This is a genomic window from Streptomyces verrucosisporus (assembly GCF_017114865.1).
GTDB lineage: Bacteria > Actinomycetota > Actinomycetes > Streptomycetales > Streptomycetaceae > Streptomyces > Streptomyces fenghuangensis.
This window is the reverse complement of sequence record NZ_JADEYH010000032.1, coordinates 1-52853: the sequence shown is the minus strand read 5'-3', so window position 1 is coordinate 52853 and position 52853 is coordinate 1. Positions and strand designations below refer to the sequence as shown.

The following is a 52853-nucleotide window of genomic DNA, read 5'->3' as shown; positions in this document are numbered from 1 at the left end:
CAGAGAACGCCGCCTCCCTGTAAGGGAGAGAGCCGACCCGACGGCTCCATCGGTCATCGCGCGCTTTCGCCGCGCAGTCCGCGGGCTCCGCAGCGCCAAGCACGGTACAGAGTCGGTCCACCGGTCGGCAGTAGGGAGCGCCCACGTCCCACATACGTCCCACGGCTTACGGAAAGACAGCCCCGCGTACGGCTTCCTTGCAGGTCAGCAGGATGCGGATGCGAACACGGCGAGCGCCTTCTAAGCGCTTGCTGCATTGGACAACGCACCGCGAGCCTTTTCCGACCTCCGAGTGACGTTGGGGTCTGTCAAACGTTCGGGTCTGCCTCACTTCCAGTGGTAACGGAGCGTAAGATTTGGGCGGCGTTGCTTGCAGAGAGTACGGCCGACACTCCGATCTCGGCAGTTCGAACGGAGGGCAGTACGCTGAGGTCGCTGGGCTTGGCGCGCCTCCCTCACGGACAGGCGCCGAGCCGATCAGCCGGTACTGGAGAACGATTGCTACGGTGCGCGGACCCGCAGGTTCTGGTCGAGGGCCTGCTCATCATCATGGTTCCTGTCCGTCACCACCGGAAGTGAGACAGAGCCGAACGTCTTACAGCCCCCGCCCTACGTGTTGACGAGGCCCGGTGTACGCATAGACATCGACGTCCGACCGCAACCAAGTGCACCCTGATTCGGACCGAGGCGCGCCCATGACGTTCTTGCACGTGACCTTCGCTGTCGCAAGGCCGATACTGCCTCCGTAGGAATCCGGTCGGCATGCTGTCGATCTACCGCAGGAACCTGACACGGCGTCACTAAAGTCAGCATTAGGTCAGCATCAGTACCGCCACAGCCCGCTTCCGGCCGCTACGGACCGCCAGGACCGAGGACTACCCGAACCTGCCTTGACCAGCAAAAACGCAGGCCGACGACCCACCCGCTAAGCTTCCTGGGAGGCACCTATGAAGATGTTGATCAACGTGCCGGAGACGGTGGTGGCCGACGCCCTGCGCGGTATGGCCGCCGCCCATCCGGAGCTGACGGTCGACGTGGACAACCGGGTGGTGGTACGCCGGGACGCGCCGGTCGCGGACAAGGTGGGGCTGGTCTCCGGCGGCGGCTCGGGGCACGAGCCGCTGCACGGCGGGTTCGTCGGCCCCGGGATGCTGGACGCGGCCTGTCCCGGCGAGGTGTTCACCTCCCCCGTCCCGGACCAGATGGCACGGGCGGCGGCGGCCGTGGACAGCGGCCGGGGGGTGCTGTTCGTGGTGAAGAACTACACCGGCGACGTGCTGAACTTCGACATGGCCGCCGAGCTGGCCGAGGACGAGGGCGTGCGGGTCGCCAGAGTGCTGGTCGACGACGACGTGGCGGTGGTCGACAGCACCTACACCGCCGGGCGGCGCGGCACCGGCGCCACGCTGTTCGTGGAGAAGCTGGCGGGCGCGGCGGCCGAGGCGGGGGCGCCGCTGGAGCGCGTGGAGGCGGTGGCCCGGCAGGTGGCGGAGTCCTCCCGCAGCTTCGGCGTCGCGCTGAGCGCCTGCACGACTCCGGCGCGGGGCGTGCCCACCTTCGACCTGCCGCCCGGCGAGCTGGAGCTGGGCGTCGGCATCCACGGGGAGCCGGGCCGCGAGCGGCGGGGGATGATGACCTCCGGCGAGATCGCGGACACGGCGGTGGACGCGGTGCTGGACGACCTGCGCCCGGACCGCCCCGTGCTGGCGCTGGTCAACGGCATGGGCGCCACCCCGCTGCTGGAGCTGTACGGCTTCGCCGCCGAGGTCCACCGGGTGCTCGGCGAGCGCCGTGTGGCCGTGGCCCGCACCCTCGTCGGCAGCTACGTCACCTCGCTCGACATGGCGGGCTGCTCCGTCACCCTGTGCCAGGCGGACGAGGAACTGCTGCGGCTGTGGGACGCGCCGGTGCGCACCCCGGCACTGCGCTGGGGCATGTGACCCCGGGCGGCCGGGCAGGGAAACGTACGCGGCCACCGCAGGCGCCGCCCGCAGACAGCCCATAGGCAGCCCGCAGACAAGGAGACCGTGGTGACCGTCGCACTGGACGCCGACTTCTTCCGCCGATGGATGTCCGCGGTCTCGGCCGCCGTGGACCGGGAGGCGGACCGGCTGACCGAGCTGGACTCCGCCATCGGCGACGCCGACCACGGCGCCAACATGCGTCGCGGACTGACCGCCGCGGTCGCCGCCCTGGAGGAGGGGGTCCCCTCCTCCCCCGGCGCGGTGCTCGCCCTCGCCGGGCGCCGGCTGATCTCCACCGTCGGCGGTGCCTCGGGCCCGCTGTACGGGACGCTGCTGCGCCGCGCGGGCAAGGTGCTGGGCGACCAGGAGAGCGTGGAACCGCAGCGGTTGCGGGAGGCGCTGCACTCCGGGGTGGAGGCGGTGGCGCAGCTGGGTTCCGCGGCGCGGGGCGACAAGACGATGCTGGACGCGCTGTACCCGGCCGTCGAGGCGCTGGGCGATTCGGGCGACGACTTCGAGGCGGCGCGCAGGGCCGCCGAGGAGGGAGCCGAGACCACCGTGCCGATGCGGGCGCGCAGGGGCCGGGCCAGTTATCTGGGCGAGCGCAGCGTCGGGCACCAGGACCCCGGCGCCACCTCCTCGGCACTGTTCTTCGCCGCGCTCGCCGACACCGCCGGCACCGCCGCGACCGGGGAGCCGGCGTGAGCGCGGTGAGCGGCCGGGTCGGCGTCGTGCTGGTCTCGCACAGCAGGCAGGTGGCCGAGTCCGTCGCCCATATGGCGCTCGGGCTGGCGGGCGGCGCCGATGTCCCCGTAGCGCCCGCCGGCGGAACCGGGGACGGCGGGCTGGGCACCAGTTCGGAGCTGATCACCGAGGCGGCCCGCCGGGTCGACCGGGGCGCGGGTGTGGCGGTGCTTGTGGACCTGGGCAGTGCGGTGCTGACGGTGCGCACGCTTCTCGCGGAGGAGGACGAGCTGCCCCCGGGCGCCCGTCTGGTGGACGCGCCCTTCGTCGAGGGCGCGGTCGCGGCCGTGGTCACCGCCTCCACCGGTGCGGACCTGGACGCGGTCGCGGCGGCCGCGGCGGAGGCGTACGGCTACCGCAAGGCCTGACCGGCGCACGTGCCGCCCGGGGCGCGCGTCAGCGTCCCGCGGCGGAGGCCGGCGGCCCGGCCCACACCGACCAGCCGCAGCCGTGTGCCTCCCGGATGCCCCGGGCCTCGCTTACGGCCTCGACCAGCATCAGCCCCCTGCCGTGCTCCTCTCCCGGCGGGTGCGTCCGGGGGGAGCCGGCGGGGCGAACTCCGTTCCGCGAGGCGGGGGCCGGTCTCCGGCCGCCACGGCGGCGGTGCGGCCGGTCCCGCCCGATCCACCCGCCCACTCACACAGACGTATGGACACGCCACATGGTGCGGGAACGCCCGGGGCGGATGAGTACGGCTACTCAGGCGCCGCCGGGCGCGCCCGGCGAGGATGGGCCCGCCGCCCTTTCCCGCGTCCGGCATCGAGCGTCCGGTGCCCGGCGTCCGGCGGACGCACCGACAACCGCGCAGGAGTACCCGGAGGAGCCCGCCGTGCTCAGCACCGTCGCCCGTACCGTCGTCCCCGCCCTCGGCCGCCTGCGGGTCACCTCCGACCCCGGCGCCGAGCTCGCGCCCGGCAGCATCGTCGCCGCCAACCACACCTCCCTGGTCGACCCCGGCGTGGTCCTGGCCGCCCTGCACCGCCTGGACACCCGGCCCGTGGTGCTGGCGACCGCCGGGCTGTGGCGGATACCGGGTCTGCGCCAGGCCCTCGCCCGCGACGGGCACGTGCCGGTGCACCGGGGCACCGAGCGGGCCGCCGCCTCGCTGGAGGGTGCCGCCACCGCGCTCGCGGCGGGCCGGGTCGTGCTCATCTACGGCGAGGGCGGGCTGCCGCGCCGCGCGGACTCCGGCGAGGCCGAGCCCGGCCCGTTCCGCAGCGGGCTGGCCCGGCTGGCGCTGGCCACCGGCGCCCCGGTGGTGCCTCTCGGGCAGGCCGGTTCCCGCCGGATCAGCTCCGGTTCCACCGCCAAGCAGGTCGCCGGGTTCGTCACCGCCCCGCTGCGCCGCCCCGGCGTGCACGTCCACGTCGGCGAGCCGGTCCGGCTGTCGGGCGACGTGGTCACGGCCACCGCCCGCGCCCGCCGGGCGGTCGTCGCCGCCTGGCGGGTCGCGGCGGAGCGGGCCGGCCACCCCGTCCACTCCCACGGGGACTTCTCGGCGACCGCCTGAACCACGCCCGCCTCAGTGGGGGCGGGGCCCGGCCAGTTCCTCCGGCAGCCCCGGCTCGGGCCGGGGGATCTCGCCGTAGTCCTCGTCGTCCCCGTCGACGCGCAGCCGGTTGACCACCGCCTCCACCGCGGCCGGCAGCCGGGGGTGCCGGCCGCGGTGGCACTGGGTGAGCAGGTCCCGGCGGACGGCGTCCGGAAGCAGGAAGCCGTGCGGGCCGGGCACGCCGGCGGTGCTCCGAGGGGCTCGGGCTGCGGTACGGGCGCTCCCCAGCAGGGCTGCCTGCCGGCGCCAGTAGTCGGCGTCGCGGAACTCCCCCAGGCGCCGGTGGTGGAGGCAGAGGCAGAAGGCCGCGGTGCGGCTGCCTCCTCCGGCCGCGAACTGCCACCAGAACTGGGCCGCGTCCCGGTGGCCGACCAGATGGAGCAGGCAGGCGAAGACCAGCGCGCCCTCGGGCTCGGCACGCCGGTGGTCGATCAGCCGCGCCAGGCTCCCGGCCGCCCCGGGCGAACCCACCACCAGGGAGATGGCGAGGTCCAGATCGTGGGCGGCCTGTTCGTGGACGGTTCGGTAGCGCCATCCGGTGTCCGGGTTCGCCGGCGGCCGTGCGGAGGGCGGGCCGGCGGCGACGGCACGGGCGATGCGCTCCCGTGCGGCGGCCGGGTCGTAGCCGTCGTACTCGCCGCCGAGGACCTCCGCCCCCTCCAGCAGCGCGTCGATCCTCCGGTGCTCCCCGGTGCCGCGCACGTTACCGCTCCCCCGTCCTGTGGTTCCTTCCCTGGCCCAGTCCGGCCGCCAGTTTCCTCTTGGCGTGCCGTACCTGCGCGCGCACGGCGACCGTACCGCAGCCCAGGTACTCGGCCACGTCCTCCTCGGGACACCCCAGTACATAGCGCAGAACGACGATGTCGTGCTGCCGTTCGGGCAGTTCGGTGATGGCCGTGTACAGGCGCAGCCCGTTCTCCAGGGCGGTGAACCCGTCCGCCGCGTCCGGTCCGTCCGCCTCGTCCAGCAGTTCTTCCAGCAGCCGGCCGCGGCAGGCGGCCTCGAAGGCCGCGGTCTCCGCCAGCGCCGGGGCACGGCCGTCGCGGTCCAGCCGCTCCCGGATCCGCTCCTTGAACACCGCCCAGGCGTAGGCCGGGACGGACTCCTGTTCCAGTACGTGGTTCCAGTCGCTCAGCAGTTGGGCGCAGGCGGCCTCCACCACCGCCTCCGCGCCGGTACGGCTGCCCACCTGGGTACGGGCGTACCTCAGCCACACCCGGTGGTGGTACTCGTGGAAGGCGTCGAAGGTCAGGGGTGTCCGCCGGTGGCGGACGGAGGGTTGCGGGGGGTCGGCGTCCACGTCGACGGGGACGTTGTCAGGGGTGTTCACCGCGTGTCTTCCCGGCTCCGTGTGGGTGCTCGTCGGGTCGTCGGTCGCGGGCGTCCCGCCCCGCGTGCGCCTCGGCACTCCCCGGTGGAGGCGACCGCCGGCGCGAGGGGACGGGACCTCGCCCGCCAAGCCAATCGGATCGTGGGCATCGTCGGACAGTGGTTTCCCAAAAAGTGGGCCCAGAGTAATAGTGTGATTACCGCCATGGCGGACGGAGGGGACGGTACAGTACACCGCCTTCCCCGACCACCGTGCCTCGCAAGCCTGTTGGGGGATCCGACAGTGAACCGGCGAGTGCTCACGAAAGGTGTGATCAAGGTGTCCCAGACGGTCGACGGCACCACCGGCGGCGCGGACGACAGCGCGGTCGACCTGGAACTGGACCGGGCGCACTCCGCCCGCATGTACGACTACTACCTCGGCGGTCACACCAACTTCCCCGCCGACCGCGAGGCCGCCGGACGGGCCATGGCGATCTTCCCCTCCGTCCTGGTGGCCGCCCGCGCCAACCGTGAGTTCACGCACCGGGCCACCGGCTTCCTGGCCACCGCCGGCATGCGCCAGTTCCTCGACGTGGGCACCGGCATCCCCACCTCGCCCAACCTCCACGAGGTGGCCCAGGCAGTGGCGCCCGAGTCGCGGGTGGTCTACGCCGACAACGACCCCATCGTGCTCGCCCACGCCCAGGCCCTGCTGCGCAGCCACCCGGCGGGACGCACCGCCTACGTCCATGCCGACGTCACCGATCCGGCCGCCCTCCTGGCCGCCCCCGAGGTGAAACGGACCCTCGACCTGGGCGAGCCGGTGGCGCTCAGTCTCAACGCCCTGCTGCACTTCGTGCCCGGCGAGCACCGGGCGCACGAGATCGTCGAGCACTTCAAGAACGCGCTGCCGTCCGGCAGCACCCTGGCCATCAGCCATGTCACCCCAGACTTCGACCCGGAGGGCATCGCCCGCCTGACCGAGGCCTACCGCGCCTCGGGAACCCCCGGACAGGCCCGCACCAGGGAGGAGTTCACCCGGTTCTTCAGCGGCTGGGAGCTGTTCGAGCCGGGGGTCACCACCTCCCACCGCTGGCGCCCCGACCCCGGCCACACCTTCGGTGACGTCGGCGACGCCGAGGCGGCCTGCTACGCCGCGGTCGCCCGCAAGCCCTGAGCCCGGGCCGTCCGGGTCCGTCTCCCGCCGGAGAGAACGAAGCCGTTCATCCCGGTGCGCAGTTCCCGGGAGAGGAATTCCGCACCGGAAAACCCTTCGGCCGGACCGGGGAACCGGTGCGGGAAAATCCCCCGCGACCCGGTCCACCCGGCCTGATTCGCTTTTCCCGCCCTCCCTCTCGGAGGATCCCGGGCGGAAACGAGTGCACGGAGGGCCCGGAGGGACCGAACGCGGCCGGAACGGCGCCGCGGTGGCCGGACCCCGGCACGGCGCACCCCCGGTGGCCCGCTCGGCCGAGCGGGCCACCGGGGGTGCGCGAACCGGTCGGCGGGGCCGGTAACCGGTCACCGCGTATCCGAAGGGCCAGTACCGGGTCAGGCGTGGACGTGGCGGCGGTTGCCGCGGCCGGTCACGGCCCGGTAGACGGCCAGAACGATGACCGAACCGATGATGGCGGCGATCCAGGTGGAGAGGTCGAAGAATCCGTCGATCGAGTCGACCCCGAATATCACCTTGCCGAGGAAACCGCCGAGAAGGCCGCCCGCGATACCGATCAGCATCGTGACGAGGATGCCGCCCGGGTCCTTGCCCGGCATGATGGCTTTGGCGACCAATCCGGCGAGCAGACCGATGAGAATCCACGCGATAATGCCCATGTCTGGGTACCTCCTTGTCGTCTTCAGAGAACCGCATTGCCATGAACTCGTCGGCCAAACAAGGGAGTTTTCCGGAGCGCGGCGGAAGACGCGCCGAACAGGGCTTCCTTCGCACCGGCCGATCGCCCGCCCGTGCGGCACCGGCCGCGCACCGGTGTCGCGCGGGACGTGCGCCCGGTCAGGCGGCCTGCCGCACCTCCCGCGTGCCCTGCCCGGTGCTTTCGCCGCCCGGCTCCGGTTCCTGAACACCCGCGGGCCGACGGGGGATGGCGAAGGCCACCAGGCCGCCGAGCGCGGCGACCGCGGCCCCTATCCACAGTGCGGGCCGTACGCCGTCCACGAAGTCCTGCGGGGAGAGGTAGCCGCCGTGGGCCGCGAAGACCGTGCCCAGGACGGCCACGCCCAGGGCGCCGCCGATCTCCCGGGCGGTGCTGTTGGCACCGGCGGCCTTGCCGTGCTCCGTCTTGCGCACGGAGGAGAGCACCACCGTGGCGGCGGGGGCGAAGGTCAGGCCCATGCCGATGCCGGCGAGGGCCATCGGTGCCACCAGCTGGGAGTAGGGGGTATCGGTGGTCGCCACAAGATTGATCCAGACCAGACCGCCCGCCTGGAGCAGCAGGCCCAGGCCCATGAGCCGGCCGCCGCCCACCCGTTCGGTGAGCATGCCCGCCAGCGGTGCCACGAACATCGGCATCAGGGTCCAGGACAGGGTGAGCACACCGGCGTGCAGCGGGGTGCGCGGGGGCGCGATCTGCAGGTACTGCGCCAGCAGGAAGATGGAGCCGAACACCCCGAAGTACATGGCGGCGGAGACGAGGTTGGTGAGGGTGAAGGCTCGGACCCGGTAGAAGCGCAGCGGCAGCAGCGGGGCCTTGGTGCGCCGCTCCCAGAAGGCGAACAGCGCGAGCAGCGCCACGCCCGCGGCCAGGGCGAGCAGTACCCGGCCGTCGCTCCAGCCGCGGGTCTCGCCGTTGACGATGCCCCAGACCAGGGCGAGCAGTCCGGCGGTGACCAGCATCATGCCCTCGACGTCGATGCGGGCCCGCTCACCGCGGCTCTCCTTGAGGACGAGCAGGGCCAGCGGTACCGCGACCAGCCCGACCGGCACGTTGATCCAGAAGATCCACTGCCAGTCGAGGCCTTCCACGACCGCACCGCCCACCACCGGGCCGAGCGCGACGGCGGTGCCGCTGACCGCGCTCCACAGCCCCACGGCCAGACCGCGCAGCCGGTCCGGCACGGCGGCGGACAGCAGGGTCAGCGACAGCGGCATGACCGCGGCGGCCCCCAGCCCCTGGAGGGCGCGGGAGGCGATGAGCTGGCCGCTGGTCTCGGACAGGCCGCAGCCGACGGAGGCCAGCGTGAAGACGACGATGCCCAGGACGAAGAACCGGCGGCGGCCGTAGCGGTCGCCCAGGCCCGCGCAGACCAGCAGGAAGCAGGCGAAGCCCAGGGTGTAGGCGTTGACGAACCACTGCAGGTCCTGGGTGCTCGCCGAGAGATCCTGCTGGAGGGTCCGCAGCGCGGTGGAGACCACCAGGTTGTCCAGGGCGGTCATGAACATCGGCAGGGAGCAGGCGACGATCGCGAGCCACAGCGGCGCGCGCCCGGCGGCCGGCGCGGGTGGTGCGGCGGTGGACATGGGGTTCTCCCGTCAGGATGGTCGGGCGGTGGGTGCGGGCGGGTCAGGACTTCCGGTCCCGTTCCTCCGCCAGTCGGGCTCGGGCGTCCTCCCAGGAGATGGGAAGCCGCTCGGCGGGGACGGTCCAGAAGACGAAGTGGGACTCGCGCATGGTGGGCCGCAGCCGCTTCATGATCGAGTTGTGCGGTTCGGTCTTGGCGTAGGCGTACAACGCCTCCCTGCTCTCCCAGGCCGAGAGGGTCCAGAAGACACCGCGGCCGAGCTGGGCGATGAGCGAGGCCCCGAAGGCACCCGGCGACCGGCGGACCTGGCGCCAGGACACCAGGGAGAACCAGAAGAAGCGCGGGACGTGCCGCAGGGAGGCGACCTCCAGCCGGGAGGCCATGACGACCGCTTCGTCGGCGGGGTCGGCGGGGCTGATCGTGGTCCAGGGGAGCTTCGGCATGGCGCGGGGTCCTTGACTCGCGGGCAGGGCGCGCGGGCGTCACCTGCAGGGTGGCGATAGTGACACTATCCACTATCGATAGTGGCACGTTACACTTTCCATGTCCACACGCGGTACGTGCCGCGTCCGCCGCAGAATCGAGGAATCCCGTGAGGATGTCCGAGCTGAGCCGCCGCAGCGGCGTCCCCATCCCGACGATCAAGTTCTATCTGCGGGAAGGGCTGCTGCGGCCCGGCCGGGCGACCGCCAGCAACCAGGCGGAGTACGAGGAGGACCACCTGCGCCGGTTGCGCCTGGTCAGAGCGCTGACCACGCTCGGTGGCCTCTCGGTGGCCGCCACCAGGGAGGTTCTCGAAGCGGTCGGCGAGCCGCTCGGACGGTACAAGACCCTCGGCGTCACGCACTACGCCCTGCGGTCGCCGGTGACCGCGGAGCCGGACGGGAAAGACCCGGAGGGGCAGGACACCGCCGACGGCAGCACGGCCGAGGTGGAGCGGCTCGTCGAGCGGATGGGCTGGACCGTCACCGAGCAGTCGCCGCTGCGCGGAGCGCTGGCCACCGGGCTGCGGGCGCTGCGCGAGGTCGGCGCCGGCTACGGTGCCGACGAACTGGTCCCCTACGCCGAACTGGCCGCCGCCACCGCCCGGCTGGACCTGGACCAGCTCGCCGGGATCGAGGACCGCATCGACATCGCCGAACGTGCCCTGGTCCTGACCGTCCTGATGGAGCCGGTCCTGGCCACCCTGCGCCGGATGGCGCAGGAGAACGAGGCCGCGCGGCGGTACGCCGATCGGGACGGGGACGACCGGAGCGGGGACGACCGGAGCGGCGGCGCCGGCGGGTGAGTCACCGGCCGGCACCGGCCACCACCGTGCGCGGGTCGAGGTAGCGCGGCTGGGGGGCGGACCACGGACCGCACCCGTCGCCGTCCCGCCGCACCGCCACCGCCAGCCGGTGCCCGCCGGGCACCGGCAGCAGGGCGAAGCGCCAGCGCGCGGCCGCCTCCGGCGGCACCGACGGATCCTCCAGCACGATCCGGCCGTGATCGTCCGGACCGAGCCGGAACCCGTCGAAGCGGTGCTGGAACCCGAGTCCCAGTGCCTTGGTGTACGCCTCCTTCAGCACCCACAGGTCGGTGAACGCCCGCGCCCGCCGTCCGGGGGGCAGCGCGGCCAGCAGCTCCCGCTCCGCGGGTGCCAGCCACCGCTGCCCGTACCGGAGTGCCGGCCCGGACGCCTCCGCCCGTTCCACGTCCAGCCCGCACGGACCCTCCCGGCTCACCAGGCAGCCGATGAGGCCGGAGGTGTGGGAGACGCTGAACCGCACCCCGTGCGGACCGGGGTCCAGCTCGGGCCGGCCCAGCCCGTCGCGGGCGAACCGCAGCGCGGCCGGGGGCCGGCCCAGCAGCTCCCCCAGCACCGTGCGGCACAGCAGCCGCGCGCCCAGGAAGCGCCGCCGCCCGTCCGGCGGGCGGAGCCGCTCCAGCCGGCGCCGCTCGTCGGCGCTGAGCAGTCCGGCGGCGTACCGGGCCGTCTCCGCGTCCACCGACTCCTCGGCCAGCAGCCACAGCTGTGTCCGGTGGTCCGCCCGGCCGGCCTCCTCCTCCGGCCGGGCCGTCCGTGCCTCCGTCACTCGGGCCCCGGCATGGAGGCGCGGACGGGGACGGGCCGGGCGGAGAACAGCCGTGGCGCGGTGTGCAGGCCGCGCAGCACCTCCATCACCCGGTCCACGGTCTCCGGGTCGGTCACCGTCTCGGTGGGGTGGAACAGCCGCCACACCCTCTCCAGGGAGAGCAGCAGCACCGCGCCGTCGGGGAACCCGTCGCCGAACGCCCGGGACGAGCCGGTGGCCAGCTGCACCGAGGCGGCGGCCGCGTGCAGGGCGCAGTAGCGCTCGGTCAGCCGGAACAGCTCGGCCGAGGACCCGTATCCGCGTCCCCGGGACCGCTTGAGCAGATCCAGTTCGGCCCGCAGCCGGGCGAACTCCCCCGACAGCCGTACCGCCAGGTCCGCCGCGCGGCCCAGCCAGTCCCGCTGACGCTCGTCACCGTGCCGGGCGGCCATCGCCCGCAGCCGTTCCACGGCCACCGGCAGCGAGACCACCGTGTCGTCGCGGCCGCGGCTGACCAGCAGCTGCCGGTGCGGTTCCCACACCGGCAGCGGGGCGTCCGCGTCGTACACCGCGAGCACGCGCTCCGCGGCCTCGGTGCGGGACGCGTCGTCCGCCGAGACCGCCGCCGTCAGCAGTCCGTCGAGCTGGGCGCCGACGCTCTTGAGGTTGACCACCGTGTTGCCGTCGACGAAGTGCACCGCCAGCAGGTCGCGCAGCATCTTCTGGTAGATGCCGTAGTGCGGGTGGTCGCGCAGGTACTGGCGGGCGCCCAGCACCACCGACAGCTGCGCCATCGTGCGGTCCATCAGCGTGGGCACGAAGTACTTCACGACCGAGGAGAAGACGCTGGTCTGCTCCGGTATCACCTGCAGGGAGCGCACCGCCGCGGTGGAGACCGCGTCGGCCAGCATCACGTCGGCGAAGGACTCGGCGAGCTGGCGCCGCGAGTAGGGGATGTCGGCGACCTTCCGGCCGAAGATCGAGCGCTGCTCGGCGAAGTCCAGCGTCACCCGCAGCGCGGTGTCCACCGCGCCCAGCGCGATCGCGCAGATCACCGTGCGGGCCACCTGGGCGCCCTGGAGCGCCAGTTCGAGCCCCTGCCCCTCGGCTCCGATCCGGCACTCCTCCGGTACGAACACCCCCTCCAGCCGGATGCCGCTCATGTCGATGGCCCGCAGCCCGTGGAGGCGCTCGGCCGGCAGCGGCATCACCGAACCGGCCGGGCAGCGGCGCTTGTCCACCGCGAAGACCGACCATCCGCCCGGTCCGCCCCGCGGATCGGTGCGGGCCTGGACACTGACCACGTCGGCCACCGTGGCGTTGCCGATCAGCCACTTCTCACCAGTCAGCACATAGCCGCCGGGGACCTTCTCGGCCCGCATCTCGTTGGCGAGGATGTCGCTGCCGTGCTCGCGCTCGGTCAGCCCCCAGGCCATCCGCCCGCCGTGGTTGATCGCGTCGACCGCGGCGCGGCCCTGCTCGTCGGTGGCGGCGATCCAGGTCGGCATGAACGCCACGTTGGTGATCATCAGCGCGGTGGCGGTGGTCGGGTCCCGGCGGGCCACCAGCCGCACGAGCTGGAAGCCGGCCTCCACGTCGCCCGCCCGCCCGCCCCACCGCTCGGGCAGGCAGTAGAGGTGCAGGCCCCAGTCCTGCAGCAGACTCACCATCCGATGGGGGTACTGCTCGCGCTCGTCGTGCTCCAGGATCCGGGCGAACGGCATCCGCGAGCGGTCGTCATGCGGGTCGCCCAGGTGGTCCTCCAGCTCCCCGGCCAGAGAGGTCAGTTTGCTCGCGTTCATACCACTGCTCCTTCCAGGGGGCGGGTCATGCGGACGCTCCCGGCGCCGACGCGGACACCGGCCCGCCGTGTGCCAGGGGCAGGGCGGCGGCGGAGAACAGCCGGTCGGCCTCGTGCAGCGGCAGCACGGTGGCCAGGACCGCCTCCGCGTCCTCCTCCGGCAGCGGGGAGGAGCGGCCGGCGGCCCGGGCCGTCAGCACCGTCAGGGCGGCCGTGAGCCAGCCGGGGTCGCCCCCGGGCGCGCCGTACAGCCGGTGGTCGCGGTTGTGCCACCACAGCAGCAGGCAGCTCGCGGCGGCGTGCACCCAGCACAGCCGCGCGGCCAGGTCCTGGTCGCGCAGCGGGTCGGCGCCCCGGCGGGCGCGCAGGGCGTGCCCCAGCCAGGAAGCGGCCCGCTCAAGCCGGGTGACGGCCCGCGCGGCCCGCCGCTCGTCCGCCTTCTCCAGCACCTCCCGGACGCGTGCGGCCACCACCGGCACCGCGCCCAGGACCGGGTCCGCGCCGCGGTCGGACAGCGCCAGGCGGTCCAGGTCCGGTTCGGGCAGCGACTCGGACAGCGTGCACGTCCGGGCCAGGGCGCCGGGGAGCGCGTCGGCCGTGCCCGGGTCCGCACCCGTCGCGGGCGGTGCGGGCGGTGCGGCGGCCAGCCGGGCGAAGTGGGCGGCGACCAGGCGCAGGTTGGCGGTGGGGCTGGTGTCGATGTGGCGGACGACGGCGTTGTCCCTGCGCAGCGTGTCGAAGGCCGCGTACGGCCCGTCGCGCAGCACTCCGCGGCTGCCGAGCACGTCCGCGCAGCGCGCCAGCGCCTCCTCGCAGGTGTCGGTGAGGACCTTCTTCGCCACGCTCGACCACAGGCTCTGGGCGGCGGGCAGGGTGTGCAGACCGCGGGCGGTGGTCAGCGCCACCGCGTCCGCGGCCAGCAGCAGGGCCGCGGCGGTGGCCAGTTCGCGCCGGACGCCCGGGTGGGCCAGCGCCGCACGGCCGGCCGCGACGTGGGCGGCGGCGAAGTCCAGCGCCAGGCGCAGGCCGGTGTCGGCGCACCCCAGGTTGGCCGCCGTGCTCATGGTGCGGACCACCTGCATGGCCTTCATCGCGGTCTCCAGCCCCCGGCCCACACCGCCGACCAGTGCCTCGCGCGGCACGGTGAGGCCGTCGAAGCGGAAACCGGCCAGGTCGGCGCCGCGCATGCCCGTCGGACGGCGGGTGTCGCGGCGGGCCGCGGCGGCCTGTTCCCCGTCCAGCAGCAGCGCGGAGAAGGCGGCCGGGCCGCGTCCGCCGGTGCGGGCCACCACCAGCAGCCCGTCGCACCTCCCGCCGAGCCCGACCAGCCACTTCTCGCCGGTGAGCGCGTAGCCGCCGGGGACTTCCTCGGCCCGTGTGTCGTTGGCGAGCAGATCGCTGCCGTGGTCGGCCTCGGAGAGCGCGAAGCCGAGCGAGCCGCCCTCGCGCAGCAGGCCCACGACGTGCTCGCGCTGCCGCCGGGAGCCGGCGATCAGCACGCAGGTGGCCGCGGTGATGCCGAACATGGTGGCGGGCATGATCGCCGCGTCCCGGCGGGCGGCGGTCCTCACCAGCATCAGCGTGGCGTCCAGTGCCTCCAGGGTGCCGCCGAGGGCGGCCGGTACGAAGGCGGTGCGCAGCCTCGGCCCGGCCTGCGCGGCCAGGGCGGCCGGCCGGGACTCCCCGGCGTCCCGGCCGGCCGCGGCGGCGAATCCGAGCGGGTTGCGCGCGTCGCGCGGATCGCCCAGCTCCCGCTCCAGGGAGGTGGCGGCGGCGTACCGGGGCCACCGCTGCCCGTCGTCCGCCGTCATCGCCGGCCCCCTTCGGCTTCCGCGGCCGGCGCGGGCCGGTACTCGGCGCAGGAGCGCGGCAGCCGCACCCCGGCGAGGGCCAGCTGGTGCACCCGCGCGGTGTAGGCGGCGCCGCGCAGCAGGTGTCCGGCGACGTCCGCCACCCGCCGGTTCTCCGGAGCCGCCAGGTAGGTGCCGCGCACCCAGGCGTTGAAGGCGCCCATGGCCGGACCGCACCACACCTGGAAGTCGGCGGTGCGGTCCGCCTCGCCGGTCACCGCCCAGCGCGAGGCCATCCCCAGGTACCAGCGGAACAGCAGCGCCATCCGGCGGCGCGGTACGGCCGCCGCGCGCCGCAGCTGGTCGGGGTCGCGGCGGGCGAAGTACGCCTCGACCTCCTGCCAGACCTCCTCCACCGGGCGGCGGAAGACCTGCTTCTCCAGGCGGCGCAGTTCCTCCGGCGGAAGCGCCTCGATGCCGTCGTGGCGCTGGTACAGCTCGTACAGGCGCTTGGCGCGCATCGGGAACAGGGTGCCCTTCTTCAGCACCTGGAGTTCCACCCCGAGTTCGAACATGTCGGCGGCGGGTGCCATCTCGCAGTCGGCCAGTCCCGCCTCGGCCAGCATCCGCCGGGCGGGCTCGGAGGTGCCGGACTCCAGGCACGACTGGTGCACCGAGCCCACCACCACGTAGTCGGCTCCCATGGCGTAGGCGGCGGCCGCCGCGTGCGGGGTGCCGATGCCTCCGCCCGCGCCGAGTCCGACCGGCACCGGGTAGCGCATCTCGCGCTGGACGGCGTCGCGCGTCTCCAGCAGCGCGGGGAAGAGCGCGGTCAGCGGGCGCCGGTCGGTGTGCCCGCCGGAGTCCGCCTCGGCGGTGATGTCGTCGGCCAGCGGCACGTACCGCGCCAGCTCCGCCTGTTCGGCGGTGATCAGCCCGCGGGCCAGCAGGTCGGCGGTGATCGCGGGCGGGGCGGGGCGCATGAACTTCTCGGCCACCTCCGGGCGCGAGACCTTGGCGATGAGCCGGTTGGCGGCCACCACCCGGCCGTCGCGGCCGCGGTGCAGCCCGGCCACCCGGTAGCGCACCACGTGCGGGGTGAGGTCCAGGTAGGCGGAGGCCTCCACGCACCGCGCCCCGTGCCGGAGCAGCAGCTCCACCCCGTCGCGTTCCAGGGCGTCCTCGCTGGGGCTGTGGATGAGGTTGACCGCCCAGGGCAGGCCCGGGAGTTCGGCCGTGAAGCGGCGCAGCGCGCGGTCGATGCGCTCGGGCAGCAGGCCGGCCGCGCCGAAGGAGCCCAGGCAGCCGGCGCGGGCCAGGGCGATCACCAGTTCCTCGGAGGCGATGCCGCCCGCCATGGCGCCGCCCAGGTAGGCCAGGCGGACACCGTGCCGCTCGCGGAAGGCGCGGGATCCCAGGCGCTCGGGCGGCAGCGGGCCGAGCGCGGCCAGGGCCCGGACGCCGGGGCCCGGCCGGGCGGTGGTGGCGCCGGGGCCGCGGTCGGTGTCGACGATGTAGCAGGGCTCCTCCAGCCGTCCCAGGACGTACTGGATACCGGCCGGGTCGGTGTACGGCGCCCGGGGCGCGGTGCGGGCCCCGCCCGTCATGGGGGTGGTCATGCTCCGGTCTCCTTCTCCGTGTCGTTCTCCGCGTCGGCCCGTTCCGCCCGCGCGGCGGGAACGACCTCCACGGCCACGTCGGTGAGTTCGTAGATGCGCAGACCCGGCTTCCAGACGGCGGCGTCGGCGATGACGACGAGGCGGCCGTCGTCCCGCCGGACCTCCTTGATGTGGGCGTCGAAGGTCATCTCGCCGTCACCGCGCAGGATCTGGCCGCGGTACTTCCAGGCCATCGCGACGTCCAGGGGCACCCCGAACCGCACCGGCCCCATGCCGTCGGCGAGCCCGGAGTCGATGACGTGGACCTGGAGCGCCTGGATGACGGCCTCCACCCCCAGCGAGCCGGGCATCACCGGGTCGCGGTGGAAGTGGCAGTCGAAGTACCAGTCGTCGTCGGCCACGGTGCGGCGACCGAAGAGGTACCCCTGGCCGTGGGTTCCTCCGCCGTCCACCACGGTCACCTCGTCGACCATCCGAAGGTGGTCGTCGGCCAGGCTCAGCCCGGTGCCGGGCTGGGGCCGGAACCAGCGGTCGTCGGAGCGGACGGTCATGGTCCGCTTCCGGGCCGGGTCGAGGCCTTCGCCCTCGGCCTCCAGCCACGGCGGGACGTAGGCGCCGGAGTCCAGCCCGACCTGGTTGGAGAGCGCCTGCTCGGTGAAGTACCCGAAGAGCGACTCGCCCTCGTAGAACACCTCGTCGTCGGCGAGCAGCCGGTAGCGGAAGTTCTGGAGGGTGGCGCCGGGCACGGACTGGCTGGACAGCAGTTCCGATTCGTGGCGGATGGTCCTGCCCGCCAGTTCGGGGCGGCTCACGAAGCGGGCGCGGCCGTCCAGGTTCCGGATGGCCAGCTCCTCGTCGGGGCTGGCCAGGGTGGCGCCCAGGTAGTAGCCGAGCAGGATGGCGGCCTGCAGGGAGGTCTCCATCACCACGCAGTTGGGCATCTCCGGCCCGGCGGTGTCCTGGTAGTACCAGGCCTCGGGCGGTGAGTCGTACTCGGTGGCCATGGTGGCGCCGGGGCGCAGCTCGCCGCGGGTGCCGTCCAGCCGCATGATGCGGTCCACGAACTGGAAGTCGCCGTTGGGGATGTAGGGGGCGCGCCGGCCGGCGTAGATCTCGAACTCCGTGCCCATCGCCGTGCCGAGGTCGCCCTTGGCGGCGTGGGCGAGGTGGAGTTCGTTGATGAAGGCCGCCTCGCCGCGCTCGTTGCGGCGTCCGAGGAAGGCCGGGAGACCGCCGGTCTCGGGCCGGTAGGGGGTGCCCGGCTTCTCCTGCACCCGCACCCCGAAGTTCCGCATGGCGACGATGGGCTTGTCGCCGTCGTAGACGGTGATGTCGGCGACGACGGTGGGCCGCGGCAGCATGGTCAGCTCGATGACCTCCACCTCGTAGCGGACCTCGCGGGTCCCCGGGGTGATCTGGCCGCGCACCTTGACCTCGGTCTCCAGACCGGGCACCGCCTGGAACTCGGCGTCGGGGAAGACCAGGTGCATCCCCAGGTACATGGCGTAGGTCTGCAGCAGCTGCACCCCGCCCTCGGCGATGAGGGAGCCGGCCAGCACCGGGTCGCCGGTGAAGTGGCAGGCGAAGTACCAGCCGTCGGGGTCCAGCCGCTTGACGGCGGTGAGCGCGCCGAGCCGGCGCGGCCCGCCGAGCCGGTCGAGAACCGGGATCTCGTCGATCATGCGCAGCATCTCGCCGGGCAGGCGCAGCGAGCGGTTGCAGCCGTCGGCGCTCTGGTCCCAGCGCGGGCCGAACACCTCTCCCGGGCGGCCGGCGGCCAGCAGCTCCAGGTCCTTCCCGGTCAGGGAGGTGCGGTCGGTGCGGGCCAGCGGCTTGAACCAGGACGGCTCCATCGCCGCGCGCCGCCGGCGGTCCGCGGCGCTGTCCACCACGCCGAGGGAGTCGGCGAGTTCGGCGGGGGTGAAGAACCCGGCGCAGGCGTCCAGGAGTTCCAGGATCAGCTCGCCGTCGGCGTAGCAGCGGTAGTTGAAGAAGAACAGCAGGTTGTCGCCGTTCCACACGAAGCGGTCGATGCGGATGTCGTAGCGCAGCGTCTGGCCCTCGCGGGGCAGGCCGCCGTGGAAGACCAGGCGGCTGTCCAGCAGCCGGTAGACGCGCTCGCCGCGGGTGCGGAAGTCGATGCCCAGGTAGGCGATCAGCAGCATGTCGCACTGGCCGGCCTCGATGGTCACCGCGCACGGGACCAGGCCGTCCACCGTGTACCAGGCTCCGACCGGGACGTCGTACTCGGTGGTGATCTCGGCGGGCTCGAAGCGGCCCGTCTCACCGGTGATCCTGGTGACCCGGCTGACGAAGAGGTAGGGCGGCTCGGGCAGGCGGCAGCGCCGCGGATAGGTGTCGACCTCGGCGAAGGCCGGGCCGAAGACCGGTGCGACCCGGCCGCGTGCGAACTCCAGCAGGTCCTGCTCGTCCCACAGCACGGTCTTCTCCCGCCCGGCGGGGGCGGTGGACGCGGGGGCGGCGTACGCCGCCGCGGGCGCGGCACCCGATTCCAGAGCCCGCAGCGCGTTCTCGGTGAACGCGTCCTGCGCACGCAGCGCGGCGCGGTGCGCGCGGGCGACGGTCGCCGCCATCGCCCGCAGCGGGGGCGCGGCGGGACGTGCCGGGGATGCCGGGCGGTACCGCTCGGAGACGGGACGCGGCAGCGGCTCGGGCAGGTGGACGAAGGGCTCCTCCTCGATGACGATCCGCTCCGCGGCGGAGTCGGGAACGGGGGCGGCGGGAACGGGCTCCAGGGCGGGGAGCGCAGTCGCCGGGGATGCGGGCGGCATGGCCGGGGTCACCTCACTGGGCTGGGTATCCGGGGCGGCTGGGGAATGCGCGGGACGCTCGGGCAGGACCTCGGGCGGATCGGGGGTGAGGACGGCGGCCGCCGCCCGTGCCGTCCGGTCCGCGATCGACTCGCCGCCGCACGGCACGGAGAGCACCGGCCCGGCCGGTGCGGCCGCGCGCGGCTCGGGCGCCAGTTCCTCCAGGCCGACGGGCAGGCCGTGGGAGACCAGCCGGGCCAGCGCCTGGGCGAGCGCGGTGGCGGCCGGGGCGCCGCGCCGGTCCACCGAGACCGCCACGTGGTCACGTCCCTTGAGCGTCTCGCCGATCCAGCGGGTGCAGGTGGCGCCCGGACCGACCTCGACGAAGTAGCGGTAACCGCGCTCGTGGGCGGTCTCGGTGAGCCGGGCGAAGTCGATGGTGCTGCGCAGGGTGACCGCGATGCGGCGGGCGATCTGTTCCCGGTCGGTGGTGTCCACCCGGTCGTAGTCGTAGGCGGACAGCAGTTCCAGACCGGGGTCCGGGGTGCCGAGCGGATAGTCGTTGAGCGCGGCCAGCGCGTCGAGCTCGGGGTCGACGACCGGGCAGTGCATGACGTGGTTGGCGGGCGCCTTGGCGGCCTGGCAGCCCACCTTCCCGATCACCTGGGCGACCTGCTCCGGGTCGCCTGCGATCACCACCTCGCGCGGGGTGTTGACATGGGTGAGGAAGACCCGCTCCAGGCCGGCCATGGCCGGGCGCACCGCGTCCGGACCGGCCAGCAGCACCCGGGTCGCCCACACCTTCCCGTCCGGCACGGACGCGGGGATGCCCCAGTCCTCGCGGACGCGCAGCTTCGGACCGCGCAGCCGGTCGCGGAACAGCGGGGTGGCCGCCAGCGCCGCGTCGTCCCGCGCCGAGTCGGCCCACACCCCGCCGGCGAAGAGCATGCTGGACTCGCCCAGGCTGTAGCCGAAGCCGCCGTCGGGCCGGATGCCCAGCACGTCGCGCAGCAGCCGGGTGTGCAGCACCACGAAGTTGGTGCCCGCGGCGAGCATCACGGGGATGTCGTCGATCAGGCGCTCCTCGTGGCGCATCAGGTCCCGGCGGCCGAGCGGGCCCCGGGCGCGGGGGTGGAGCGCGCGGTGCTTGAGCCGCCGGGCCGGGTGGTCGGCCTCCCGCTCGAAACCGTCCAGGAGGCCGGGGAAGAGGCGGAACAGGTCGCGGCCCGCGCCGGGATAGGTGGTGAACGCGCCGGGGTAGACGAAGGCGACCTTGCCCCCGGGGCCCGTCGGACGCGCGGTGCAGTAACTCCCGGAGGGCGTGGACCACTCACCGCCCTCGGCGATGACGCGCGGCAGGTCGCGTTCGGCGGCGGCCAGTTCGCCGGCGAGCCGGCCGGCGTCGGCGGCGACCAGGACGGCGGTGTGGCGGGAGCGGCGGGCGGACAGCTCCCGTACGGCCCGGTGGCAGACCGCCCGCGGTCCGTGCTCGGCCAGTTCGGCGGCGGCGGCACGGGCGGCGGCGGCCAGCCCGGGGCCGTCGTCGGCGGTGAGCGGCAGCAGCAGCACGCCGGGGCCGTCGTGCCAGTCGGCGTCGGGCCGGGCCGGGCCGGTGCCCTGCGGTGTCCCGCGCAGCACCACGTGGGCGGCGGTGGCACCGGCGGGGCCGGTGTCGCCGAGCAGGCTGAGCGCGGCGACGCGGGCGGCGCCGCGGCGGCGGACCGGCCAGGGCTGCGGCTCGCTCAGTACGGTGAAGCAGGAGTCCTCGAAGGCGCTGTCCTCCGGGTCCGGCAGCAGACCCGCCGGGGCGGCCGGGAAGTCGGCATGGTGCAGAGCCAGCGCGGCCGCGACCAGCGCGGCCAGCGGCGCCGCGCGCTGGGTGTCCCCCACCAGTGCCTGCGCGCTCCCCAGAACGCAGCCGTAGGGGTCGCCCGCCTCCGCCTCCGCCTCCGGGTCGGCCTGCGGGTCGGCCCGGTAGACGGCGGCCAGGGCCGCGGCCTCGCCGTGGCGGGCGGCGGGGGCGGCACCGCCGAGCTCCAGGTACTCGATGTCGCCGGGGGACGCCTGGGCGTCGGCGAGGGCCGCGCGGGCCGCGGCGGCCACCGCAGCGGCCCGGTCACCGGCGCCGTTGTGCACGCGCAGGGCGTCCACGGTCGCATACGCCCTGCGGGCGGTCTCCCCGGCCCGGGTGACGACCACGGCCGCGGCCCCGTCGCCGAGCGGCGGCGGCTCCTGGCCGTCGCGGGCGGCCAGCCGGGCCCGGGCACGGGTGTTCTCCGCCCCGGCGGCCAGGTCCACCCCGCCCACCAGCACCGCCTCGACCGTCGGGTCCAGCAGCAGCAGTCCGGCCACCTCCAGCGCCCGGACCCCGGCCGTCCCGTCCGCGGCGACGGTGAAGGACGGCCCGGTGAGGTTGCGCGACGAGGAGAGCCTGCTGGCCATGATGTTGCCGATGTAGCTGAGCACCTCGTTGGCGCCGATCGGCTCGTGCACGGCGCCGCGCACCGCCTCCTCCAGGCGGTCGAGGTCCTCCTGGCCCAGGCGCACCTCGGCACGCTCGCACTCCGCACGTACGTGGGCGCCGATGTCGAACCGGGCCCGGTGGGTGTGGGTGCGCGGTTCCATCTCCATCGCGATCACCACGCCGACCCGCCGCTCGGGCAGTTCGTCGGCCTTGGTGCCGGGCGGCGGCGCGGGGTAGCCCGCGTCGGCAAGGGCCTGCTCGGCGGCCTCGAACAGGGCCAGGTGCTGAGGGTTTGCCTGGGCCAGCTCGTTGGGCGGGATGCGGTAGACGCGGGGATGGACGTCGATGCGGTCCAGGTAGCCGCCCGGCAGGGCGGATCCCTCGGCGGATGTGCCGGACAGCGGACCGCGGGTGAGTCCGTCCGCGCCGTACCAGCGGTGCGGCGGGCGCTCGGTGAGGGCGGGCCGGCCCGGGCGCGCGGCACGGTGCAGCGCACCGGTGCCGGACAGCGCGCCGAGGCGGACCCCCAGGCCGGTCACCGCGAGCCTGGCGAGGGGACGCGGTGCGGGGGTCTGCGCGTCCTCCCCGGCGGAGGCGGTCACGGATACGGGGGCGGAGGCGGGGACGGGCGCCGGGGCGGGACCGGCGGCGGTCTCGGGTCCGGTCAGGACCAGATGGGCGTTGGTGCCGCCGAAGCCGAACGCGGAGACCGCCGCGCGGCGCGGCACCGCTCCCCGGGGCCAGGGCGTGTTCTCGCGCACGATCCGCCCGGCGGCCGCCTCGCCGCCCTTCGGGCTCAGCGGGTCGGTCACACCCGGTGTGGCGGGAACGGTGTCGTGCCGCAGCGCGAGGACGACCTTCAGCAGGCTGGTGAAGCCCGCCACGGTCAGCAGGTGCCCCACGTTGCCCTTGACCGATCCGAGCAGCGGCGGGACGCCGCCGTGCCCGGCGAAGAAGGCGGTCAGCCCGCGCAACTCGGTGGCGTCGCCCAGCGGGGTGCCGGTGGCGTGGCACTCGATGTAGTCCACGGTGGCCGGGTCGATCCCGGCGTATGCCTGTCGGTACGCGGCCAGTTGCCCGGACTCGTTGGGGCTCAGCAGGTGGCGGCCGGCGCCGTCGTTGCCCAGGCCCACGGACTCCAGCACCGCGTACACCCGGTCGCCGTCGCGCAGTGCGTCACGGAGCCGTTTCAGGACGAAGACCCCGGCGCCCTGGCCGGTGACGATACCGGTGGAGCGGCCGTCGAACGGCTGGCTGACGCCGTTGTCCGGGTAGGCGCGCAGGTCGGAGAAGGAGAGGTGGATCAGCAGCGGGTCGGGCGCGCAGACCGCTCCGGCGACCATGGTGTCGGCCCGGCCGGTGGCAAGGTAGTCCCGGGCCAGGGAGATGCCGTAGAGAGCGGAGGAGCAGGCCGCGTCCAGGGCCAGCCGGGGTCCGCCGAGGCCGAGGGCGTCGGCGGTGGTCACCGCGGGCCCTCCGAACGGCCACAGGTTCTCGGGGGCGGGCTCGCCGTCCGTGGCGAGCGGGTCCCCCGGTAGCGGCAGTCCGGCGCGGGAGAGGCCCTCGGTGACGGCCTGTCGCACCGGCGGCACGCACAGCCGCACCGACTGCTCGGTGGGGAAGGCGTAGTTGCCCAGGACCAGGCCGGTGCGCGCCAGGGCGTCGGGGCGGGCGTCCAGTCCGGCGTCGGCGAGCGCCCGGCGCACGGTGTGCACGGACCACCGGACCACGCGGTCCAGACCCGACAGACGGTCGGCGGGCAGGCGCAGACCGCCGAGGTCGATGGCGGGCTCGGTCACGAAACCGCCGCGTACGGCGGTGACGCGGTGGTCCGGGTCGCCCCAGCCACCGGGCACGTCGGGACTGGTTCCGAAGACCTCCGGGCCGCCTTCGGTGCGGTGGTCCGTCCCGGCGAGCAGCCCGGTCCAGAACTCCTCGGGGCTGTGGGCGCCCGGGAGCAGGCAGGCCATGCCGATGATGGCTACCGGCTCGTCCCGGCGAGGTGAACGCGACATTTCTCTCCGTGTCTTCCGCTCGGTGGTGGGTTCTGGGGCGGGGCTCGGTGCCGGCCGGCGGCCGGCCCGGCGGTGCGGAAGGGGGCGCCCTTCCGCACCGCCGACCGTCCGGTCACGCGTTCACGCGGACGCGGGACGGAACTTCGCGTCGAGGCCGGGGGCGTGGACGGCCTCGACACCGCGGAACTCCAGCAGGACACGCCCCTGCGGGGTGCACGCGGTGACGGTGCAGCGGATGCCGCCCGCGGTCTCCGCCACCTCGTCCACGACCACCAGGAACGTCTGCCCGTCGGGCAGTTCGGCATGGCGCAGCGCCTCGCCGATCGCGCTGGGCAGCACCGCCTGGCCGCGGTGCAGCCGGGCCCAGACCAGCACCGCCTGGAGCAGCAGGTCGGCCAGGACCGGGCTGTACCCGGGCGCCTGCCAGGCGCCGTCGGCGATCGGCAGCCCGGGCAGCCGGCACCCCAGCACCAGCCGCCGCCCGTCCTCCAGAATCTCGGTCAGGCCTCGCAGCCGGGGACCGTGGAAGAGGGTGCCGTCGGTGTAGGCGGTGACCGGGCGCCCGCTGCCGGGTGCCGGCAGGCCGGCCACGGCCGGTGCGGGGCCCGGGGCACCGGCCACGGCCCGCGCCCGGTAGCGGGGCCGGCCCTCGCTGTCGTGGATCGCGACTTCCCAGGTCTCCGGCGTACCGGCGGGCCGGACGGCCAGCCGGAGCCCCTCCGGCCGGTCGTCGTCCAGGACCAGGCCCTTGTGTACCGCGAAGCCGGTCACCCGGTTCACCGGGGTGCCGGGCAGCACCTGGTGGACGGCGTTGAGGACCGCCCCCAGCGCCGCCGTGGCGGGCAGCACCGGATGGCCGCCTATGGCGTGGTCGGCGAGCACCGGGTCGTCGGTCAAGGGCGCCAGGGAGCGGTGGAGTTCCGCTCCCTTGGCCGGGAGCCCGGCGGGCTCCGGCGCGGACAGCGGGGTCACCGGGCCCACCACGCACACCGTGTCGCCGCCTCGCTCGGCACCGAACTGCTCGGTGAAGTACCGGACCCCTTCCTGAAGGGGGATCAGCGGCACACCGCGCTCGGCGAACATCCGCTCCAGCTCGGGGGTGACCATGCCACCGGCCCAGGCGCCCCAGTTGACGGAGGTGATCCGGGCCCGGGGTGTCTGCCGGCGCAGCGCGCAGGCCAGCTGGTTGAGCGCCTCGTTGGCCATGGCGTAGTCGGACTGGCCCCGGTTGCCGAAGAACCCGGCGACCGAGGAGAACAGCAGCAGGTGCCGCAGCCCCCCGGCTGGCAGTGCCTCCAGTACGTTGCGCAGTCCCGTCAGCTTGGTGCGCAGCACCCGGTCCACGTCCTCGCCCCGCTTGGCGGTGATCAGGGCGTCGGCGAGCACCCCGGCCCCGTGCACCACTCCGGTGACGCGGTCCGCGTACGGGGCGAGGACCCGTGCCACAGCCTCGGGGTCGGTGATGTCCACCGCGGCGTACTCGGCGTGCGCCCCGGCCTCCTCCAGCTCCGCCAGGGTGCGGCGGATCTCCCGCTGCCCGGTCAGGTCCCGGGCGATGCGGTCGACCTCGCGCGGGGTCGGCCTGTGCCCGGTCCGCTTCAGCTCCGCGGCCGCGGCGGCCCGCAGTCCGCTCTCCGGCACCCCTTCGGCCCAGCCGGGCTCGTCGGCCAGTCCGGTGCGGCCGAGCAGCAGCAGCCCGGGGCGGTGGGCGCGGGCCAGGCCGACGGCGCAGGCCGCGGTGACTCCGCGCGCGCCGCCGGTGACCACCAGCAGGTCCTGCGGACCGGGCTCGGGGGCGCCGGGCTCGCCGGGCAGGTCGCCGGGCGTCTCGGCCAGGTCCAGGGTGCGGCGGGTGCCGTCGGCCGCCAGGCCCACCTGGACGGTGCCCGCGCAGGCGTCGTACGTCTCGGCCAGGAGCAGCTCCGCGCACCGGTCGGCGGGCAGCTCCGGATCAAGGTCGACCGCGCGGCACAGCAGCGAGGGGGCCTCGATGGCGAGGGTCTTCACCAGTCCGGGGACGCCGCCCAGGACCGCCCGCTCCACACCGGCGGCGCCGGTCAGTCCCATCCGGCCGTCGAGCCTGGTGACGGTGAGGAACGCCGCCCGGCCGCCGTCGGCCGCACTCCGCTCCAGCAGGGGCTGGACGGAGCCGGCCAGCAGCAGGGTGTCCCGCAGCGCGGTGGTGGCGGCCTCCTGCCCGTCGGCCTCGACCTCGGCGACCACCAGGTCCAGACGGTCGGCGTCCTCGGGGGGACAGGCGCCGGTGCGGACCGTCCAGCCGCCCTCGCGCAGCGCGTCCGCGAGTGCGGCCAGCGGACCGCTTCCGGTGTCACCGGCCAGGAGTGCGCACGGGGCGTCCCGGTAGGCGTCCGGCAGGAGGTCGGGGGCGGGCAGGGCACGCAGCCGGGCGTGCCGCCGTCCCAGCCCCGGGCTCAGGCTTTTGGGGCGGACATCGCCTCCTCCGCGCCGGCGCCGGCGGCGGCGCCGGAGACGAAGGCGATGATGTCGTCCAGGGTGCGCAGTTCGGCGAGCTTCTCGGGGTCGGCGGAGGCCGAGCCGGGGAAGCGGTCGCGCAGCGACCCCATGATCTCGACCCGCTTGATGGAGTCGATGCCCAGGTCGGCCTCGACGTCCATGGAGGTCTCCAGCATGTCCACCGGGTAACCGGTCTTCTCCGCGACGCTCTCCAGCAGCGCCTTGCGGACGTCGTCCTCGGTGACGGCCGCGGGAGCGGCGGCGGGCGCCGGGGCAGCGGGAGCCGGGGCCGGAGCAGCGGGGGCCGGAGCGGCAGCGGCGGGCGCCGGGGCAGCGGGAGCCGGGGCGGGCGCGGGCGGAGCGGCAGCGGCGGGAGCGGCCGGAGCCGGGGCGGGCGCGGGCGCCGGGGCGGGGGCCGCCGGCAGGGCCGGGGCCCACTCCTGGGCCGGGGCCTGCACGGGGGCGGGCGCCGGGGCCCAGTCCTGGACCGGGGCGTAGGCGTGGGATTCCGCGGGGACGGGCGCGATACCGCTCTCCAGCAGCGCGAAGCTGCGCAGCACCTCACTGGCCTGGGCGTGGCTCTGCCCGATCGCCACACCCTGCTGGCTGATGGCGGTGATGCCGGTGAGAACGTTGTCGTCGAGAGGACCGTCCAGCAGGTTGGTCAGCCGCTCGGCCACCCGGAGCTGGCTGCCCAGGTACTCGCGGTGCATGGACAGGTGCTCCCAGGCGACGGCACCGGTGCCCGGGAGGCCGGCGGCGCGGGGTATGCCGCCCTGCGGGGCGGGCGCGGCCGGGGCCGCGGCGGCCGGCTCCTGCTGCGGTACGGCGGGCTCGGCGCCGGTCGCCGGGGCGCCTCCCGCGGCGCCCTCGGCGCGGTAGCCGTTCTCCAGGGCCTCCTGGTAGGCCTGCTTGCGCTGCTCGGAAACGTGGTTCACACCGTTCAACGGAATCGTCATCCCCTCTGCCGGACGGGCCGGCTCGATGTCAGCGGTGTAGCGGTTGCAGTCGGTCAGGGGCGCGCCGAGCACGAGAAGCCGTGCGGCGAGCTGCTTGAGCACGCGGTCACCGTCCCCCTTGGGGCCGGGGTCCGCGCTGAGGACGACGACGTCCTCGCGGTCGGCGAGGGTGCGGCGCACCAGGCCGGAGAGCACCGACTTGGGGCCGAACTCCACGAAGACCCGGAAGCCGTCCCGGTACATCTCCTCGACCCGCGGGGCGAAGTGGACGGGTGCGGTGAGCTGGCCGACCAGCACCTCGCGGTTGCCCGCGATGCGCCGCCCGTAGGAGGCGCCGGGCGCGTCGGCGTACACCGGGAAGGCGGGCGGGCGCACCCGGGTGGCCTCCACGGCCTCCTTGAAGACGTCCACCGCGTGGGCGACGTAGCGGGTGTGGAAGGCGGCGGCGACGGGCAGCTCGCGGGCGGTCAGGCCCTCCTGGCCGCAGTCCTCGGCGAAGGCCCGCACCGCCTCGGTGCCGCCGCCCACGACCACCTGGTCGGGGGCGTTGACGTTGCACACCTCGACGTCCTCGTGGCGTGCGGCGATCTTCTCCACCGTCTCCAGGTCCGCGGAGACCGCGGCCATGGTGCCGGGGTCGTCCGATCCCTCGGGCCGCATCGCCATGGCGCGGCCGCGGGCCCGGGCCAGGCGGTGGAGGTCCCGGTCGCCGAGGCTGCCGGCCGCCCAGAGCGCGGTCAGTTCGCCGAAGCTGTGACCGAGCGCGCCGTCGGGGGTGAACCCCAGCTCGCTCAGGTAGCGGTACTGGCCGGCCGAGAGCGCCCCGATGGCGGGCTGGGCGTAGTCGGTGCGGCGCAGTGCGGCCTCCTGCGCGGCGCGGGTCTCGTCGTCGAAGGCCGGCGGCGGGAAGACGGTGCGGCCCAGCGGCTCGGCGCCGGCGAACTCGGCGGCGGCCGCGTCGTAGGCCGCGCGCACCGGGGGCACGGCCATGGCGGTGTGCGCGCCCATGCGCGGGTACTGGCTGCCCTGCCCGGCGAAGAGCGCGGCCACCTTCACCGGCCCGGCGTCCCCCGCGGCTCCGTCCTTGCCGCCGTCCCCGCCCAGGAGTGCGGTACGCCGGTAGTAGGCGCCGCGCGGCAGGGCGAACTCCGGTGCCTCGGGGCGGGCACGCAGCTCCCGGGCGGCGGCGGCACGCAGTTCGGCCGCCTCCTGGTCTCCCGAGGCGACCAGCGCCAGCCGGGCGTGGCCGGCCGGGACCGGTTCGGTGTCGTCGGCGGGCGCCGCGTCCGACTCCAGCAGGTCCAGCAGCGCCGCCGGCTCCTCGGCGTGCCACAGGTGGACGCGGGCGGCGGGCGCGAGGACGGTGAGTTCCCGGCCGTCCGGGTCGTGCTCCTCCAGCACGCAGTGGAAGTTGGTGCCGCCGAAGCCGAAGGAGGAGACGGCCGCACGGCGGCGCTCGCGCGCCGGGTCTGCGATCCACGGCTGGGAGAGGGTGTTGACGTAGAAGGGCGAGTTGGGGAAGTCGACCGCCTCACGCGGGCGTTCGACGTTGATGGTGGGCGTGAGCACCTTCTGGTGCAGCGCGAGGGAGAGCTTGATCAGTCCGGCCGCGCCGGCGGCCGCCTTGGTGTGCCCGATCTGGGACTTGACGCTGCCCACCGCGGCGAACTGCCGTTCCCCGGTCGCCTGGGCGTACACCTCGCGCAGCGCCGTCAGCTCCGTGAGGTCTCCGACCGAGGTCCCGGTGCCGTGGCACTCGACCAGGCCGACCTGCTCGGGGCCGAAGCCCGCGTCCTCGTAGGCCCGGCGCAGCGCGGTGACCTGGCCCTCCCGCCGGGGGGCGTAGATGGACTTGAAGCGGCCGTCGCTGGATGTGCCGATGCCGCGCAGCACGGAGTAGATCCGGTCGCCGTCGCGCTCGGCGTCGGCCAGGCGCTTGAGGGCCAGCATCCCCAGCCCCTCGCCGATGAGGGTGCCGTCGCTGTCCTCGTCGAAGGGACGGATACGGCCCGACCGGGAGAAGGCCGGGGTCTTGGAGAAACACATGTACATCAAGATCGTGTTCTCCGCGTCACAACCGCCGGTGAGCATCAGGTCGGCTCGGCCTGACACCAGTTCGGAGACGGCCATCCGCACGGCGGCCAGCGAACTGGCGCAGGCCGCGTCCACGGTGCAGTTGGTGCCACCGAGGTCGAAGCGGTTGGCGATACGTCCGGCGACGACGTTGCCGAGCATCCCGGGGAAGGAGTTCTCCTCCCAGGGGGCGAAGGCCTTGGTGAACTTGTCGGCGATCTCCTCCGCGTCCCGTTCACTCAGGCCGCAGCTGCGCACCACTTCCCTGAGCACGGGCGTCTGCAGACGGGCGGCCAGGGGCTGGGTGAGGGAGTTCGCCCCGGTGATGCCCAGGACGCAGCCGGTCCGGGAGGGGTCGTACCAGCCGGATTCGGGCGCCCCGGCGTCCTTGAGGGTCTGCTTGGCCACCATCAGGCTGAGCAACTGGAGGACGTCGGTGACCTCCAGGGTGTTGGGCGGCAGACCGAACTCCAGCGGGGAGAACGGGACGGTGGGTACGAAACCGCCGTGCTTGGCGTAGGTCTTGTCCGGTGCGGAGGGGTCGGGGTCGTAGTAGTCGGAGATCTTCCAGTGGGACTCGGGTACCTCCTCGATGCAGTCGTTGCCCTCGGCGATGTTCTTCCAGAACTCGTTCAGGTCGCCGGAGCGCGGGTAGAGCGCGCCCAGGCCGACGACGGCTATCGGGGTGTCGGAAAGTTTCCTGGCGGAAGGTTGCTGAACCATGGGGACTCCAACCGGTGTCGGGGATGGCTCCTGTGTGGCGGGCGGCGGGGCGTCCGTCATCCCGGGGCGGGGACCGGCTCGGGGGCCGCCGCGGCGGCGATGCGCCGCAGGGCCTCCGGTTCGCGCAGCATCGAGTAGTGGTCCCCGGGGGTGTGCCCGGTGCTCAGGTCGTCGCCGAGCACGGACCAGCCCAGTGGGTCGGGGGTGGCGAGAAGACCGCGCTCGGGACGCAGCAGGACCAGTGGCAGGCCGGCGGGGCGCGGCCGGTGCCCGGCCGCCAGCCGGTTGTTGCGCCGCAGGCCGTCGAGATAGGTGTCGTAGACCTTGCGCAGACCGGGGAGGGTGGTACCGGGCCGCAGGACGCCGCTGTCCAGTCCGGCGTGCAGCACCAGCTCCAGTGCCGCGTCCGGCCTGCCGTCCGGGCCCTCCGCGCCGTCCGGGAACTCGGCGGGCAGGGCGTCCGGGCCGCCGCCGCGTTTGGCGGCCAGGTACATGCAGAACCAGGGCAGGGCCATGTCGTGCCCGATGGCCTCCTCCGACTGCACATAGCCCGGTACGGGCGCGATGCTGTCCAGCAGCACCAGCCTGCCCGGTCTCTCACCCCCGTCCAGCAGGCCGGCGAGCGCGTGCCCGACCACACCGCCGAAGGACCAGCCCAGCAGGTTCCAGGGCCGCGACAGCAGCCCCCGGGCGCGCAGTTCCTCGGCGGCCCGGGTGGCGAGCCGGTCGATCGAGGTGGTGACGCGTCCGCTGTCCAGGGCCGCCCTGAAGTACTCCGGAACCTGCTCGAGGTCCACCACGTGCAGCCCGGTGCCCGCCGGGAGCGACCGGGCCAGCCCCGCGTAGTGGGCGGCGGGCAGGGCGCCCGGGTGGACCACCAGCACCCGGGCGGTCTCCGGCCCGCCCCCGTCGCCGAAGGCTCGGACGATCTCGGGCCGGGGGCGCTCAGGCCGCATGCTCGGCCTGCTTCTCTGCGATGTAGAGGGCCAGCTGCGCGATGGTCGGGTGGTACCACAGCGCGGTGGTCTCCAGTTCGAACCCCAGCCAGTCCTCCAGTTCCCCGGAGAGGACCAGCGCTTCGGTGGAGTCCAGGTCGAACTCGTCGAAGTACTGCTCGGGGTCGACCTCGGCGGGCGCGACGCCCAGCTTGTGGGCGACCTTCTCCAGCAGCCACTGCTGGACCGCCTCGGCGGTGAGCGGCTCCGCGGCGGTGCGGGCGGTCTGGGCGGACGGGGTGTCGGACACGGGGTATCTCCTTCTGGACGGCCTCGGGGGCCGGGACACGGCCGCCGGGTCGGCGGCCTGGATTCCGAGCATCTGGGTCAGTTCCGCCACCAGCCACGCGGCGGCCGGGCGAGCGGAGGCCCGGTGGTACGCGTGCGATGCGGACACGGGGTCAGGCGGCCGCGTCGCGGGACCTGCGCAGCGCTTCGCGGATCGCCTCGGCCGCCGAGAGGCCGGAGTCGAAAGCGGACTCGTGCAGGCCGATGACGTCCGGGCCGAGCTTGCGCGAGTGGAAGTAGGAGCCGGCGAACATCAGTCGTCCGGCGGGGTCGTTGAGGGAGTAGATCTCGCTCTGGAGCCTGCGGGCCTCCAGGGTGAAGACCGGGTGCCGGTAGGCGATCTCCTCGATGACGTGCTCGTCGCGGATGTCCACCGCGCTGTCCAGGGTGAGGAAGTAGTCCCTGGTGCCCTCCAGGCGCTGGAGGTCGTTGAGGTAGTAGTTCACCCAGGAGGCCTGTTCGCCGTCGCGGTCCCGGCGGCCGTAGTTCCAGCTCCGCCAGGTGGTCCGGTCCTCCGGCATCACCGACGGGTCGGTGTGCAGGGTGGCGCGGGTGGGGTGGTAGGCGAAGGCCTCCAGCGTCCGCTGCCGCGGGGTGGGGTTCTCCAGCATCGCCAGGGAGTCGTCGGCGTGGGTGGCCAGGACCGCGTAGTCGAAGCGCTCGGTGCCTGCCGCGGTCCGCACCACGACACCGTCCGGCTCCTGCCGCACGCCCAGTACGGGCGTGGCCGGCCGTATCCGCGCGCGGGCCGCGCGCAGCCGGGCGGCGGCGGCGCGTACGTAGGAGACACTGCCGCCGGTCACCGTCCGCCAGGGGGCGGTGCGTCCTCCCAGGCCCTCGGCACCGTGCGCGAAGAAGAAGGCGATCACAGTGGAGGCGGGCATGTCCCAGATGCGGTCGGCGGGCACCGACCAGGCCGCCGTGGAGATCAGCACGATGAAGCCGTACCGGAACTCCTCCGAGTAGCCGTGCCGGTCGAGGTACTCCCCCAGCGGGATGTCGGCCTGCTTGCGGACGAAGTGCCTGGGCGACTCGGTGAGGAAGCGCCGGGCCTCCTGCCACAGCCGGACGAACTCGTCGGGGTACCGGGCCCGTACCTCCTCCTCCGGCCTCTCGAAGTCGTCGGACACGTAGGCGCTCTTGACGTCCAGGTCGAAGAAGCAGAACTTCCCCGGGTGGCTCTGCGTCGCCACGCCCAGGTCGGCGAAGAAGCGGGTGAGCCTGGGGTAGTGCGGCTCGTTGTAGACGATGAAGGCGGTGTCCAGGCCGAAGGTGCGTCCGGCGTCCTCCACCTCGACTGTGTAGGCGTGCCCGCCCAGCCGCGGTTCGGACTCGAACAGTGTCACCTGGGCGTCCTCGCACAGCCCGCAGGCTGCCGAGATGCCTGCTGCCCCGCCCCCTACGACGGCGACCTGCGGTTTCATCGGCTCCTCCTCATGGAATTCGCGGGCCCCGGTGCGGTCTCCCGGGCTTCGAAGGGCAGGGTGAACACAGCGCTCTCCTTGCTTGTGGTCGCGTCTCCACGCAAACGCGGGGCGAGCAGGCAGGGTGTACAGAATCGTCCGGTACGGGTCGGCGGTTCTTATCCGTATCCGGCGAGGCGATATTTTCCGGACACGGGAAACAGATACCGTCGATTCACCTTCCGCCTCTCGGGTCGCTTCAGGGCAGGGAATTATAGAAACAGCCCTCGTTACAACGAGGAAACCAGAGGGTTACCCGCCTGGAAACATTCTCCGGCATCCGGTGGAAACGGCGGGGGAAACGGACTCCGGCAGGAAGACCACCTGCGCTCCGGGCCGGCCGGCACAGGCGGCCGGTGCTCGGGCGAAGGGGCGTCCGGCCATGAGCCCGAAGACTCGGGAGAGGGGACGGAGGCTGCCGGACCACAGCACCCGATCACCGCCGACAGCGCAGCCTGCTCTACCCAAGTACCCAGCAGAACAGGGGACTTGAAGTATCGCAGTCGGTGTGTGAGCCCGCTCCGCCACCCTGCGGAAGGCTGGGCCCGGGCCGTCGGCCCGGTCTCCGGCCTACGCGGCGGGGGTTTCGAAGCGGACCGTACGCCCGGTGGGCGCGGCGCCGTACCCGCCGCCCGGCGGCCCTAGTCCGCCGATAAGGCCGGCCCGGCCCCCTCGGCCGTCGCGGTACCGTCCGAGGGAATTCGCCGGCCCGCTGCTAATAAACTGCTCGGAACGGACACCTCGGAAACCGTCGCGAACACACCGGCAATCACCGATCGCCACCCCCGTGCTTTCAAGGCGAAAGATTTCCGAGCCCCCACTGCGTCCCGGAACGGGCATGACCTTAGCAGGGAGCACGCGCCCTCTGCATTAACAGCGCACATCTTTTTCACACGCCCCGGAGAATTCGACATGGCGTCAACGCGAGGCTGTACGGGTACCGGTGGCGGTATGCGACCTCGGGTCATGCGGTAAACGGGCGGGCAGACCGGCGTCCACCCCGCACTCCCCTTCCGTCCTCCTGCCGGCGCGCCGCATACGGTCCAGGAGCGGTACCGCCGCGGCGGACCCGGCGGCCCTCGTGCCGCTGGGGCCGGAGCGGAGCTACGGTGGAGGCAGAGGCTCTGCCGGCGCCCCGACGAAGGGGGACGACATGGTGTCCCACAGTGTGGGCGGGATGTCCCTACCCGGCCTCCGCGCCGGCTTCACCGGCGATGTCATCACTCCGGGCGACGCGCCCTACGACGGGGCCCGCGCGGTCTTCAACGCGATGATCGACCGCCGTCCCGCCGTCATCGCCCAGTGCGAGACCGAACGCGACGTCTCCGAGGCGATCCGGTTCGGGCGGGCCAACGGTCTGGAGATCGCGGTCCGCGGTGGCGGGCACAGCGTCGCGGGCATGGCCCTGGCCGAGGGCGGCATCGTCGTCGACCTGCGGCGCATGCACACGGTCGTGGTCGACCCCGGCAGGCGCACCGCGCGGGTCGGCGGCGGCGCCGTCATGGGTCATCTGGACCGGGCCACCGAACCGTACGGCCTGGCGACGACCGGCGGCCGTGTCTCCACCACCGGGGTGGGCGGGTTCGTGCTGGGCGGCGGTTCGGGCTGGCTGGACCGCAGGTTCGGTCTGGCGAGCGACAACCTGCTGTCCGCCGAGCTGGTCACCGCGGACGGCCGCACCGTGCGCGCGAGCGAGGAGGAGAATCCGGAGCTGTTCTGGGCGCTGCACGGCGGTGGCGGCAACTTCGGCGTGGCCACCTCGCTCACCCTGCGGCTGCACCCGCTTCCGGAGATGACCGCGGCCCTGCTGATGTGGCGTCCCGAGGCGGGCCCGGACGTGGCGCGGGTCTACCGCGGTTTCCTGGAGTCCGCCCCGGACGAGGTCGGCGGCGGGCTCATCTACCTGACCGCGCCGCCCGAGGAGTTCGTCCCCGCGGACATGGCCGGGAAGCTCGCCTGCGCGGTGCTGATCACGTACGCGGGCGGCATGCAGGAGATGCGCGATGTGGCCGAGCCCATACTCGACATGGACCACGACGCCGAGATGATCGCCGAGATGTCCTACGCCGACCTGCAGTGCATGCTGGACGACCCGCCCGGTTACCGGAACTACTGGTCGGCCGAGTACCTGGCCTCCTTCCCGGACCCGGCGGTGGACGCCTTCTGCGCCCGCGCCGCCGACCTGCTCGTGCCCTCGCCCTCCCAGCACGTCCTCTTCCCGCAGGGCGGCGCGGTCGCCCGGGACCCTGGGGGCCACCCGATTCCCTGGCGGCGGGCCCCGTGGGTGGTCCACCCCTTCGGACTGTGGGAGGACCCCGCCGACGACGAGCGCGTCAGGCGGTGGGCCCACGACGTACGCGCGGACGTCAGGCCCTGGTCGACCGGCGCGGTCTACCTCAACTTCATCGGGAACGAGGGCGAGGACCGTGTGGTCGCCGGGTTCGGGCCGGACAACCACCGGCGGCTGGCCGCGGTCAAGGCCGAGTACGACCCCGGCAACGTCTTCCGGCTCAACCACAACATCAGGCCCCGCTGACACCGGGCCCGCGCGGCGCGCCGTAAACAGGATGACAAGTCCCCGCCCGCTCGGGTCCGGTGGGGGCGCTCGCCGTACCGCCCGCCACGGCGCGGGAGGGTCAGGCCCCGGCCGAGACGAGGAGCCGTCCCATGGCGGCGAGCACCGACGGCTCGACGCGGTAGTACACCCAGGTGCCGCGGCGCTCGGAGGTGAGCAGTCCGGCCTCACGGAGCTTCTTCAGGTGGTGGCTGACGGTGGGCTGGGAGACCCCGACATCGGAGATGTCGCACACACAGGCCTCACCGCCGTCGTGCGAGGCCACCAGGGAGAACAGCCGCAGCCGCACCGGATCGCCCAGCGCCTTGAACATCGCGGCGGTCCGCTCGGCCTCCTCGGCCGTCAGCGGGCGCTCGGTCAGCGGCGGGCAGCACGGCTCCACCTTCGGAACCGGCGGCGCCTTCGTGTTCGACATACACCTATGTTGACACACGTCGAATCAGCCGGGCCAGGATGCGTGGGCCTCGAAACCACCCCGCTCGCCGCCCTGGCCGCCTGCGGTTCCCAGGAGTCCTCCCCCGCCGGCCGCGGCGGGGGAGGATGACAAGCCCGCCGCGGACTTCTCCGCCCCCGCCTCGGCCGGCCACCACAGCACCGCCTACGCCCCCTTCGCCCAGGGGATGCTCCCCGCCACCGGCAGGCGGTGGGGAGCCGAGGACCCGAAGGAGAACGGCTCCTACGTCCCGGCGAAGGCCATGGCCGACGACATCATCACCGCCCGGAACGCCGGGATCGACACGGTGGAGAAGCTACTCGGCCGGAAGCAGGACCGGCGCCGGGGGGCCGGGATCCGCATGGCACGGATCCCGGCCCCCCGGTTTATGCACCCCTTTGGGGTGTTACCCGTCCGCACGGCACCGCGGGCCCCGCCCTCACACCGGGCCGGGACCGCGAGATCGAACGAAATCGCGCGAAAGGGGACGATCATGACGACGATGGTCAGCGAGATGCTGCGCACCTACCCGGCCGACCTCGGCGGTGTGAACCGCGAGGCCATGGAACGCTGCATCGCCGAGTGCTTCGACTGCTCGCAGGCCTGTACGGCGTGCGCGGACGCCTGCCTGTCGGAGGACATGGTCGCCGAGCTGCGCAAGTGCATCCGCACCAACCTGGACTGCTCGGACATCTGCGAGGCCACCGGCAAGATCCTGTCCCGGCACACCGGCTACGACGCCAACATCACCCGCACCCAGCTCCAGGCCTGCGCCATGGTCTGCAAGTCCTGCGCGGAGGAGTGCGAGCGCCACGCCGACATGCACGAGCACTGCCGTATATGCGCCGAGGCCTGCCGCCGCTGCGAGCAGGCCTGCAACGAGCTGCTGACGACCCTCTGAGGCCCCTTCCGAGGCCGTCTTCGGGTCAGAAGGAACACCGCCCTGCGCCGCCCCGGCCCCGGCCGGGGCGGCGTACGTGCGGGGCCTGCGCCCTCCCCGCTGGGACCGGCCGGCACCGGGCGGCGGGGCGTCAGACCCTGTCCCCGTCCCAGCCGTCGCTGTGCAGGAACCCCTGGAGAGCTCGCCGCCGCCCGGCGTGCTCGCGGACGCGGGCCGTGTACTCCTCCTCGTCGACCACGGGGACGCCCGCCTCCCGCAGCACCGACAGCGCGGGCGCGGGACGTTCCTGCTCGGCCCGGGTGAAGAACTGGCCGTGCAGGGTGTCCAGCACCTGCTCCAGGGCGGACCACAAGGGTCCGGTGGCCGCCGGGTCGGGCCGGCTTCCGGGGCCGACGCCGGCACGGAGCAGCAGCAGGGCGTCGTCGAGGGCGGCCAGCGCGCGGGCGGGTGCCTTGCTCCGCCGGGTCGAGTGGAAGTAGTGGACGACCGGGTAGGCCAGGTGCTGCTCGCCCAGGCGCAGCAGTGGCTCGGTCAGGGAGACCAGTTGCTGGTTGAACATGGAACTGAAGCCGCTTCCGGTCCACCCGGCGGCGATGATGCCAAAGGCGTCCCGGCCCAGGCAGTGGATCTGCTGGGCGAGCACACGCTTGTGGACCACCGCCTGGACCACCTGCACCAGGTAGGTGAGGGAGAGCGTCACCAGGAAGAGTCCCGACAGGGAGGCGACGGCGGTGGCCACCTGGGCCCAGGCGGTGTCCGGCACGTAGTCGCCGATGCCCAGGGTGAAGACCGTGTAGCCGGTGAAGTACACCCGGTCCCATCCGTCGGCGGGCACGGCGGTACGGGAGGCGACGACGGAGGCCGTGTCGGCGCTGAAGACCAGCCACCACCCGGCCCACAGCAGCACCGCCCACGTCGTGAAGGTGGCCAGCAGGGTATACGTCCCGCTCCATTTCAGGAAGGCCGATCCGCGTCCGGTCCGGGCGTTGAGCGCCAGGGACGTCCGCCACACGGCTCCGGCCACCCGGCCGCTGACCGGGCCGGTGACCGTGACCATCGACAGTGCGGTGACCACCGCGTCGGCCAGTGCCAGAATCACCAGGGCGCAGCCGGCCACCACGGTCAGTACGTTCATCGCGCCGCCTCCCGGCCCTTCTCGCCCGCCCTGGAGTAGAGGGACAGGCCGGGGGTGGTGGTGACGCCGTGCGCGACGGTGCTGGCGGCGATGACCAGCGTTCCGGCGGCCAGTACCACCGGGTCGGCGCCGAGCCGGTGGGCCTCCATCGTCAGGTAGAACAGGGCCGATACGCCGATGGGGCCGAACCAGCCCATGAAGAGGGTGTCGTGCCAGGTCAGGGAGAGCGGCCGTTTCAGCGCCAGCAGGACCGGCAGGCGGCGCAGCAGCAGAACGCCCAGGACCAGCAGGACGCCGCGCCACCAGCCCAGTTCGCCCCACTCGCGCCAGGGGATCATGGCGCCGAGCACGACGAACAGCGGCAGGACGAGGAAGCGGTTGACCGCCTCGTCGTTCTTGTCCTCGTCGGCGCGCTCGCTGACCGAGCTCGTCGCGTTGAAGGCCAGCCCGCTGACGAAGACGGCCAGGACGCCGTCCAGGCGCATCAACCCGGCCGCCCCGAGGACGAGGAGTGCCAGCAGCAGGGTGTAGACCAGCAGAGGGCCGGACTGGACGCTCCGGTGCTCCTCCGCCTTGCGCAGCACCCTGCCGCCCAGCGCGCCCGCCGCCGCTCCGAAGACGACCGCGCCCAGCACCTGCCACAGCGACTCCAGCAGCGCGTCGGTACCGCTGAGGGTTCCGGCGATCGCCACCGCGGCCAGCACCAGGGGCAGGGCGAGACCGTCGTTGGCGCCCGACTCCAGGGAGAGCAGCTGCCGGGTGCGGGCGGTGATCGTCTTCTCGGCCGGCTCGCCGGTGACCACACTGGAGGCGAGCACCGGGTCGGTGGGGCACAGTGCCGCTCCCAGCAGCGCCGCCGCGCCGAGGCCGACCCCGAGGACGGCGGCCGACAGCGCCGTGGTGATCAGCGCCATCCCCAGCATGGCCACCAGCAACAGGACGGTCACCGGTTTCGTCCTCGAGCGCACGTCGCGGAACGGGTAGCGCAGGGCGACCGCCATCACCGACACCGCCAGGAGCAGCCGGGCGGCCTCGTGCAGCTCCTTGTGCCCCTCCACCACGGTGGGCAGGTCCAGGACGCCCAGCACCTCCGGGCCGAAGGTGATCCCGGTCAGCAGTGCCAGCAGCGGCCCGCTCAGCGGAGCGCGCTGGATGTATACGGAGAGGGCGGCGACGACCAGGGCCAGGGCCGCGGTGACGGTCAGGAGTTTGTCCAGCATGTCCGTGCGGCTGCCCTGCTCCGTTCTTGTCATGCACCGACAGTCACTCCGGCCACCCCGGCGGACGGGGCGTCCGGTCACGTCGCCCGGACGAGGCGCCGGACCGGGTGCCCGGCGGATGTCGGCCGCCCCGGAACCACACACACATTCGCCTCGGGCACGGAGGAGCAGCACCATCTCATCCGAAGGGGTGGTGTCGAGCGCTCTCCACCGGGTTCCGGAGTTCTGACGGTCCGTCAGCGGAAATCCGGCCCGTCAGGAAGCCGCGACGGCGGGTCGCACTGAGGAGAGGAGAAACCCTTGAGGGCAGCCGACTCGAGTGATCGCGCCGCTCATAGGGGCCGCCGCATCCCACGGCAGCGCCGGGGCCCCGGCGGGCCTCGCACGGCCGCCTGCCCGCTCCGGCTGGAGCGGGCACGCCACCGGGAGGACCGGCTCCCGCCCCGGCGGGCCGAGATGTAGGAGGTGCCCGGCACACGAGGACACGGGCGCGAGCGACACGCCTCCCCCGAGGACGCGGGCGGGGTCCGGCTCACCGGACCCCGCCCGCACACACGTCCGGCGGGCGCCGGTGGGGCACCTCGCCCCGCACACCCGCGGGCCGAGGCGCCCGGGAAGCCGGACGGCGGGGCGGCCGGCGGAAGCGGCGTGAGTGCCCGGCCGTACGGGGGAAGGGCTGCGGTGTGCCTGCTCTGCCTGTCCGCCCTTCCCGCCGCCCCCGTTCCGAACGCGAACGGCTCGCCCAGGATCTGCTGGACCGCGCGACCCCGGTGATGAGCGCGCTGGGCGTGCTGTTCCTGCTGCTCGTGCTCGGTGAGCGGCTGGCCCGGCCCGGCAGCGCGCTGAGCCTGGTCATGGCCGTGGCCGGCTGGCTGCTGTGGGCGGTGTTCGCCGCGGAGTTCCTCGCCCGTCTGCTCATCGCCCCCGACACCGGGGCCTTCTGGCGCCGCAACTGGTGGCAGCTCCTCTTCCTGGTGCTGCCCTTCCTGAGGGTGCTGCGGCTGGCGCACTCGGTGCGGATGCTGCGCACCGGCCGGGTGCTCTCCTCGGTGGTGCGCTCCTCCCGCTCCGCGCGCCGGGTGCTCGGCGGCCGGATCGGGTGGCTGGCGGCCGTCTCCGCGATCACCGTCCTGGGCAGCGGGGAGCTGCTGTTCGAGTTCGGCTCCTACCGCTCCCTGGGCGAGGCGCTGCACGCCACCGCGCTGGCCACCGTCACCGGAGAGCCGCTGGACCGGCCGGGCGCCTTCCCCAAGATCCTGGAGATCGTGCTGGCGGTCTACTCGGTGGCCGTCTTCGCCACCCTCGCGGGCAGCCTGGGGGCCTACTTCCTGGAGTCCCGCACCGCCGGCGACCGGCCCGCCGGGACCGGCGGCGAGGAAGGCGGGGACTCCTGAGCCCGGACGGCCGCCGGAAGCGGGGCGAACGGGCGGCGGGTGCGCGGGAACCCGCGCCGCACCCGACTCATTCGGCCTCTTCCCGACTCATGCGCCGGGCCCGGAACAGCAGCAGCATGCTCACCAGAGCCAGCACCACGAGCACGATGCCCATGACGACCTCGTTGACCTGGGCCACCCGGGGGGTGTTCTCGGGGCCGCCGTAGTCGATCAGAGCGGGCGCGACCAGCAGCCACACGCCGAGGAGCAGGACGATCAGGTCCGACAGCCACCCGCGTGGGCGCACGATCCGGGCGAAGGCGACGAGCAGCAGCACGATGCCGACACCGGTCTCGTTGCGCTGGGCGTCGACCGCGGCGTCGTCGAAGGGGTACCTGAGGAACCACGAGGCCAGGACCAGCCAGATGCCGGCCAGCAGCATCAGGCCGGTCACGAGCTGGTCCCGCATGCCGAAGGGACCGGGCGTGGAGGCGGCGCCCCGGGCGGCCGCCCGTCCGCGCGGTGAGGAATGACGAGCCATGGGAACTCCTTAAGGGATCTTCCCGACCATCTTGGTGCCGTTCGCGGCGGTCCGCCCGGTGCACGCCCCCGTCCAGGCTCCGTTCGGCGGCTTCCCTTCCCGGATCACTCCTCCGGCCGCGTTCCGGCCGCTTGCCCGACGTCCGACAGGGAACTGCCCGAGCCGGCCTGCGAGCGGGTGATCACGCTGAACTTGCCGTCGGTCTCCAGCACCACCGCGGCGACCTCCTCGACCGAGCCGACCCCCTGGGAGCGGATCGCCTGGAGCACCTCGCTCTCTGTGACCCGCTGCCGGGCCATCGCCTCCCCGAGCACGCGTCCGCCGCTCAGCAGCAGGGTCGGCTCGGCCTTGACCAGCCGCCGGAAGCGGTGGGAGCGCACCGCCGCCCAGGCGCTGACGAGCTGAAGGGCCACCAGCAGGGCCAGGGCGAGCGCCCCCTCGGCGAGGGAGACGGTCGAGTTGAGCAGGATGGTGGCCAGCGTCGATCCCAGGGCCACGGTGACCACCAGGTCGAACGCGTTCATCTTCGCCAGCGTGCGTTTGCCCGAGATCCGCACCGCCGTGATCAGGGCCGCGTAGGAGCACGCGGTCATGACGGCCACCCGCAGCAGGTCGTATCCGGTGTCGAAGAACATCGGTCACGACTACCCGGTGATTCCGTTCCGCAACATGCCCGCGCCTCCCCGTGACCGGTCCGGTGCCCGCGCGACCCTCGGACACCGGACCGGAGCCACCCGGACTCCGCCGTCCGCAGGGCCGGCTCGGTCAGCCGGGCCGCGGGGGACGCAGGCCGGCGGTGACCAGCTTGCGGACGGCGATCACGGCGGCGGCCGCCGCGATGGTGCTCCAGCTCGGGTCGCCGGTCAGCCACAGCAGCCCCGCCGCGGTCAGGAAGTCCAGGAGGACGGCCAGGGCCGGCACGAGCCGTCCGGCCGCCGCGAGCACCACCGCGGCGGACACCAGCCCGAAGGCGGTGGTGGCCAGCGCCGCCAGGTTCAGGGCGGTGGTCATACCGGTTCCGCCCGGGCCCTGGAGCCGTCCGCCTCCTTACGGCGCTCGCGTTCGATCTCGGCGCGCTCGGCCGCGATCTCCCGGCCGAGGAAGAAGTTCAGGGCGGTGCGGATCGCCGCGATCGCGGCGAGCTGCCCGATCTCGGTGAAGCTCGGCGCGACGGCCGTGCGCAGTACGTCTCCGGCGAGCTGGAACTCCAGGCCGAGCGCCAGGAAACGCCCCAGGGTGAGCCGGATCCTGTTGAACCTGCGGTCCGGACCGGCCCCGCGCACCATGGTCAACAGGAAGTGTCCGAACGCCCAGACGGCGCCCACGAAGATGATCAGGGCCCCCGCCGCCTCCACCAGCCTCACCAGGAGGTCGACCGCTTCTCTGAGCGCGGACTCGGGCAGCACTTCGGCGGTTGTGTTCACGGTCGGCGAGTACCCGTACCGGTCCGCCCATTCCACGGACGGCCGGTGTGGCGCACTTCATCCGCTTCCATCCGGTTTCGTTCCATCCGGTACGGAATGCCGACGCCGGACGGGCGGTTGTACTCGCCGCGGGTGCCGGAGGGCGGGACAGTGTCCCCGGGCCTCACACACCGCCTGCGAGGACGACCGTCCGGCTCAGGCCTCGCAGTGCCACTCGCCGCGGAGGCGACCTCCGCCCCTCGGCGCCCGCGCGCAGACCGGCGCCGGCCGGGTTCCCCCCGTCCTGGCCGGCGCCTTCCGCGTCCCGTGTGCCGGGATCCCGTGTGCCGAACGCCACGGGTCGGCGTTTGCCGGTCCTCCGGCGGCGGGTTACCGTCACCCGCATGACCGCCGACCCCGCCCGTACCCGGGTGCGCCTGAGCGCCGAGGACCGGCGCGGGCAGCTGATCGGGATCGGACTGAGGCTGCTGGTCGGCCGGCCCATCCACGAACTGTCGATGCACGAGGTGGCCGCCGAGGCGGGCATCTCGCGCGGCCTGCTCTTCCACTATTTCCCGACCAAGCGCGACTACTACGTCGCGGTGGTCCGGGCCGCCGGGCAGCGGCTGCTGCTGCACACGCGCCTGCCGGACGAGGGCGGGCCCGAGGAGCGGGTGCGCGCCGTGGTCGCGGGTTTCACCGGCTTCGTGCGGCGCCGCCGTGCCAACTACGTGGCCCTGGTGCGCGCCGGAGCCGGCGGGGACGAACTGGTGGTGGAGGTGTTCGAGGGCATCCGCGCCGCACTGGCCGAGCGGATCCTGACGGCGCTGGGCGAGCCCTCCCCCGATCCGCTGGTACGCCTCGCGGTGCGCGGCTGGCTGGCGATGGCCGAGGAGATGGCGATCGAGGCCGGCGAGGAGGTGGCGGCCGAGGAGCTGGTGGGCTTCCTCGTGGACGGTCTCGGCCGGCTGCTCACGCCGCTGGGCGCACCGCTCGCCCCGTCGCGCTGACCGTCCCGCGCCCGCCGGTGCGCGAAGGTGATCCGGGCCACCCCGCGCCCATGCTATTGAGCACTGGTCAGTATGTTGGTTACGCTCGCCGTCGCGACGACGCCGCCCGGGCACTTCGGACGTCCCCCGGCAAGGAGCCGGCCGCGGACCTCGCCCACTCACCGCGGGCCCGGACGTACACCGAACGCGTCGCCGGGTCCGGCCGGTACCGGGACCGTCCCCGCGAGGACGCGCACCTCGGCGCCCCGCGCGGCCGGACCGGCCACCGGCCACGGGGCCGCAGGAGCTGCGGCACCGGGGCAGGCAACACGACGAAGACACAGGAGCACACGGCATGAGCACCCGTCAGAGCATCCTCATCACCGGGGCCAGCGCCGGGCTGGGCGAGCAGATGGCCCGCGAGTTCGCCGCCAGGGGGCGCGACCTCGCCCTGTGCGCCCGCCGCACCGACCGCCTGGAGCGGCTGCGCGAGGAACTGCTGGCCGCCCACCCCGGCGTCACCGTCTCGGTACGGGCGCTGGACGTCAACGACCACGGCGCCGTCTTCGAGGTCTTCCGCGCCTTCCGCGCCGACCTGGGCTCGCTGGACCGAGTGGTGGTGAACGCCGGGCTGGGCAAGGGCCGGCCGATCGGCACCGGGCGTTTCGACGCCAACCTCCAGACCGCGCAGACCAACTTCACCGCCGCCCTCGCCCAGTGCGAGGCCGCCGTGGAGGTCTTCCGCGACCAGGGGGCCGGCCATCTGGTCGTCGTCTCCTCCATGAGCGCCATGCGCGGCCTGCCCCGCAACCTCACCACGTACGCGGCCAGCAAAGCCGGCGTCGCGGCCCTCGCCGAGGGCATCCGTGCCGAGCTGCTGCGCACCCCGATCAAGGTCACCACCCTCTTCCCCGGCTACATCGCCTCCGAGATGAGCGGTTCGGCCGGCCGGACGCCGCTGATGGTCTCCACCGAGAAGGGGGTGCGCGCCATGGTGAAGGCCATCGAGGCCGAACGCGCCCAGGCGAAGGTGCCCGCCTGGCCCTGGGTACCCATGGGCTTCGCCATGCGGCGGCTGCCTCTGGGCGTCGTGGCGAGGATGAGCTGAGAAGAGCCACTCCCCGTCTCCACCGCATTCCCGGGCCCCGGTTCCGCCTGCCTCCCCTGACGGCCCTGACGGCCCAAAGGCCCGACAGTACTTCGACGACAGGAGGGCAGCGATGCCGGTCATCCATCTGGTCCGCCACGGCCAGGCCACGTTCGGCGCCGACACGGCCGAGGGGTACGACGTGCTGTCGGACCTCGGGCGCAGACAGGCGGAGGTCGCCGGGGCCGAGCTGGCCCGGCGTGCGCCGCGCGACCCGGTCGTGGTCTGCGGCACCCTGGCCCGGCAGCGCGACACCGCGCAGATCATCGCGAGGACCGCCGGGCTGCCCGGGACGCCGCACACCGATGCGCGGTGGAACGAGTACGACCACATCGATCTCGTCGAGCGCTACGGCGGCGCCGCGCCCCAGGACGCCCCCGCCGGCGCCTCCTCCGGCTCACGCGGTGTCCAGGCGGTCCTCGACCGGGCCCTTGAGGCGTGGATGGCGGACACCGGCGAGGGCGGCTGGCGGCGGTTCACCTCCGGCGCGGCCGACGCGCTGCGGGGTCTGGCCGACGGGCTCCGACCCGGGCGCGACGCGGTGGTGGTCACCTCCGGTGGGGTGCTGGCGGCCCTGTGCGGGGGGCTGCTGTCCGCTCCGCCGGCCGGCATCGTGGCGCTGAACCGGGTCACCGTCAACGCCGCGATCACAACCCTCGTCGCGGGCTCCTCCGGCATCAGCCTGCTGGCCTTCAACGACCACGCGCACTTCGCCGGGGAACGGCGCGCGCTGCTCACCTACCGCTGACCCGGTCGCTCGAAGACCGCCCCGGCCGGACGAGGAGTCCGGCCGGGGCGGCGGCGCGGGTCGGACGCGGAAGGCGCGGGGGTGCGGAGGAGCGCCCCCGCGCCCGCCGTGTCAGGACAGGCTCGCCAGCGCCCGGTTGAGGGTCTGCGACGGGCGCATGACGGCCGAGGCCTTGGCGTCGTCGGGGCGGTAGTAGCCGCCGATGTCGGCCGGGGAGCCCTGGACCGCGGCCAGCTCGCCGACGATCGTCTGCTCCTGCTCGGTCAGCTCCTGCGCCAGCGGGCCGAAGGCCTGCGCGAGCTCGGCGTCGTCGGACTGCTTCGCCAGCTCCTGCGCCCAGTACAGCGCCAGGTAGAAGTGGCTGCCGCGGTTGTCGATGCCGCCGATGCGGCGGGTGGGCGACTTGTCCTCGTTGAGGAAGGTGGCCGTGGCCCGGTCGAGGGTGTCGGCCAGCACCTGGGCCTTGGCGTTGTCCGTGGTCTGGGCCAGGTGCTCGAAGCTGACCGCCAGGGCCAGGAACTCGCCCAGGCTGTCCCAGCGCAGGTAGTTCTCCTTGACCAGCTGCTGGACGTGCTTGGGCGCGGAGCCGCCGGCGCCGGTCTCGAACAGGCCGCCGCCGTTCATCAGCGGGACGACGGAGAGCATCTTGGCGCTCGTGCCCAGCTCGAGGATCGGGAACAGGTCGGTGAGGTAGTCGCGCAGCACGTTGCCGGTGACCGAGATGGTGTCCTCACCGCGGCGGATGCGCTCCAGGGAGAACTTCGTGGCCTCCACCGGCGACATGATCTCGATCCGCAGGCCCTCGGTGTCGTGCTCGGCCAGGTAGGCGCGGACCTTCTCGATCAGCCTGGCGTCGTGGGCGCGGGTCTCGTCCAGCCAGAACACCGCCGGGGCGCCGGTGGCGCGGGCGCGGGTGACGGCCAGCTTGACCCAGTCCCTGATCGGGGCGTCCTTGGTCTGGCACATGCGGAAGATGTCGCCGGCGCCGACCGTCTGCTCCAGCACGACGTTGCCGTCGCCGTCGGTGACCCGGACGGTGCCGGTGGCCGGGATCTCGAAGGTCTTGTCGTGGCTGCCGTACTCCTCGGCCTTCTGCGCCATCAGGCCGACGTTGGGCACCGAGCCCATGGTGGCCGGGTCGAAGGCGCCGTTTGCGCGGCAGTCGTCGATGACGGCCTGGTAGACGCCGGAGTAGGAGCTGTCGGGCAGGACCGCGAGGGTGTCGTGCTCCTGGCCGTCGGGGCCCCACATGTGGCCGGAGGTGCGGATCATGGCCGGCATGGAGGCGTCGACGATGACGTCGCTGGGGACGTGCAGGTTGGTGATGCCGCGGTCGGAGTCGACCATGGCCAGCTCGGGGCCCTCGGCCAGCTCGGCCTCGAAGGACTCCTTGATCTTCGCGCCCTCGGGCAGCGACTCCAGGCCCTTGAGGATGCCGCCGAGGCCGTCGTTGGGGGTGAGGCCGGCGGCGGCGAGGGCCTGGCCGTACTCGGCGAAGGTCTTCGGGAAGAAGGCGCGCACAACGTGGCCGAAGATGATCGGGTCGGAGACCTTCATCATGGTGGCCTTCAGGTGGACCGAGAACAGCACGCCCTCGGACTTGGCGCGGGCGACCTGCTCCTTCAGGAACTCGCGCAGCGCGGCCACCCGCATGACGGCCGCGTCCACCACCTCGCCGCCGAGCACGGGCACGGACTCGCGCAGCACGGTGGTGGAGCCGTCGTCGCCCACCAGCTCGATGCGGAGGGCGTCGTCCTTGGCGAGGACCGCGGACTTCTCGGTGGAGCGGAAGTCGTCCACGCCCATGGTCGCCACGTTGGTCCTGGACTCGGGGGTCCAGGCGCCCATGCGGTGCGGGTGGTTCTTGGCGTAGTTCTTCACCGAGGCGGGGGCGCGGCGGTCGGAGTTGCCCTCGCGCAGCACCGGGTTGACGGCGCTGCCCTTGACCTTGTCGTAGCGGGCGCGGATCTCCCGCTCCTCGTCGCTCCTGGGGTCGTCGGGGTAGTCCGGGAGCGCGTAGCCCTTCTCCTGGAGTTCGGCGATCGCGGCCTTGAGCTGCGGGATGGAGGCCGAGATGTTCGGCAGCTTGATGATGTTGGCCTGGGGGGTCTTGGCCAGCTCGCCGAGCTCGGCGAGCGCGTCACCGATGCGCTGCTCCTCCTTGAGGTACTCGGGGAAGACCGCGATGATCCGCCCCGCCAGGGAGATGTCACGGCTCTCCACGGCGACACCCGCCTTGGCGGCGTAGGCCCTGACCACCGGCAGGAAAGAGTACGTCGCCAGGGCCGGGGCCTCGTCGGTCTGTGTGTAGATGATGGTCGAGTCAGTCACCGGGTGCTCCGCTCCACGTCTGCAACATTGCTCGACATCAAGATATCCCGTGGAGGGCCTCTCCCCGAAAGCGCCCTGCCCCTTGTGGTGGCGCTTTCGCGCCGCCACAAGGGGCAGCAGGGTGGGGGCGGGTCCGGTCCTCCCGGTCCCGGTCGTCTCAGTAGGGCCCGTTGACGTTGTCGATCGAGCCGTAGCGGTCGGCCGCGTAGTTGCAGGCGGCGACGATGTTGGCGACCGGGTCGTACTGGCTGTTCGCCGTGCCCGGGACGTGGTAGGCGTCGAAGGTCGGCTTGATGACCTGGAGCAGGCCGATCGAGGGGGTGCCGCGCTGGGCGTTGATGTCCCAGTTGTTGATCGCGTTCGGGTTGCCGCTGGACTCGCGCATGACGTTGCGGTGGATGCCCTCGTAGGTGCCGGGGATGCCGTTGACCCGCATGATGTCCAGGGCCTCACGGATCCAGCCGTCGAGGTTGTCCGCGTAGGCCTTCGGTGAGGCCTGGGGAGCGGCCTTCTCGGCGGCCGGACGGGCCTGGGTACGGTCGGCGCGCTCCGGGGCGCGCTCCTGCTCTCCGCCGGAGGACCGGGCGGCCAGGCTCAGTTCCTGGCCGGGGAAGATCAGGTGCGGGTCGTCGCCGACGGTCTCGCGGTTGGCGTCGTAGACCGCCCGCCAGCCGCCCTCGACACCGTGGGTGGTGGCGATCCGGTGGAGGGTGTCACCGGGTGCGACGGTGTGGGAGCCGGCGGCGGGCTTGCGCTCGGCCCCGGCCTTCGCCCCGGACTCCGTGCCGGCCTTCACCCCGGATTCGCCGCCCGTCCGGGTGGCGGGAGCGCTGCCGGGGGCGCCGGAGCCCCGGGAGAGCCCGGCCGCCGGCCCGCAGGTGGGCCAGGCTCCCGGTCCCTGGAGTTCGAGCAGCTTCTCACCGGCGGCTATCTGCTCCCTCTTGGTAGCCAGGTCGGCGCGCGGCGCGTACTCGGTGCCGCCGGCCGCCTCCCAGCTGGACTGCGAGAACTGCAGTCCGCCGTAGTAGCCGTTGCCGGTGTTGATGGACCAGTTGCCGCTGCTCTCGCACTCGGCGACTTTCTCCCACACCTCGGCGGAAGCCGCGTTCGCGCTGCCGGCCGCGACCATCGGCGCCGCGATTCCCGCACCACCGGCCGCGGCGACCAGGGAGATCCGGGAGAACTGACGGGAAATCAAAGACTTGCTCGGACGACGGTGGCGACCACGAGACATGGGTGTGAATCCTCTCCCACGCCTACGAGGTTAGCTGTCGGATTCGGGCTGGAGTTGCCCGGCCTTCCCGGATGTGCGAGGGCACTTCGGGAAAGGCTTCACCCCAAGCCGGACCACGGAAAAAGCGCGGTCGCGGCACTTACTCGGTTTCCCCGCTCCTGCCACGGTCGGCTGCGCTCCCTCCACCGGCCGGGCGGCAGGACTCGGCGTCCCGGCGGTGGAACCTCCGCGATGCGGCGGAGGCCAGGACACATAAACACAACCGATTCACGGAGACAAGGCACTGGAAGAGCAGGGCCCTTCACACTGTCACCGAGCCGTGAGTCACGAACACGGTCCGCACAGGATCTTGTTCGGCCCAAGGCATCCCGGAACGGCCGAGTGCGAGTCAATTCCCCGGGTGACGCGGAGAATCCGGGAGGCGGGAAAATTCGATCACCCCGCAAAGGGCGGGCGAGGCGTTCGAAACTGCGACTCCGAGCACACACCCGAAAAGGAGGCTCCTTACATCGCCCCTTTTCACACCAAGCAGCTCTAAAGCCCAGGAGCGCGCAAGGGTGTCAATCCGCCGGATTCCCGCCCCCGTTCGCCGCGCAGCCGGAACACTCCCCGGTGCCTTTCGGGGCCGCTCCCGCCCCTCCGCGGCATCTCCGGGGAACAAGCGCGTGCGCGGCGCCGCACCCGTCGCCCCACCGGGGGCCGTTCGCCTCTGCCGAACGGCGCAGTCCGGCGCAGTCCGGCGGCCGGAAGAGCCATGGCGGATAACTTGACGATCCCACCGAAAACGGGAGGCAGGCCATGAAGAGGGCAGCGCGGATCTCGCGGCAGACGCTTGAGTCCGTCTCGACACCGGAGCGGATCGAGACGCGGCTGGGTTCCCTGGAGTTCCCGCTCGGCATGCCCCCCGAGGAGACGGCGGACCGCGTCTACGACCACCTGGACCACGTGCGCGCGGTCGGCGCCTTCCTCGACGCGTACTCCGGCGTCAGCCTGTGGGCGTCCCGCAGGGGGCTGCTCGAGGCGGGCGTCCGGGACCACGACGTCCTGCTCTTCTCGGAGTTCATGACTCCCAGTTCGCTCGTGCTGACCGGGAACGCGGACACCGTCTACTTCCTGACGTTCCTCGACCTGACCGAGGGGCCGCTGGTGGTGGAGGTACCGCCTCTCACCCTCGGTTTCGTCAACGACATGTGGTTCCGCTGGGTCGTCGACCCCGGAGTGGCCGGCCCGGACCGCGGGGCCGGCGGCAGGTACCTCTTCATGCCGCCCGGCTACGAGGGTCCTGTGCCCGGGGAGGGGTTCTTCACACGGTGGACCCGCACCACCCGGCTCGTCCTGGTCGGACGGGCGTTCCTGGAAGGCGACGACCCGCGGCCGGCGGCCGAGCGCATCAAGGAGGGACTGCGCATCCACCGCTACGTCCCCGGGGTCTACGGGACCAGCATCGCGGAGATCGTCACCGGCGGCACGGCCCCACCGCTGCCGTGGACGGACCAGACCTGGACCGCCGCGCTTCGTCGAGGGCACCGGGCTCGCCGTGAACATGGTTCCACCCGGGGACGCGACGTACTTCGACTTCGCGAGCGAACTCGTCCACGACCAGCCGGCCGAGGCGCTCGCCCCCGAGATCGCAGGTGCCCTGGCCACGGTCGGGATCGTCAGGGACAGGCCCTTCCGGCCGGACACGCGGACGCGGGAGATCCTCGCCGAGGCGGCCCGGGTGGGGAACGCCACCGCCCGCACACTCGCCTGCCGCCCTCGCCCGGCCGAGGGGGCGCACTACTACGGCCCGTCCTCCCGGTGGCTCAACGGCCTGCTCGTGTCCGGCCACGACTTCACGGCCCCGGCAGCCGTCTCCGCCGCCGACGGCACGACCACGCTCCACTTCGGGCCCGACAGACCCGGCGGCGTGCCGGAGGGCAACTGGATCCAGACCCTGCCGGACAGGGGATGGTTCGTGGTCCTGCGGTTCTACAATCCCCTGCGTCCGTTCTTCGACAGGACCTGGCGGCCGGGCGAGATCGAACCGGTGTGAGGCAGCGGACCGTGGGCGTGACGCTGATCGGCTCCGGCTCCTACGAGGGAAGGGGGATCGCCGCACAGCGGTGGGGCCTGCCGCCGGAGGCGGTGGAGGTGCCTTCCGCCCGGGAGGGCGGCGTGGAGCACCTGCCGCACCGGGCGCCGCCCGGCGGCTCGGCCCTGTTCGTACGGGGCGGCCGGGGTGACCGGGGTGACCGGGAGGGCGTCGGCGCGCCGGCCCCGGCCCCGGTCAGACCCGCTCCAGCTCCGCCGCTCCGAAGGAGACGTCGAAGCGGTCGCACCAGATGCTCACACTGGTGAACGCGTCCGGGTCGACATCGTCGGGCAGGGCGTAGTTCTGGTCCCCCTTGTTGCCCTTCAGCCTGCCGAGGCTGACGTACTCCCCGTCGTCGAAGACGCCCCAGCCGGCCCGGCCCTCCTCGACCGGCGCGTCGGTCAGCCAGACGTGCAGGTCGGGCCCGTTGCTGGTGTCGAGGTCCTCCAGACGCACGACGTGGGAGCCGTCGGCCAGCCGGACCAGCCGGACCGTCCCCGACGTCGCGTGCTCGTGGGAGATCAGGTCGCCGCCGGCCAACGTCCGCGGTCCGGCCTGTGCGGACGGCGTCGCGGAGGCGGTCTCCCGGTCGGCCGCCGAGGGGGCGGGCGCGCTCGGGGCCGCGGGCAGCGACTCCCGTACGGTCTCGTCCTGCCACAGCTTCCACGGCTGGAACCAGTACAGCCCCACGCCGGCCGCCACCATGACCACCACCGCGACCGCCGACACCAGCGGTCTGCCCACCACAGCGCGCAACGCGCCCACCCCCGTCCGCTCGGAAAGTCCGTCGCTCCTCATTCAACGCCAACAGCGGCGCCGGCGCACCGTCCGGGACGTGACGGAACACCCACGGCCGCGCCGCGGCGCACCCGCCGCAGAGGACCACGGGCCCTCCCGGCCCATGCGGCCGGGCGTCGCCGGCGGATCCGTACAAGGCGGCGATCGACTAGATCCCGCCGGCGGCGGTCCCGCCCCGCTCAACCGGTCGAAGTGGCCTGATGGAAGTACATCCGCCAGCCCGTCGCCGTCAGACGCCACAGAGAGCTCCGCCATGCCCTGCGGCCCTGGTTATCGGCGAAGTACGTCAGATGAACGACACCCGCGGCAAGGACGACGCCGGTCATCTCGCTGACCTTGACCGGGAACTGCGGGGACACCGAGCCGCCGCCCGTCACGGTGAGGATCGACTCCACGTCCCAACGGCGCCCTGAGGCCCCGATCTCGGTGAACTCCGGATCCAGAAGCTCCAGGACACGGGCCGGGCAGGCACGCACCTCCGGATCGAGAAGCCGCATCTCCCCATCGATGGCCGCCTGCACGGCTCGCTCACTCACATCCGTCACACGCGAACCCTACGGACGCTGCTTGCCGAGGCACAGTGAACTGATCACCCACCACAACGATGGCACGGCGGCAGAGCCGCTCCGGGGTCGGTAAGAGCTTGATTCCGTGAGGGGATCGAGTCATGGCACGTCCGTCCGGGTATCCCGTTGGGCTTCGCCGTCGCGCGGTACGCATGGTCGCCGAGTTGCGGCCGGAGTATCCGACCGAATGGGCCGCGGGGAAGGCGGTCGCGGTGAAGCTGAGGATCGGTTCGACCGGGACGCTGCGCAACTGGGTCCGTCAGGACCAGATCGATGCAGGTCGGAGGCCGGGGATGACGACCGGGGAGGCCGTGGAGATCAAGCGGTCGCGTGAGGAGAACACCGAGCTGAGAGCGTGTTTGAGATCGGGTTATGGGGTGGTTCGTCGTAGAGACCGGCGTGCTGGTCGGGTCGCGGGGCGGCCGCGGGTGAGGCGGCGCAGTATGACGTCGGTCATCGCCCAGCGGATCATGGTCTCGGATTGCGCCGGGTCGCGCCCGTAGTCCCGGGCCAGACGGCGGCGTGCGGTGATCCAGGCGAAGGCGCGCTCCACCGCCCGGCGTTTGGGCTGGACCTGGAAGCCGCGCCGGCCGGGCGGTTTGCGGACGATCTCCACGGTGCGCTCCAGGATCTCCCCGTCCCAGGTGACCAGGCGGCCGCCGAAGCCCTGGTCCGCCCAGACCCTCTCCACGGTGGGATGGTCCAGCCGGGCCCACAGCAGCGGCCGCCGGGCGCCGTCACGGTCCTGCACACTGACGGCGGCCACGTGGACGGCCTGCGACAGGCCGAGGGTGTCGGTGACGATCACGTTGCGGACGTCGCCGCCTGCCGCGGTGCTCGTGCCTCC

At 73.4% G+C, this 52853-nt stretch carries 40 protein-coding genes, 1 pseudogene and 1 riboswitch; of the genes and pseudogenes, 14 read left to right on the top strand and 27 right to left on the bottom strand.

Features of this window, described 5'->3' with window-relative positions; translation table 11 throughout:
* Window positions 1-947 precede the first annotated feature (947 nt).
* The 4 genes from dhaK (at window position 948) to IQ279_RS24275 (ending at window position 4218) form a co-directional block, all read left to right on the top strand.
* On the top strand, window positions 948-1940 hold the full coding sequence (dhaK, locus tag IQ279_RS24290; RefSeq protein ID WP_206351428.1) for a dihydroxyacetone kinase subunit DhaK: 993 nt from the start codon (window positions 948-950) through the stop codon (window positions 1938-1940).
* A 129-nt stretch (window positions 1941-2069) separates the two neighbouring features.
* Entirely contained in the window at window positions 2070-2669 is a 600-nt protein-coding gene (gene dhaL, locus IQ279_RS24285; protein WP_206351434.1) for a dihydroxyacetone kinase subunit DhaL, read from the top strand.
* Complete coding sequence (gene dhaM, locus IQ279_RS24280; protein WP_206351427.1) at window positions 2666-3076, top strand: dihydroxyacetone kinase phosphoryl donor subunit DhaM; 411 nt, start codon at window positions 2666-2668, stop codon at window positions 3074-3076. The genes dhaL and dhaM overlap by 4 nt, the downstream gene beginning before the upstream one ends.
* Window positions 3077-3537: 461 nt before the next feature.
* Window positions 3538-4218 carry a lysophospholipid acyltransferase family protein gene (locus IQ279_RS24275; protein WP_206351426.1) on the top strand — a complete coding sequence of 227 codons (681 nt, stop codon included), beginning with the start codon at window positions 3538-3540 and terminating at the stop codon, window positions 4216-4218.
* A gap of 12 nt (window positions 4219-4230) precedes the next feature.
* On the opposite strand, the gene IQ279_RS24270 is transcribed toward IQ279_RS24275, so the two are convergent.
* Together IQ279_RS24270 and IQ279_RS24265 are read right to left on the bottom strand one after the other, a co-directional pair.
* Window positions 4231-4962: a hypothetical protein gene (locus IQ279_RS24270; protein WP_206351425.1), complete on the bottom strand. Its 732-nt coding sequence runs from the start codon at window positions 4960-4962 to the stop codon at window positions 4231-4233.
* Window position 4963: 1 nt separating this feature from the next.
* Window positions 4964-5590 (bottom strand): RNA polymerase sigma factor, encoded by a 627-nt coding sequence (locus IQ279_RS24265; RefSeq protein WP_206351424.1) that lies wholly within the window; start codon window positions 5588-5590, stop codon window positions 4964-4966.
* A gap of 318 nt (window positions 5591-5908) precedes the next feature.
* Between IQ279_RS24265 and IQ279_RS24260 the strand changes: the two genes are divergently transcribed.
* A complete protein-coding gene (locus IQ279_RS24260; RefSeq protein WP_307792514.1) occupies window positions 5909-6748 on the top strand; it encodes an SAM-dependent methyltransferase in 840 nt (279 codons plus the stop codon).
* Window positions 6749-7122: 374 nt separating this feature from the next.
* On the opposite strand, the gene IQ279_RS24255 is transcribed toward IQ279_RS24260, so the two are convergent.
* The 3 genes from IQ279_RS24255 to IQ279_RS24245 all read right to left on the bottom strand — a co-directional run bounded on the left by IQ279_RS24255 (window position 7123) and on the right by IQ279_RS24245 (window position 9491).
* Window positions 7123-7404: a GlsB/YeaQ/YmgE family stress response membrane protein gene (locus IQ279_RS24255; protein ID WP_206351422.1), complete on the bottom strand. Its 282-nt coding sequence runs from the start codon at window positions 7402-7404 to the stop codon at window positions 7123-7125.
* A gap of 178 nt (window positions 7405-7582) precedes the next feature.
* Window positions 7583-9046, bottom strand: coding sequence for an MFS transporter (locus tag IQ279_RS24250; protein WP_206351421.1), 1464 nt, complete (start codon window positions 9044-9046; stop codon window positions 7583-7585).
* Window positions 9047-9089: 43 nt separating this feature from the next.
* Window positions 9090-9491 carry a DUF3291 domain-containing protein gene (locus tag IQ279_RS24245; protein ID WP_206351419.1) on the bottom strand — a complete coding sequence of 134 codons (402 nt, stop codon included), beginning with the start codon at window positions 9489-9491 and terminating at the stop codon, window positions 9090-9092.
* A 155-nt stretch (window positions 9492-9646) separates the two neighbouring features.
* Here IQ279_RS24245 and IQ279_RS24240 point away from each other — a divergent pair, with 155 nt between their 5' ends.
* On the top strand, window positions 9647-10336 hold the full coding sequence (locus IQ279_RS24240; RefSeq protein WP_241028662.1) for a MerR family transcriptional regulator: 690 nt from the start codon (window positions 9647-9649) through the stop codon (window positions 10334-10336).
* A 1-nt stretch (window position 10337) separates the two neighbouring features.
* On the opposite strand, the gene IQ279_RS28710 is transcribed toward IQ279_RS24240, so the two are convergent.
* From IQ279_RS28710 to IQ279_RS24195, 10 genes are all read right to left on the bottom strand, one after another.
* Complete coding sequence (locus IQ279_RS28710; protein WP_206351415.1) at window positions 10338-11123, bottom strand: 4'-phosphopantetheinyl transferase family protein; 786 nt, start codon at window positions 11121-11123, stop codon at window positions 10338-10340.
* Window positions 11120-12904: an acyl-CoA dehydrogenase family protein gene (locus tag IQ279_RS24230; protein WP_206351414.1), complete on the bottom strand. Its 1785-nt coding sequence runs from the start codon at window positions 12902-12904 to the stop codon at window positions 11120-11122. Before IQ279_RS24230 ends, IQ279_RS28710 begins: the two co-directional genes overlap by 4 nt.
* A 25-nt stretch (window positions 12905-12929) precedes the next feature.
* Window positions 12930-14714: an acyl-CoA dehydrogenase family protein gene (locus IQ279_RS24225; RefSeq protein WP_206351413.1), complete on the bottom strand. Its 1785-nt coding sequence runs from the start codon at window positions 14712-14714 to the stop codon at window positions 12930-12932.
* Window positions 14711-16312: a PfaD family polyunsaturated fatty acid/polyketide biosynthesis protein gene (locus tag IQ279_RS24220; RefSeq protein ID WP_241028661.1), complete on the bottom strand. Its 1602-nt coding sequence runs from the start codon at window positions 16310-16312 to the stop codon at window positions 14711-14713. The genes IQ279_RS24225 and IQ279_RS24220 overlap by 4 nt, the downstream gene beginning before the upstream one ends.
* Window positions 16309-23562 (bottom strand): polyketide synthase, encoded by a 7254-nt coding sequence (locus IQ279_RS24215; protein WP_206351412.1) that lies wholly within the window; start codon window positions 23560-23562, stop codon window positions 16309-16311. Before IQ279_RS24215 ends, IQ279_RS24220 begins: the two co-directional genes overlap by 4 nt.
* Window positions 23563-23682: 120 nt before the next feature.
* The gene (locus IQ279_RS28275) at window positions 23683-25785 is read right to left on the bottom strand and encodes an SDR family NAD(P)-dependent oxidoreductase (RefSeq protein ID WP_307792513.1); all 2103 of its coding nucleotides are present in this window, start codon (window positions 25783-25785) and stop codon (window positions 23683-23685) included.
* 209 nt (window positions 25786-25994) lie between these two features.
* Window positions 25995-29792, bottom strand: coding sequence for a type I polyketide synthase (locus IQ279_RS28270; RefSeq protein ID WP_241028660.1), 3798 nt, complete (start codon window positions 29790-29792; stop codon window positions 25995-25997).
* Between the two features lie 56 nt (window positions 29793-29848).
* The gene (locus IQ279_RS24205; RefSeq protein WP_206351411.1) at window positions 29849-30748 is read right to left on the bottom strand and encodes a thioesterase domain-containing protein; all 900 of its coding nucleotides are present in this window, start codon (window positions 30746-30748) and stop codon (window positions 29849-29851) included.
* Complete coding sequence (locus tag IQ279_RS28265) at window positions 30738-31037, bottom strand: acyl carrier protein (RefSeq protein WP_307792512.1); 300 nt, start codon at window positions 31035-31037, stop codon at window positions 30738-30740. The genes IQ279_RS24205 and IQ279_RS28265 overlap by 11 nt, the downstream gene beginning before the upstream one ends.
* Before the next feature lie 151 nt (window positions 31038-31188).
* The gene (locus IQ279_RS24195; RefSeq protein WP_206351410.1) at window positions 31189-32499 is read right to left on the bottom strand and encodes an NAD(P)/FAD-dependent oxidoreductase; all 1311 of its coding nucleotides are present in this window, start codon (window positions 32497-32499) and stop codon (window positions 31189-31191) included.
* 1192 nt (window positions 32500-33691) lie between these two features.
* On the opposite strand from IQ279_RS24195, the gene IQ279_RS24190 reads away from it, so the two are divergent.
* Window positions 33692-35074, top strand: coding sequence for an FAD-binding oxidoreductase (locus IQ279_RS24190; RefSeq protein WP_206351409.1), 1383 nt, complete (start codon window positions 33692-33694; stop codon window positions 35072-35074).
* Between the two features lie 100 nt (window positions 35075-35174).
* Here IQ279_RS24190 and IQ279_RS24185 read toward each other — a convergent pair whose 3' ends face one another.
* Window positions 35175-35528: an ArsR/SmtB family transcription factor gene (locus tag IQ279_RS24185; RefSeq protein ID WP_206351407.1), complete on the bottom strand. Its 354-nt coding sequence runs from the start codon at window positions 35526-35528 to the stop codon at window positions 35175-35177.
* Between the two features lie 511 nt (window positions 35529-36039).
* Between IQ279_RS24185 and IQ279_RS24180 the strand changes: the two genes are divergently transcribed.
* A complete protein-coding gene (locus IQ279_RS24180; protein WP_206351405.1) occupies window positions 36040-36447 on the top strand; it encodes a four-helix bundle copper-binding protein in 408 nt (135 codons plus the stop codon).
* Between the two features lie 130 nt (window positions 36448-36577).
* Here IQ279_RS24180 and IQ279_RS24175 read toward each other — a convergent pair whose 3' ends face one another.
* Both IQ279_RS24175 and IQ279_RS24170 read right to left on the bottom strand, forming a co-directional pair.
* Window positions 36578-37582, bottom strand: a complete 1005-nt coding sequence (locus IQ279_RS24175) for a potassium channel family protein (RefSeq protein WP_206351403.1) — start codon at window positions 37580-37582, stop codon at window positions 36578-36580.
* Window positions 37579-38835: a cation:proton antiporter domain-containing protein gene (locus tag IQ279_RS24170; protein ID WP_206351401.1), complete on the bottom strand. Its 1257-nt coding sequence runs from the start codon at window positions 38833-38835 to the stop codon at window positions 37579-37581. Before IQ279_RS24170 ends, IQ279_RS24175 begins: the two co-directional genes overlap by 4 nt.
* Window positions 38836-39485: 650 nt before the next feature.
* Between IQ279_RS24170 and IQ279_RS24165 the strand changes: the two genes are divergently transcribed.
* On the top strand, window positions 39486-40196 hold the full coding sequence (locus IQ279_RS24165) for a hypothetical protein (protein ID WP_206351399.1): 711 nt from the start codon (window positions 39486-39488) through the stop codon (window positions 40194-40196).
* 67 nt (window positions 40197-40263) lie between these two features.
* Here the strand turns inward: IQ279_RS24165 and IQ279_RS24160 are convergent, their stop codons facing one another.
* The 4 genes from IQ279_RS24160 to IQ279_RS24145 form a co-directional block, all read right to left on the bottom strand.
* Window positions 40264-40716 (bottom strand): SPW repeat domain-containing protein, encoded by a 453-nt coding sequence (locus tag IQ279_RS24160; RefSeq protein ID WP_206351397.1) that lies wholly within the window; start codon window positions 40714-40716, stop codon window positions 40264-40266.
* 104 nt (window positions 40717-40820) lie between these two features.
* Window positions 40821-41351 carry a DUF421 domain-containing protein gene (locus IQ279_RS24155; protein WP_206351395.1) on the bottom strand — a complete coding sequence of 177 codons (531 nt, stop codon included), beginning with the start codon at window positions 41349-41351 and terminating at the stop codon, window positions 40821-40823.
* 130 nt (window positions 41352-41481) lie between these two features.
* Complete coding sequence (locus IQ279_RS24150) at window positions 41482-41727, bottom strand: hypothetical protein (protein ID WP_206351394.1); 246 nt, start codon at window positions 41725-41727, stop codon at window positions 41482-41484.
* Window positions 41724-42140: a DUF1622 domain-containing protein gene (locus IQ279_RS24145; RefSeq protein WP_206351392.1), complete on the bottom strand. Its 417-nt coding sequence runs from the start codon at window positions 42138-42140 to the stop codon at window positions 41724-41726. The genes IQ279_RS24150 and IQ279_RS24145 overlap by 4 nt, the downstream gene beginning before the upstream one ends.
* Window positions 42141-42523: 383 nt before the next feature.
* Between IQ279_RS24145 and IQ279_RS24140 the strand changes: the two genes are divergently transcribed.
* The 3 genes from IQ279_RS24140 (at window position 42524) to IQ279_RS24130 (ending at window position 45003) form a co-directional block, all read left to right on the top strand.
* Window positions 42524-43129 carry a TetR/AcrR family transcriptional regulator gene (locus IQ279_RS24140; protein WP_206351390.1) on the top strand — a complete coding sequence of 202 codons (606 nt, stop codon included), beginning with the start codon at window positions 42524-42526 and terminating at the stop codon, window positions 43127-43129.
* Window positions 43130-43463: 334 nt separating this feature from the next.
* Window positions 43464-44216 carry an SDR family oxidoreductase gene (locus IQ279_RS24135; RefSeq protein ID WP_206351388.1) on the top strand — a complete coding sequence of 251 codons (753 nt, stop codon included), beginning with the start codon at window positions 43464-43466 and terminating at the stop codon, window positions 44214-44216.
* A gap of 112 nt (window positions 44217-44328) precedes the next feature.
* Entirely contained in the window at window positions 44329-45003 is a 675-nt protein-coding gene (locus IQ279_RS24130) for a histidine phosphatase family protein (protein WP_206351386.1), read from the top strand.
* 111 nt (window positions 45004-45114) lie between these two features.
* Here the strand turns inward: IQ279_RS24130 and IQ279_RS24125 are convergent, their stop codons facing one another.
* Window positions 45115-47334, bottom strand: a complete 2220-nt coding sequence (locus tag IQ279_RS24125; RefSeq protein ID WP_206351385.1) for an NADP-dependent isocitrate dehydrogenase — start codon at window positions 47332-47334, stop codon at window positions 45115-45117.
* A gap of 157 nt (window positions 47335-47491) precedes the next feature.
* Window positions 47492-48532, bottom strand: coding sequence for a transglycosylase family protein (locus IQ279_RS28875; RefSeq protein WP_372445222.1), 1041 nt, complete (start codon window positions 48530-48532; stop codon window positions 47492-47494).
* Between the two features lie 42 nt (window positions 48533-48574).
* Window positions 48575-48751, bottom strand: a riboswitch (cyclic di-AMP (ydaO/yuaA leader).
* A 615-nt stretch (window positions 48752-49366) separates the two neighbouring features.
* On the opposite strand from IQ279_RS28875, the pseudogene IQ279_RS28870 reads away from it, so the two are divergent.
* Window positions 49367-49921: pseudogene (locus IQ279_RS28870) on the top strand (DUF1254 domain-containing protein); the annotation flags it as partial.
* 190 nt (window positions 49922-50111) lie between these two features.
* Window positions 50112-50603: a DUF1214 domain-containing protein gene (locus IQ279_RS24110; protein ID WP_241028666.1), complete on the top strand. Its 492-nt coding sequence runs from the start codon at window positions 50112-50114 to the stop codon at window positions 50601-50603.
* A gap of 234 nt (window positions 50604-50837) precedes the next feature.
* Here IQ279_RS24110 and IQ279_RS24105 read toward each other — a convergent pair whose 3' ends face one another.
* The 3 genes from IQ279_RS24105 to IQ279_RS24095 form a co-directional block, all read right to left on the bottom strand.
* The gene (locus IQ279_RS24105; protein WP_241028665.1) at window positions 50838-51347 is read right to left on the bottom strand and encodes a DM13 domain-containing protein; all 510 of its coding nucleotides are present in this window, start codon (window positions 51345-51347) and stop codon (window positions 50838-50840) included.
* A 272-nt stretch (window positions 51348-51619) separates the two neighbouring features.
* On the bottom strand, window positions 51620-51961 hold the full coding sequence (locus IQ279_RS24100; RefSeq protein ID WP_206351429.1) for a nuclear transport factor 2 family protein: 342 nt from the start codon (window positions 51959-51961) through the stop codon (window positions 51620-51622).
* A 415-nt stretch (window positions 51962-52376) separates the two neighbouring features.
* Window positions 52377-52853: transposase (locus tag IQ279_RS24095; protein ID WP_206351377.1), on the bottom strand; the 477-nt coding region annotated here is incomplete at its 5' end.

Excerpts from the sequence above, each read along its gene's own strand:
- dhaK (WP_206351428.1), top strand. The coding sequence starts at position 948 with ATGAAGATGTTGATCAACGTGCCGGAGACGGTGGTGGCCGACGCCCTG.
- dhaL (WP_206351434.1), top strand. The coding sequence starts at position 2,070 with ATGTCCGCGGTCTCGGCCGCCGTGGACCGGGAGGCGGACCGGCTGACC.
- IQ279_RS24255 (WP_206351422.1), bottom strand. The coding sequence starts at position 7,404 with ATGGGCATTATCGCGTGGATTCTCATCGGTCTGCTCGCCGGATTGGTC.
- IQ279_RS24250 (WP_206351421.1), bottom strand. The coding sequence starts at position 9,046 with ATGTCCACCGCCGCACCACCCGCGCCGGCCGCCGGGCGCGCGCCGCTG.
- IQ279_RS24245 (WP_206351419.1), bottom strand. The coding sequence starts at position 9,491 with ATGCCGAAGCTCCCCTGGACCACGATCAGCCCCGCCGACCCCGCCGAC.
- IQ279_RS24240 (WP_241028662.1), top strand. The coding sequence starts at position 9,647 with ATGTCCGAGCTGAGCCGCCGCAGCGGCGTCCCCATCCCGACGATCAAG.
- IQ279_RS24230 (WP_206351414.1), bottom strand. The coding sequence starts at position 12,904 with ATGAACGCGAGCAAACTGACCTCTCTGGCCGGGGAGCTGGAGGACCAC.
- IQ279_RS24225 (WP_206351413.1), bottom strand. The coding sequence starts at position 14,714 with ATGACGGCGGACGACGGGCAGCGGTGGCCCCGGTACGCCGCCGCCACC.
- IQ279_RS24220 (WP_241028661.1), bottom strand. The coding sequence starts at position 16,312 with ATGACCACCCCCATGACGGGCGGGGCCCGCACCGCGCCCCGGGCGCCG.
- IQ279_RS24215 (WP_206351412.1), bottom strand. The coding sequence starts at position 23,562 with ATGTCGCGTTCACCTCGCCGGGACGAGCCGGTAGCCATCATCGGCATG.
- IQ279_RS28270 (WP_241028660.1), bottom strand. The coding sequence starts at position 29,792 with ATGGTTCAGCAACCTTCCGCCAGGAAACTTTCCGACACCCCGATAGCC.
- IQ279_RS24205 (WP_206351411.1), bottom strand. The coding sequence starts at position 30,748 with ATGCGGCCTGAGCGCCCCCGGCCCGAGATCGTCCGAGCCTTCGGCGAC.
- IQ279_RS24195 (WP_206351410.1), bottom strand. The coding sequence starts at position 32,499 with ATGAAACCGCAGGTCGCCGTCGTAGGGGGCGGGGCAGCAGGCATCTCG.
- IQ279_RS24190 (WP_206351409.1), top strand. The coding sequence starts at position 33,692 with ATGGTGTCCCACAGTGTGGGCGGGATGTCCCTACCCGGCCTCCGCGCC.
- IQ279_RS24185 (WP_206351407.1), bottom strand. The coding sequence starts at position 35,528 with ATGTCGAACACGAAGGCGCCGCCGGTTCCGAAGGTGGAGCCGTGCTGC.
- IQ279_RS24180 (WP_206351405.1), top strand. The coding sequence starts at position 36,040 with ATGACGACGATGGTCAGCGAGATGCTGCGCACCTACCCGGCCGACCTC.
- IQ279_RS24175 (WP_206351403.1), bottom strand. The coding sequence starts at position 37,582 with ATGAACGTACTGACCGTGGTGGCCGGCTGCGCCCTGGTGATTCTGGCA.
- IQ279_RS24170 (WP_206351401.1), bottom strand. The coding sequence starts at position 38,835 with ATGACAAGAACGGAGCAGGGCAGCCGCACGGACATGCTGGACAAACTC.
- IQ279_RS24160 (WP_206351397.1), bottom strand. The coding sequence starts at position 40,716 with ATGGCTCGTCATTCCTCACCGCGCGGACGGGCGGCCGCCCGGGGCGCC.
- IQ279_RS24155 (WP_206351395.1), bottom strand. The coding sequence starts at position 41,351 with ATGTTCTTCGACACCGGATACGACCTGCTGCGGGTGGCCGTCATGACC.
- IQ279_RS24150 (WP_206351394.1), bottom strand. The coding sequence starts at position 41,727 with ATGACCACCGCCCTGAACCTGGCGGCGCTGGCCACCACCGCCTTCGGG.
- IQ279_RS24140 (WP_206351390.1), top strand. The coding sequence starts at position 42,524 with ATGACCGCCGACCCCGCCCGTACCCGGGTGCGCCTGAGCGCCGAGGAC.
- IQ279_RS24135 (WP_206351388.1), top strand. The coding sequence starts at position 43,464 with ATGAGCACCCGTCAGAGCATCCTCATCACCGGGGCCAGCGCCGGGCTG.
- IQ279_RS24130 (WP_206351386.1), top strand. The coding sequence starts at position 44,329 with ATGCCGGTCATCCATCTGGTCCGCCACGGCCAGGCCACGTTCGGCGCC.
- IQ279_RS24110 (WP_241028666.1), top strand. The coding sequence starts at position 50,112 with ATGGTTCCACCCGGGGACGCGACGTACTTCGACTTCGCGAGCGAACTC.
- IQ279_RS24105 (WP_241028665.1), bottom strand. The coding sequence starts at position 51,347 with ATGGTGGCGGCCGGCGTGGGGCTGTACTGGTTCCAGCCGTGGAAGCTG.